We start from the raw sequence: 52354 nt of genomic DNA, 5'->3' as shown, positions 1-52354 counted from the left end.
TGGGGGAGAGCATGTCGCGCTTCATGGTCCAGTCCGGGCCGCCTTTGATGCCGGCGTGGCCTAGCCCGATGGAATCTCGGCCGTATTTGCCGGCTACTTGTTCCAAAAGTGGACCGATGCCGCGTTCCTCGTGAACGTTCTCGAACAGCTCCAGAGGTTTCTGGTTTCCGCCGGGGCGCAGGTCGGTGACCATGATCCCGGCGCGGACGTATTTCACGCCGTCGTTGATCTTGGGGATGAGGGCGCGGGCTGCTTTGGAGAGGATCACCGGGTCGGCGGTGGGCATCCGCAGCGCGACGCACACGGACGGGTAGGACGTGTCGCCGGGGCTGTAGTGGGACGTGCCGGCGAAGGCGGTCAGCACTTTTGCCTGAAGGTCGTGTTTGGCCAGGCGGGCGCTGGCCTGTTGCGCGTACACGCTCATGACCTGGCGCATGTCGGCCGCCGTAGTGATCGGTTTGGAGAAGGACCGGGAGAAGATCAGCTGGTCCCGTCCTATGCGTTCTTCCTCCATGGGGATGCAGGGGGTTCCCTGCAGCTCGAGGACGGTGCGCATCATCACCACCGAGAACTTGTCCCGGATCGCCACCGGATTAGCCCTGGACAGGTCAAGAATCGAGTAGATCCCCATGCCTGCCAGGCGTTTCGTGAGCCTGGTGGCTACGCCCCAGATCTCGCTGACGGACAGGCGGGACATGAGTGCTTCGCGCTCGGCCGCCGGCACGGATTCCCACCGACATACGCCCTCGAAGACAGGGTTGTGTTTGGCCCACTTATTGCTGAGCTTTGCCAAGGTTTTCGTGGGGGCGATGCCCACGCAGACGGGCACACCGACGTGCGTCCGGCAGGCGTCTTTCATGGCCCGCCCCAGGGCCAGCAGATCCTCTCCGGAGCCTTTGACGCCCAGGAAGCATTCATCAATGCTGTAGATTCTCACCTCCTCTCCTGCGTGTTGCCGATTGAGGTCCGTGGTGCTCGTCTAGGTTCTGGATATGGACGCGGTGGAAGCGAAGATCTGGTATCTCCATTTCGCGCAGGCAATGCCCCGGGACGATAGTGACCCCCTGCTTGCCCGCGCCATTGACGCGTTGTCTGGTATGGCCGGAAACACGGAGCGGGTGGGTCGGCCGTTCCTGCTCGATGGGCGCGGTGCCCCGCACCCATCGTTCAACGCATTTTTCGCGAGTCGGAGGATGCGCAATCGTGCTGCGTCCACGAATCGCAAGTATGCGTTCGCGTTGCGTGTCTGGTTGAACTTCCTGGAGCTGTGCGGCGTCTCCTGGGACGACGCCACGGACGACGACCTTTTCGACTACAAGTTTTGGCGCCGGACGGATGAAGCCAATCCCAGGCGCGTCGCAGGGTCGACGTGGCGTGATGATCTGTCGGCGATTTCCGCATTCAATGATTGGACCGAGCGGCTGCAGGGAGCCCCCACGCCTGGTGGCACACGAACTTGGGGCCCTCGTCTGGACTTTGCAGGTAGTCGCGGCCGGGCGGGGGCGTCACGGGTCAGGTCTGCCGATGTGAAGTGGTTCTCTCCGGGCGCGTACAGGCGCTGGCGCGACGTGGGTATTCTCGGGATCGCCCCCGACGGGAGGGAGCGGACGCGATGGAGGCCGCGGTCCCAGACACGCGACGCTGCCTTCGTCGACGGTCTCTACGGCACCGGGCTGCGCATCCAGGAGTGGTCGAGCGTTCTCGTCAACGAACTGAGACAGCCCGACGGGGACCATAACTACGTCACTCTCCAGCTCGCGGATGCATGCGCGAAAGGCGGGCGCGGTCATCCTTATTGGGCCAAGCGTGATGTCCTCAACAGCGTCAGCAACTACATCGAGACCGATCGCGCCGCCTCGATCCGCCAGGCACAGTCCCTGGGAACGTATGAGCAGCTGCCCGGTCTTCGCATCATCCGCGAGATCCGGGACGACTCGCTGTTGACTCTGGCACTGCCAGAACGCCCGTCAACGACGCTGAAGCTGAATGATCTGTCACCCGAGCAACGAGCGACCCTCTTCACCAGGACGAATGAGGGACTCGTTCCGCTGGCCCTGTGGCTGAATGAGGACGGCCTCCCTCGTCGGAAACGGAGTTGGTACACGGCCTTCGAGCGGGCGAACAAGCGGGTGGAGAAGGCCGGTATCGACCGGCTGAAGTGCCACCCCCATGTGCTTCGCCACAGCTTCGCGCTGCGCTGGTACGCCGTCGGCCGGCTTGTCTGGGAACGACGAGCACCCGGCCTTAGCCCCGGGCAGGCCCTCGACTTCCGGGAACAGTTCGGCGACACCTGGTCTCTGGTGCAGACAATGCTCGGCCACTCAAACGTGAATACGACAAAGGACACTTACTTGGAACCGTTCCGTGGCCTTGATGTGAAGCTGCTGCTCGAACATGGAGTGAATGAACTGCAGGCGGAGACTTTGTTGGACGTGCTCCGTTCCAATCCCCGGGTTCGCGTTGAAGACGACATGCAGTTCGGGGGAGAGCGATGAGAGGGGCTGCCCTTCCTCAGCCCGGTTACACGTCTCCGGTCAACCATTTTTCGTCGCCCGGGCACAACATCGTCCGCGTCTATCCCGAGGCTGAACCCGGGTTCAAGGACTTCCCGTTCCATTCCTTGAATGTGGCCCCTGAGCTACAGGCCGCCTTCGCGGAAGGCTTCGCCCGGGCAACCGGGCCTTCCGGGACTCGTCGAACGATCGCCTCGGCCCAGAATCTGTTCTCGGGAATCAGGATCTTCGTGAAGTCGGTTGCGTCCGGGCCCAGGTCGCCCGGCCGCCTCGCAGATCTTCGCCCATCGCACCTCGCGGAGCTGCGCATGCGGCACACGCGGGCAGGAAACAGTGCGCTCATCGCGCTTCGTGTCGCCCTGCGTGGGAACCCGGACCTGCCGGTGCCTTTCAGAAACGCGCTGTTCACCCCTCTGACCAAGCCGGCACCATCGACCACGGCCGCGTCATACACACCGACGGAATTCCGGGCAATACACCGGGCGGCACGGTCCGATGTCCGCACAATGGTGACACGGATCCGGGCGGGAGAAGAAGAGCTCAAGGCATGGCGTGCCGAACAAGAACAACGCTCCACAGACTCGACCCCGCAACGGCTGAAACAAAGCCGGGGAAGCGTGCTGAACCACATCGCCCTGGTAGGCGACATTCCCAGAAACTCCTCCGGTAGACCCCGCGGAAAAGGCCTCGCTAAGGACGCGTGGAGCTTGTTCTATTCGCTCTTCCCGACCTCATCCGACATGGCCGCGATGGTCATCCTGTTCCAGTGCCTGACCGGGGAGAACCTGACCACCATTTGCAACCTGACAGCCCGGTACAGCCGCGCCGATGCCTCCCTCGACGGAGAGACCCAGGTGCTGATCACCCGGGGCTCCAAAGCCCGACGTGGACCCAACAAGGCGGAAATGGACCTGACATTCACCGCAATTCCTGAATGGATACAGGCATCCGAGCGCAAGGGCGAGAACGATGACTATGCATCCGCTTTCGGTCTCTACATCATCGCCGAGAAGTTGTGCCGACGCGCCCGCGAGTTCGCATCCAGCAAAGCTTTGCTGGTCGGCCATTCACCCCACCGGCTTGAGACGTCTGTCAACGGCACAGGCTTTCGTCCCGTCCCCCACAACTGCACGAGGCGATGGGAAGGGTGGACTGTCAGCGACGGAAATCCGCAGCTCGTGGACAGCAGGCGGCTCAGGCGAACCTTCCTGGAACTTCATCAACGCCCCGTGGCACAGACCACGGACACCTTGGCAAACACCTACCTGCTCCGCGATGCGGGCTCGCTCGCCGCCAACCAGGAGGTCGTACAGCACGTCCTGGAAGGCGAAGTCGAACGGATCCAGACAGCGACCGCAGCGGCCGTGTTGACCGAGCACGACATTGCCCAGGCAGCCGCCGACCACGAAGGCGTCGCCAAGCGTTTCGGAATCACGGGCGAGAAACTCCAATCCATCCTGGAAGGGCGGCTCGATACCGTGGCGACCGCCTGCGTCGACAACGAGCACGGACCCGTCACCGAGCCCGGGCAGCCATGCACGGCGTCTTTTCTGCTCTGTCTGGGCTGCCCCAACGCACGCTCCGAGCCACGGCACATCCCCGTCCAGGCCCTCATGCGCCAGCAAATCGAACGGCGCCGCGAGGAACTCACCCCCGACGGCTGGAAGCAGTTCTACGGCACCGCTGCCGAACAACTCGATGACCTACTCAAACAACAGCGGGCCGACGTCGCAGCGGCCGCATCCCAAGCGACGGATGAGGACTCCACCCTCATCGAGGCGCTCCTCGACGGAAGGCTCGATCTCCGATGACCCAACAGGCAGCAGCATCCAGTGATCACCTCATCGGGGACAACCCGCTGGCACTGACAAACCGCCCGGTCCGGCCCGACGCCGATGCCTCCCGGCTGTCCCGGTTTGATGACGACCGATGGGACCTGACCCCGGGCATTTTCGAGGACCACAGCACCAAAACCAGCCTGAACTTCGAGGTCTTTCCGGTCAGGTGGCGGATGGAAGTCAAGGAATACTTCTGGCTTCTCATCAACGACGAGACAATCCGTCCCCTTCCGGCCGCGCAGCTGGACAAACGCCTGTCACTGCGGACAATCAGCTTCGCGAGCACCCCGCTGTCAAGGGTCCTGGCCTGGGCCGAAGAACACGGCATAACCTCCCTGAACGAGCTTTCCCCGGCCAGACTCGATCTCATGCTGGCCGACATCGCAGACTTGGACCTCAGCAAGGGCGCCAAGGGAATGATGATCAGCGAGACCCGCCGGTTGTGGGCTTATCGCGAGGTCGTCCCGGAGATACTTCGCATGCCCGAACCCCAGCCCTGGCTCGGGGAGCTCACACGGGATTTGTTCGCCGAAGCCCCCCAGCGTCCCGGGAACCGCACACCCCGGATCGGCGACGAAACCCTCGTACCGCTCATCAGCTGGGCCATGAGATTCATCGATGACCTCTCGGCAGACATCACCACGTCATTTCATGAATACTGCCTCCTGCTCCAGCAAGAGGACCGGTTCCGCCCACCAGGCGTAGGAAGAAGCACCCCGGGCGGGAGGCGCCAGGAAAGACTCAAACGCGTCCTTGACCAGTTCCGCCGCGACGGGACAAAGCTCCCCGGACGCACTCTCCCGGACGGCAGCCGCGGAATCCGGTGGCAGCACCTCGGACGCCTCACCCACACGCTGGGGGGTTTGCACGCCCGGTTCGACCAAGACTTGATCCGCCAATCCGGCCTGGAAATAGATGACGACACCTACCTCTCAACACCCTGCAAGGGAACCATCAACGGCCAACTCTGGCGATCAAAACCCATCGCCTTCGACCACGCCGCCAACCTCGCCCAACACCTCGTCACCGCGTGCTTCATCCTTATTGCCTACCTCTCCGGCATGCGCCCAGGCGAAGTCCTCAGCCTTAAGCGCGACTGCGTCGCCCACGACAAATCCACCGGACGCTGGACAGTAACCGGCCTCCGCTGGAAAGGCGCCACAGACAACGACGGCGCCAAAGCGGTCGAAGGCGAGCAACGGGATCTTCCCTGGGTGGTCCACCCCATAGTCGCCCGGGCGGTCGACGTCCTGACCCGGCTGCACCCCGGAACTCTCCTCTTCCCGGTAAGCATCCGGCCAAAGCCCCTGCGCGGCCCGGCCGCCCCGACCAACCTGAGACCGGGCACAGCCATGACGACATCCCAGGTCGGAACCGACATCGTCGAGTTCATCGACTGGGCCAACACATACTGCACCGAAAACGGCAGGCCCGACCACATCCCCTCCGACAAACAAGGCCGGGTCAGCCCGCGCCGCTTCCGCAGAACGCTCGCCTGGCACATCGTGCGTCAACCACGCGGACTTGTCGCCGCGGCCATCCAGTACGGGCACGTTTCCACCCATATCACCCAGGGCTACGCAGGAACCTACGCCTCAGGGTTCCTGGACGACCTCGCGCTCGAACAATGGCTGGAACGCATCGAAAACGTCGACGAACTCGAAACCTACCTCGACTCCGGCGGCCATGTCAGTGGACCATCGGCGACCGAACTTGAATCCAAGACCCGCCATGCCCAGGCGAAATTCAGTGGCCGGACCATGCCCACGGTCCGGCAGGCGCACAAGCTCCTCCAAGACCCCACTCTCCAGGTCTTCAAAAGCCGGGGCATGCACTGCGTCTTCAACAAAGCCACCGCGCTATGCACCAAGGAATCCGAGAACGGTCCTTCCCTAGGGGAATGCCGCAGCGCCTGCTCCAACATCGCCCGGACAGATCAGGACATTGCCGAATTACGGGTCGAGATCAACGCCCTGCCCGAGGACCCGCTCGCGCCCGCAATCAGAAACCACCGAATCGCGCTCGTCAAAGAAACCATGGCCAGAGCCATCAAACACCACGAGGAGGCTCGGTAATGACCACAACTGAAGCCGAATCCATCCGCAGCGCCCTCCAACAGGCCAAGGACGACCTCCTGGAAGGCCGCGTCCCTGGCCCGCTGACCAGCACCCGGCTCGTTGAACTCGCCGGAGTCAAACGGCACCGCCTCACCCACGACAACCCCGACATAAACGAGGAGTTCCAGCGCCGCGCACGCGCACTGAACCGCACCAAACCCGAGGTCGACCGGCTCCGCGCCAACCTCGACGCCGAACAGCAACGAAACAAGCGGCTCGTCACCGAACGGGACACGCTCGACCAGCGCCTCAAGGCCTACGCCACCGCCATGCTCGGTCTGCTTGAGGAACGCGACAAACTCCTTGAAGCCCTCAGCACCAGCAACAATGTCACAGCGCTCCCGAACCGCCAATTGGCGCTGCCCGCGGTCAAGGCAACGGATCCCTAATCCCTCGGACCGCCCGCCTTGTCTGTTAGCGCCTAAACATGCAAACAGTGGCTGCCATGACTTGAAGTCGCGCTGGTCATTTGGTGCTTCGTCAGGATCACTCGTCGAAGCGGGCAGCGGGACCACCGCGGACGGGAAAGGCTTTGTCATAGGCGCTGCAGAAAATCGTCCCGGTCAAGAGTCGTGGGAATTTTCACTTTCTGCTGGCGCTGCTTTCATCCTTTCGAAACTGCCTCTCGAAAGAGGATCTCCCTATTCCAGCCCAGGTACGGTACTGTTCGCATCACTTCATGCCGCCGAGCGGCGGTCCGACGGACTGGGGGAACAGTTGAAGAAGACCTCTATCGCACCTGCCACTTTGCTTATGGGCTTGCTGCTCAGTGGATGTACGTCGCCGCAGGCTGTGCAGCAGCCTCCTGCGGCGCTGCTGTCTACGGGGGCGGCATCCGTGCACCCGACCGCAGCAGGTGCCACATCTGCCGCCCCGGCCCCGTCGCCTTCAGCGAAACCCAAGAGCGGAGACGGACTACCCAATGGCCTTCCGCCCGGTAGTCCAACGGCTCCCGGCCCGGTTCCTTCGTTCTTGGTCGGTACTGGCTCCTCAACCAAGGCGAAAAAAGCGGGTCGCTGGCTGACGACGAAAAGCAACCCATATTTCGGCAAGATGAGCACCATCCAGGCTGAAGCCGCAGCGAAGAAGGACGCGGCTAAACAGCTCACCAACGCCGGCTTTGTCCACGTCCCCAACGATCAGCGCAACACTTACATCAACCACGACTATTACGTTGACTTCCGGGTCGCGGCTGACATGGTGTCGTACGAAGTCGGCCCGGTTTCGCTGCTCCCCGCAAGCCATCCGGCGAAGCCTTAGCCGCGGCTCAGGGCCTCGAACAATTTTGAACCCGTCCATGAGCGGGCCTGGATTCGATACCGCGCGGACTCCGGGCCACACTGGACATTCCTTCACGACCCGCAGGAACAGTCTGCGAAATGGGCCCGGAATCAAGCTCGCGTTTTGACAACTGTGGCGCGTATGCAGGCGAGTTGTATATGTCAGTGATGAGTCTCTTCCGACAACTGGTTGCTTCCACCGACTAGGGGACATTTGTCGCAGTCGGTCGATGTCAGGGCTGAAAACGAAGACATGCGGCCTGGCTCAACAACCGCAAACGATAATGATTTCCCGGGGCAATTGTATTTGCAAAATTTGGATATACCGGGAAACTCTCCGGGTTGCTCAAAGTCGGCCAATGACCATCCTCACCCTGAAGAGAAACATGAGGCCCCGAACAGGGTTGTGGCAAACGAAGGATTTGGCAACTTCCAATCTATGGACAAAAGGGTGCCATTCTGAAATGCTGCGATCCTCTAACTCATAAATATGGGGGCAGCGTGTCTGGTTTGGGGCTATTTCGCGTGCGCAATCTGGGAATGTTTGTCGTTTTGGCAACCCTCCTGCTCGGGCTGCCTGTCCCGCCGGCAACTGCCAGCCCTCCACCCACCCGGGCGTCAAACTCATCCGCACCGGCCGGGGTGCCCCCTCGAGCAGTGAGCCCCAACCTTCCGCCCACCCGGACCTTGAGCTCATCCGCGCTGGCCAGCGCCCCCGGCCGGGCACTAGACGTGAACCTTCCGCCAAACCGGACGTTGCCTGACGCCCTAAAGACCACCGATGACGCGGGTGATGGGGGCGTAGGCATGGCGGGATGGGGCGCCAACTTCTCCGGAGAATTGGGGAGGGGCGCCGCGGCTGTCACCGTCGACCGTCCGGCCCCTGCAGGCAGCGGCGACCTCGAAGGTGCCAGCATCTCCCTGGTCTCCTCCAACTCTGGCGGCGACACAAACTGCGCGGTGAAAACGGGGGAACTCTACTGCTGGGGGGACGGATGGAGCGGCCAGCTTGGAAACGGCACCCGTTTCCAAAGCTCTGTCACACCAGTGAAGGTCGACATGACCGGTGTGATGGCCGGCACCACGATCACAAAGGTGGTGACCGGCCCGGACAGTGTTTGCGCGATCGCCAGCGGCAAGGCCTTCTGCTGGGGCAACCAGTGGGTTACCGGAGGAGACGACTACAGCGCAGTCCCCGTGGCGATCGACACGACCGGCGTCCTCGCCGGCAAGACGGTGACCGACATTGCAATCTTGGACTATGGCGCCTGCGTCATAGCCGACGGAAAACCCTACTGTTGGGGACAAGAATTCTCAGGAGAGCTAGGAAACGGGCAAGACTACGTGTACGAACAATTTCCCGTCGCCGTTGATGTGTCGGGGGTCCTGGCCGGCAAGGACGTCACCAAACTTAGCGCAAGGCGCGGCACAGTGTGCGCCATCGCCGCTGGAGAAGCATACTGCTGGGGGGACAACAGCGCAGGACAACTCGGCAACGGCACTACCACGTCCTCGAACGTTCCCGTATCTGTAGGCGGGGCCCTGACCGGAATGACCGTCACCGGGGTAAGTGTCGGTGAGGGTGGGCCATGTGCCATCGCGAACGAACGAGCCTTCTGCTGGGGCTGGGGGCTCGACGGGACACTCGGGACGGGGGTGGGGTACTGGTACCCCAATCATCCATTTCCATTGCAAGAAACGCTTCCCGTGGCTGTTGATACGTCCGGTGTGCTTGCAGGAAAAGCAGTCACCCAAATATCAACTGGATTCGACTACAGCTGCGCCCTGGCGGAGGGCAAGCCGTACTGCTGGGGTACCAACAGGAACAGTAATCTCGGCGCCGCCGTCGCGCCGGACACCACGGCCTGGTCCCCTGTCGCGATCGACACCAGCGGCACAGTGCTCGACGGCAAGACCCTCACGGGCCTCATCATCAGCGGAGGCAGCACAATCGCCACCTACACGCCTCCACCGGTCGGGTCGCTGAGCCTGGAGGTGACGACAGGCCCCAAGATCACCCTCACGTCGACCGGAAACTACCACTCGGACACCGCCGGCCTCTACACCTATTTCTACGACACCTCCGCCCCCGGCGGACCAAAGAAAATTGCCTCCTGCACCTCGGCGGACACCTGTTCCTGGACCGGTGTGCCAAGCGAATACCAGAGCACCTACATCGCAGTCGTCGCAGACCCTTACACCGGTGACGGCATGGCACCGATGGTCAGGGCAACGTCATACACGGTGACCCCTCCGGCCTGGACGGTCAGCCTCGCGTCTTCGGGCAGCAGCCTCACCGCGACAACAAACTACAGCACGGAAAACAGTGACTTCAGTATCGGCATCTATGACCAGTCACAGGACGGGTCCCCGATCGTCGGATCATGCGCCACGGGAACGTCGTGCTCAATAACAACCGGCATCGTCGGGCACACCCACATAGCCGCCGCCGGAGGAGCCGGCAGCACTTTTCCTCCCACCCCCCTGCTGGCCTCGTCGAACATCGTCGGCACCGCGGGTCCCACCGCAGCATTTGAGTCAGCGGGCGGATCCAACCGCGCCGAGCTAGGTCAATGCTTCGCCTGCACACCCGATCCGGTGAACACCTCGAACGGGGAGTTCTTCGAAAACAACACGGACATCTCGATTCCAGGGCGGGGTCCGGGCCTGGAACTCAAACGCACTTACTCCGCCCAGCGCGCACCCTTCGACGGTCCGCTGGGCTATGGATGGTCGTTCAACTACGGCCTGTCCCTGAACATCAATGCGGGCGGGACGGTGGACGTGCACCAGGAAACCGGGTCGATGGTCACCTTCACCCCGGACACGAACGGGGACTTCCACGCGCCCTCCCAGGTCCTGGCAGCCCTAGTCCACAACACGGACGGGACCTGGACCTACACCCGCCGGGCAACGGAAATCTTCAAGTTCACCTCCGCCGGACAGCTAAGCCAGCTCAGCGACTTGAACGGCAACGCCACGACCCTGGCTCGAAACACCGCGGGGCAGGTCACCACCGCAACCGACGCTGCCGGCCGGACCCTTGCCTTCACGTACACCCCGGACGGCCACATCGACACGGTCACGGACCCTGCCGGCCGAGTCGTTTCCTACTCCTATGACAGCGCCGGCCGACTGACGAATGCCACCGGCACCGACTCGGCGACCACAGGATACGCCTACAACTCCCTCAACTTGATCACCACGATCACCGACCCAAGCGGAAACACCACCACGAACGCCTACGACACGGCGAGGAGGGTCACCAGCCAGACGGACCGGGCCGGCGGCATCACCACCTTCAGCTACGCCGCCGACGGAACAACGACCATCGTCTCGCCCGGCGGACGGACCACCGCCGAAACCTACACCAACGGCCAACTCCTCAAGGTAATCAACGGCGCCAGCACCACCCAGGCAGCAACCTGGACCTACACCTACGACCAGAACACCTTCGGAACAACCAGCGTGACCGACCCGTTAGGCCATGCGACCACCTCCACCTACGACACGGCCGGGAACAGACTCACCACGACCGACCCCGCGACCCACCAAAGCACCTGGACCTACAACACCCTGAACGAGGTCACCACCGCCACCGACCCGGCCGGGACCACCACCACCTACACCTACGACACCGCAGGCAACCCGCTGACGGTTTCCACGCCACTGACCGGCACTTCCCAGACCGCCACCACCACCTACGGGCACACCGACACGGCCCACCCCGGTGACACCACAACCATCACCGACCCGGCCGGCCACACGACCACCCTCACCCACACCACCGCCGGTGCGCTGGCGTCCAGCACCGACCCGCTCGGCAACACAACGTCCTGCACCTACGACGTCCTCGGACAACGCCTCACAACCGTGACTCCCCGCGGCAACACCACGACCTACACCTACGATGGTGCAGGTCGCCTGGCATCAGAGACGGATCCGCTGGGCCGCACAACCAGCTACTACTACGACGCCAACGGGAACCGGACGACCCAGATCGACGCCCTCGGGCAAACCACGACCACCGCCTACGACGCCCTGAACCGGGCCACCACCGTCACCAGCCCGGACTTTAGCGTCGCGACCACGGCGTATGATGCCGACGGCAACCGGACCAGCCAAACCGACCCGGCCGGCAACGCCAGCAACTACACCTACGACGCCCTGAACCGGCTGACCCAGAGCACCGACCCTCTGGGGCGTGCCACCTCCTATGCCTACGACGCCGCCGGATACCCCGTCACCGTGACCGACCCGGCAGGGCGCACCACCACGAACACCTATGACGCCGCCGGGAACCGCGCCGGCACCAGCTACTCAGGGGGCGCCACGCCGAACGCCACCTTCACCTACACCGCCGTTGGCCAGAGGGCCACGATGACCGACGGCACCGGAACCACCACCAACACCTACGACTCCCTCGGAAGGCTCACCGGCGTCACCAACGGCGCCGGACAGGCCACCGGATACACCTACGACCTCGCCGGGCACCTCACCGCACTGGCCTACCCGAACGGACAAACCGTCAACCGCGCCTATGACGGCGCGGGGCACCTGACCGGGATCACGGACTGGGCCGGGCACACCACCACTCTCACCCCGGACTCGGACGGCAACACGACCTCCATCGTCTACGGCAACGGCGTCACCGCCGCCGCAACCATCGACGCAGCAGGGCAGGTCGGTGCCATCACCGACACCGGCCCGGGAAGCACCGCCCTGGCATCCTTCACCTACACCCGCAACCCCGTCGGCGCCCTGGACTCGGCAACGATCACAGGGATCACCCAACCTGCCGAAAGCTACACTTACACCAGCCGTGACCAGCTCGCTGCGGTGAACACCGGCACTTACACCTACGACCCGGCCGGAAACACCACCACCCTCGCCACCGGGGCGACCCTCACCTACGACGCAGCCAACCAGCCCACCGGTTACACGACCTCCGGAACCACCACCGCGATCACCTACGACGCCCAGGGCAACCGGCTCACCGGCCCGGCACCCGCAGGCTCGGCTGCGTCCTACACCTGGGACCAGGCCAACCGGCTCACCGCCGCAAACGGCACCACCTACACCTACAACGCAGACGGCCTCCGCACCACCCGTACCCCCGCCACCGGAAGCGCACAGCACTACGCCTGGGACACCCGTGCAGGAGTACCGCTCATGCTCACCGACGGGACCACCAGCTACCTCTACGACGACACCGGCAACCCCATCGAACACATCGACGGAACCGGTAACACCTTCTATTACCAGCACGACCAATACGGCTCCACCAGGCTACTCACCGACCAGACCTCAGCCGTCGCCGCCAGCTACACCTACGACGCAAACGGCAACCTCACCACCAAAACCGGGACCGCCGACACCCCCTTGCGCTGGAACGGACAAGCCCAGGACACCGACACCGGCCTCTACTACCTCCGCGCCCGCTACTACGACCCCACAACCACCCAATTCCTCAGCGTCGATCCCCTCACTGCGGCGACCGGGGAACGTTACAATTTCGGTTCAGGGGATCCGGTAAACCGGAATGACCCCACCGGAATGATTTCCGTCGGATTTTGTTTGTCAGCCAGTGCCGGGCTCTTTGGAGGCGGATTCGGAGAAGTCTGCGTCGTAGCAGCCAGAAACGACGTTGATCACTCGCTCACCGTCGGTTTCACTGAAACAGGCGGAGCCGGGGTGCAAACCCCCTCCTTGGCACTCGGCGCCAATTTACAGGTGAGCTCAGCACGAACAGTGGATCAGCTGGGAGGCCCCTTCACATACGGCGGGCTATCAGTAGTACTAGGCGGCGGTTTTGGAGGCGGCGCATTCGGGGGAAAGAGCTGCGGAGCCCCCGGCGACCACGTCGTCGGTGGAGAACTGAACGTGAAGACCGGCCTCGAAGCCTTCCTCCCGACCCCACTCCCAGCAGAAATCCACGGCGGCAGGAGCAACACACTGACCCAATCATCCGCACCGATACCGTGGTCACCACTGATGCCAATTCCAGGAATCTTCTAAAATGCTCGCGCCACCCCGGAGTCCTGGAAACGGTGCCGCCTGGCCGCGTTGCCACTCCTATCCGGAGGGTTCGCGGGCTAACGTTTGCATCAAACCACGAACTGCTGATCTTTGACATCTTCCTCCACCTCTCCGCCAACCTCGTTTGATGCCCTTATTCGACATTGCTGCGGGAGATTCAGGCAGGATGAGCGGGACGAAGGATACTGGGACAGACCGACCGCAACCGGAAGAGGGGACGAATGACATATGAGTTCAGAGGCGGGTTTGAAATCCCCGGTCGGTTCAGGATCCAAGGACCGTACGTCATACTCACCATGAGCGCCTCACAGCTTGAGTTTCGACCCAGATCCCGTTGGTGGGCGCGCCACTTCGGACCTTGGAGGCTCGAACGCTCAGACGTCCGCGAAGTTTATCCGGGCCGTCCGCATCCCTTCTATTCCTGGGGACGGGTGAACTTCCTCGCCAAGGAGAACATGCCGTGGACATTTCTGGCCGAATGGCCGGAGGGTGTCCTTGGAGCCGCGGAAGAGCTCGGCTACCCGGTCCGGCATCAGAAGTAGAGACTCCTGTCATAAGCATGAATTACATCACCCTTCTTCCAGGGTTGCCGAAGCCGTTGAGACTCACGGGGATGTCCTTCATTGCGCTGTTCGCTGTCGATTATTTATCTATCAGTCCTTCCTTCAGGTCCGAAGACCCTGGTCGAGACCTATAGTCCATGGGCCTACGCCGCACTCTGCGTTGTGGCACTCGCCCTCGGCTTGGTCCTCGCCGTGGACTACCACGGATCGGTGGCGCCGGGGCGTCCTATAGTCTCCAGGGCTGGGTCCGGCGGGGAAGAGATTGATATGGCCGCCGCGCGCAACAACAGATTTCAGGGTACAGAATGTAGACCTCCTGCCAGGCCGAATACCGGGCCAGCAGCTCCATGACGCGGGCGCTGATGGATCCGTAGAGTTCGTAGTTGCTGGACCTCGCCTGAAGACCCCATTCACTTGCGCGGGGGGCGAGCTTGAACCACGGCTCACCCAGCACGATCCCGAGCTTCTTGGCCTCATCGGAGCGCGTCACGGCGCAGCCATCGTTGTTCGACAGGACGATGAGCGGTTTGCCCTCAAGGGAAGGGTCGAAGATCCGCTCAGCCGAGGCGTAGAAGCAGTTGACGTCGATGTGCGCGATTTCCTGCATGCGGCGCATCACCGCCGGCCTAGACATAGTGAAGGCACCTGATCGCAACGCCCCAGATCCGCAGATCCGAGAGTTCCTGGACGCGGATCAACGGGTACTTGGGGTTGTCCGCCTGCAGTATCACGCCGGCCCTGGTGATCCGCAGCCGCTTGATGGTCAGCTCGCCGTCGAGGATCGCCACCACCACGGACCCGTCCTTAGGCTCCAATGCCTTGTTCACAATGAGTTCGTCGCCGTCGCTGATGCCGCCAGGCTCCATGGAATCCCCGCACACCCGCACGATGAAGGTGCTGGTCTTGTCCTTGATCAGGTGCTCGTTCAGGTCGAGTTCAGAGGAAAAATAGTCCTGGCTCGGAGACGGGTAGCCCGCAGGGACGGCCACCGGGGCTACCGGAACGTGCCCCGGAGGTGCCTCTGCATCTATCATGCGAGGGTCCAAAGCAAGACTCATGACACACCCTTATTCGAAAATATGTTCGAATACAGCTTAGCTGTCCTTACCGACAGTTTCACCGACCCGAGATTTCCAGGCTGTGCACCGTCGACGGCCCCGGTGGTGCGGTGTGAGCGGCTGGTGACCTGGCGATGGTGTGCAGGCGGTCAGCTGGTTCCTGTCGTCCATCATGTGTGCGGGAAAAGCCCGAAGGGTAGAGCTTTTGCCGTGCACATGTGGGCGAGAGGCTACTACCCAAGTGATTCGTTCGGGTGAGTAGGATGCTTGAGTGGAAGTGACCTTGACCGTGGACGCCAGCGACGGCACGAGAACCAAAATCAGTGGCATCGCCGATACTTACGAACAGGCTCTTGCTGAGGCCCGCAAACAGGTTCCGGAGGGCAGCAGGGTAGTAGTGATCCGGACGGATCATTACTAGGGGGCCGGGCTGAAATGCTTGAGGCAGTAAGTCAGCGCTTCTTCAAAATCCCCTGATTCAAGAAGGTCCGGTTCGGTGTTGGGCCAGCGGGGGATGAGTGAGGAAACGTCAAAGACCCCGGGGGTATCGGTGGCAATGATGAGGCCAACTTGCACTCCGCTATTGCGGTAAACCTGCCATTCGCGTTCGTTGAGGGGTTTTGCATACCCGGGGAATTTGGGGTTCGTTGAGAATATGGACTCTTCTGGGTTTTCGTTCATAAAGTCATGGTGATCCTGGTTGGCCGAAATCCTCGCCTGGAACACGCGGGGGCAACGGCTGCCTAGGGTCCCTATGCTCCCGTTCCCGGGTGCACCGGCCGTGCTGCCGGGGAATGGCGCGCCACTCTCTTTCGATTGGTGGCGTCGAAAATGGCTCGGATCTGCGCAATTGCGGTGACCTTGACGGGGGAGTCGCCGGCGTCCAGCCGGGCCGCGCGCTCGGCTTGACGCTCCAGCATTCGCCGGCGCTCGGCCTCCTGCTCGCGCCGGAGAGCAGCAACGCGGGCAGCTGCCTGCTGGTCGCGGGATCGCAGCGGCTCGCCGGCTTCGGTGCGCCAGGCGCTGAGACGGTGCCTGAGCCAGCCGCGCATCCGCCAGGCGTCCTTGGTGTCGGGCGCGCCGTTGTGCGGCCACAGCGTGCCGTCAGGCCGCCAGTCGAGGGCATGCAGGATGTCCGCGACGGTCCAGCCTGCCAGGAAAAAGTCCCTGCACGAGCTGGCGATGTCTTTGGGCGTCATGCAACGCAGGGGAAAGCTCCGGTAGCGGATCTCGGACGCGGCAGCCACACGCTGTACATGGCGTTTTGGCGTCCGGTGGGTCGGCCATTGGAGTTCTGGACGCCATGGCACCTGGGCGGCAGGTGCGCCGTTTGCGGCGCCTGCAGGGATGAGCCGTGGCGGAGCCACGTCGTTTTGAGAGCTTCTTCCTTGCGCGCGTGCATGGGTTAACTCTTTCTCTTTAAGGTGAGAACCGCCTAGGGCGGGAGGGGTGCCAACTTTGTTCACAAGCGCCAGCGGCGACGGAGCGCACAGAACGTAGACGGCCGCTTCGTTGACGCGTTCCCCGTCAGGGCCGGCAGCCGCGTACTTTGCTTGGCGGCCGCCGGCAACGCGGCCGATGATTCCCCAGGCGACCAGGAGCCGCAGGACGCGTGCCACGGTCGTCCTGGACGTTCCTGTGGCCGTTATGAGGGCTTCCCAGCCTGGGCGGGTGGTCATGGTGTCGTAGTCCGTGCGTTCGATCAGGGCACGGAGGACGGCCACGATGGTGGCCTGGCCGTTGCGGTTTCGCACGGGGAACTTCTCGTGCCGAAGCAGGGCTGCCATGGTCTGGCGTCCGTGTGCGGCTCGTACGCTGCCTTTGGGGACGGCTGACAAAACTACATCCGAGGACGTCTCTCGGGCGCGGTTGACACGACGCAGCCGCGGATGGGTCCGCGATTCACTGTCGTTTAAAGCGCGCGCATGTACACTAGAGCCCATGCAGTACCTTTCTGAAAAGAGGGTGTGACTGTGGGAGCCCTACGCCGGGAAACTTGCCGGAGACGCGGTGTAGAGCTTGAATAACTTGATACGAAGGCCCGCCTTATGGCGGGCCTTCTTCGTTTAAGAGGCGATACGCCCGATAGGCAGTTCCCCCTGGCCGGTAACGGTCGCGATATCAATGGAGGCGAGCTTTTCAGCAACGGCATGAGCAATGAACTCACTAGCTGACTGCCCTTGGTGATCCGCAACAGCGAACAATTTTTCTGCGTCTGCAACGGGGAGCCGGGTAGTCAGAACGTGACGGTCCCCTTTGGAAGGTCGCCCTCCGCGTGCGCGTTTCTGAAATGCCATAACCCTCACGTTAGTTTCTGAAACGCCGAGGGTTCGGCATACGGCGCGGTGTGTCGTATCCGACCACATCTAAAATCCTTTGGCGACGGCGGCCGCTGCGGCCAGCCAGGCCCGCTGCGTGGCCGGCTGGAGGGCGTCGTAGCGGATGGGGCCGTTGACCAGGGCGGGGTCGTAGGGGATGCGGACGACGGCGCGCACGTGCGGTGCGAAGCCGTCAGCGATCCTGCGGGCCTCGTCCTTGGCGCGCTTGAGGGCGTCGCCGCTCATGCTGCGCTTGGCGTCGGTGGATTCGGAGACGATGACGACGGCGTTGCGGGCCAGCTCGGCGTCGTGGCCACCACGGGATTCGAGCGTCTGGAGGGTCAGGCGTGCGGCCTCGGCGCGGTCTTCAATGGCCGTCACAGGGACCACGAGCTGGTTGGTGTGGTGGATCATCTGCCGCCAGTTCGCGGACCGTGCCGTGTTGCCGGAGTCCATGACAATGAGCCGGTAGTAGCGGGTCAGCACCTGGTGGGCAATGTCCACTTCCTCGGCGGTCACTTCGTGGTCGCCCTCGTCGTTTTCGTCCGAGCGCAGGACGTCGAACTTATCCGACGTCTGGTGGTGGACGAATCGGGCGATTTCAGCGGCGTTCGTGCTGGGGGAGAGCAGTGTCTGGGAGGAGTCAATGAGGTCCAGAACGCTGTTGTTGTGCGCGCCCTGTTCGGTGCGCCAGCCCAGCGTTCCCTGGGACTCGTTGTTGTCCCATGCGACGGTGGCGGCCCCGCTGTAGCGGGCCAGGATCGCGCTCAGCATGACGACGGTGGGCGTCTTGTTGGCCCCGCCCTTGCGGTTGACGACGGCCACCGTGCGGGGGCCGGGCCAGTGCTGGCTCACGGTGCGAATGTCTTCACGCTCGGCCAGCTCTTCGGGGGAGGGTTCCATCCGGAATCCAAGCCGGGTGAGCGTGCCGCGCCAGCCGCGTGCGGCCGGTTCGAGGACTGGGGCGCTGACGAGGAACGAAGTTTCTTTCAGGCTCCGGCGGGTGGCCGGCTCCTGTGCAACTGCTTCGGCAGCAACAGCGAGTGCCTGGGGACGGTCCACGGCCGACGCGAAGGTGACCGGCTGGGCCAGTTCGACAGGCCCCGGGACGGGCGCGGGGGCCGGCACAGCTTCTACGGGAGCGGCCACAACGGCCGGCGAAGGCTCGACAGGAGCCGGAATGGCTTCCGGTACGGATGTGATCGGAGGGGCCGTCACAATGTCCTTCTGCCGGCGGGTCGTGGCTTTCACGGGTGCGGCTTCGCTCACGGCGCCCTCGGGGGAGACGACAATCTGGCCCTGGCCGTCTGGGTCGGTGGTGGTGACCTTCACGGGTCGGCCGAGCTGGGCGGCTGTGTCGGTGATGAGGCGCAGGGCCTCGCGCAGCACGGCTGCTTCGTCGTCTGCCTGGATGGGGTGTGAGGTGCCGTTGATCGTTACTTCACCGGTTCCGTTGGCCCGCAGAACGGCGTCGATCTTGGGGAAGTCTAGTGCTTGGGTTTCCATCATCGTTCCTTACTTGGTGCCGTTCGGCGGCGTGAATCGGTTGACTTGCCATGGTTTGTCGGCCGCGCTGCGCAGCAGCTGCACGTCGTAGGTGCCGGCGTCGGTGGGGAAGGAGACATGGCAGCCGAATCCGTTGTTCTCATCGACTGTCAGGTGGCCGGGGCCGGTGATCTTCTTGACGGGGATGTTGGCCGGGTCGACGTACTGGTAATCGGCCACGGCCTGGGGCGTCAGGAGCTGTCCCAGTTCCTGAATCCATACCTTGTCCGTGACGGTGGGGCGTGCGTAGAGGGCCATGGCCTTGGTGGCGGTGTCCAAGGCCGCTTTCTTGCTCGCGTCGTCCCAGGCGATACCCAGTGTTGCGGGAGCGGTGCCGCCGGGTGCCTGGGACTTGCCGCCGGCGCTGAGCGAGGCCGGGGCCGTTGCCGTGTTGGTCGGGGACTGTTCCGCGGGCGTGGTGTTGGATACAGGGGCGCAGGCTACGCACAGCAGCACGGCCGCCAGGGCTGTCAGGGTTCGTTTCATGGTTCCTCCGTTACTTGCTGCCGGGCAGGTACAGGAAAGCGCTGGGGACGCTGTTCTGCACCGTGCGTGTGTAGTAGGTGTGATCGTTTGGGGGAGGGTTGCCGTTGTAGCCCTCTTCCAGATAGGTCCCGTCGCCGTTGACGGCCTTGACGACGGCCACATGGCCGTAGGTGGCATCTGCGCCGCCGGCTCCGGGTGCGTACCAGACGACCGCGCCGACTCGGGGCGTCTTGCCAGTGGGCCAGCCCTTGGCATCCCAACCGTCTTTCCAAGTCAGTGCGGAGCCGAGCAGCACACCATCGGGCCGGAAGCTGCTGTTGAGTACCTTGTACGGAGCGCTGGTGCTGCCCAGCTGCTGGTTGACGCGCCACAGGGCGAAGTCAACGCATTCGCGGTTGAACATGCCCAGGGGAGAGGGCTGGTAGATCGGGGCGTTGGGCCAGGGCAAGTCGTCGCCCTTGCCGGATTCACCTGGAATGCCGCAGGAACTTTGGCCGCCGGCATCGGTGGCCGGAACGTCGGCCAGGGCTGCTACGACCTCCACGGCCGCTGCCCAGTAAGTCTGGTAGTGGTAGGGGTCCGCGTTCCGCTGGACCCTGTGCGCGGCCATGGTGGGATCGAGCTGTTCCCAGCTGTCCACCTTCTGCAATGCCTTGAAGAAGTTCGTGGCCGAAATGGTGGGGTTCATGCGGTCCGTGTAGCTGCCCCATGCCCCGTTGTCGCGCTGCTGGAACAGGCCTCGGGAGTCCGGCCCGGGGCCGTCTCCGTAGTCGAGGACTTTGAGGCTGGATTCGCCCATGGCCGTCATGACGCCGATGGTCTGGCCACGGGCGGAGAGTTTGAGGGCCTTGCCGGCGTTGATGACCAGGGCGGCGTTTTTCAGCTGGTCGCCCTGGTAGCCGGCTACTGGGACTTTCGGGAGCTTGCTTTCGTCAACGCTGACGCTGCCGCCGATGGGCGAGCAGACGTCGGCGGCGGATTTGGAGCCGCCGCCGAACAGGATGATGGACAGAACCAGGACAATCGGCGCGAGAATCGCCCCGATGACCAATGGTGGCCCGCTCTTATGAGACTGCATGTGCCCCCCTCACATTCATTGGTGTTGCTACCCCTGGTCCTCGCTGGCCCGGGGTGCCTTACCTTCCCGAAGCGTGTTCCGGTTCTCCCACACCCAGTCTTTGACTTGATCTCTGGCGATCAACCATGTCTTCTCAACTTGGTAAGCAGGAATCACCCCGGTTTGGAGCCAGCGGTAGACGGTGTTTCGGGACAGCCCGAAGATCTCTTCAAGGTCCTGGGGCGTAAGTCGCTCCGGGTACTTGGCGAAGAGTGCTTCTAGGTACTTAGGGTCCACGCTCAGTCCGTCCCAACGCATAGAGCCATCGTAGCGCAAAAATTGGTACTATGATGTACTGGTGGTGATTGAAAGGTACTAAAGGTGTTGTTGGGGGTCACTTTGGGCCTCTCGTGTCGGATGGTACAGATACGATCATTGCGGACATAACAGGGGGATGTTAAATGCCAGTCTCAAAGAACCGCTGGGTAACAGTCGGCGGCGACTCCGTTGACCAACCATCACCCGTATTAGATGAGCCGGCAGCGCTCCTCCCTACGGGACCAACGAAACCTCAACTCAGTGTTCCGCAGCCGGACCTCGTTGACCGGCTTCCGCGCTGGAACGTCCCTGACGGCTCCACGGAATACTGGTGGCTGGGTGTCCATGGTGGCGCGGGGGAATCCACTCTGGCCCGCCTGGACAAGCACAGCAGGGCGGCTGCACATCACTGGCCACAGGCGGCCGCCGGCTCAACTGTCGTCCTTGTAGCCCGGTCCAACATGCACGGCCTCCTGACCGCTCAACGCGCCGCGACTGAATGGGCCTCCGGCTCATTGCCAGGCATCCGCGTGGCCGGCCTTGTCGTCATGGCCGATGCTCCGGGCAGGCTTCCCAAAGAGATCCGCGAATTCGCCCGGGTCGTCGGCGGGGGAGTGCCACATCTGTGGCACGTTCCCTGGGTTGAGGGGTGGCGATTGGGCCACGACGTACCCCACGAACTACTTCCCAAAGATCTGCGCACGGTCCTTGAACAGGTGCGTATCGCTGCAACAACCATCGCCGGGCTTCCGGCCAACTAGAAAGAGGAAAACCATGTTGCTCTCCAAGGCCATGTACTGGTCCGGCGTCGTGATCGCTGAGGTTCCAAACCCTGGAACGGGTACGGCCCCTCCCGGGTCGGAGGGACTGCTCACGATCTTGAAGTGGATCGCCTGGATCGTCTTCGCCCTCGCTGTCGTCGGCATCCTGATCTGCGCCGGAACCATGATGGTGAACAACCGTCGTGGCGAAGGTGGCGAGCACGCGGGCCGACTGGCCTGGGTGCTCGGCGGCTGCATCCTCGCCAGCGTCGCATCCGGCGTTGTAGGCGCCCTGGTCTAAGGAGTTGCCATGACTGAAACGGCAGAAACGAACGAAGACCAGAATCCACTGACGAAGCCTAAGTTCATCATCTCGGCCGTTGTCGTGGCGATCATTGTTGCACTGGGCATCATCCTGGCTTTGCTGCCGAAAGGCAGTGGAAACGCTGATCCGGCACCAACCGCCGGCAGCACTGCGACGGCCAGCGCGCAGCCCAGCACGTCTGCGGCCGGTAGCGTCTGCGGCCTTCCTGATGGGAACCAAAGCAAGCCAGTATCCGCACCAGCTGACACAAAATGGGAGCTGGTTGGGAAGATCGCCGCTCCAACGTCGCCCAAGCAATACGGGCCGGGAACAACGGCAGTTAATGGCCTACGTTCCTGCTTCGCACACTCACCGACTGGTGCCCTATATGCCGGTGCAAATATCGTCATTCTGGCCAGCTCTGGTCACAACGACCTGGTTATCCAGAACCTGACCATTGAGGGGCCTGAGCGAGACAAAATGTTGAAGTCCTCGGCCCCAGCTGGAACCACTAACGACACACCGTTCCAGCTGGCCGGGTTCAAACTCACGGACTACAGCGGGGACCGGGCCGTAATCGAATATGGCTTCAAAGTCTCCAATGGGACGTTCGGTTCGTTGCCTGTCGTCCTGCAATGGTCTGGCGGAGACTGGAAAGCTGTTCCTCCCCCCTCCGGACAACCGGAGGGAAAGCAGCTGGCTGATCTAAGCGGCTACGTCCCCTGGGCGGGTGTCTGAGATGTTGCCCATGGACCAGAACGGCAAGCCTTGCGACTGGTGGAACTTCGGATGCCAGGCCGGTGATTTCGTAAACGACCGAGCCAACGACGCGATCAAGAACATGGCAGACGCTGTTGGGGATGCCGTTGGCAATGTTGTTAAAACACTAGGAACGTTCTGGGTCAACGTCGGCACTCCGAACCTCACGGCCACGCCTGGGGGAAGCGCCGCGAGTGACCCGGTTCTGTTCTTGCAGAACAGCCTGTGGTTCTGGACTGCGGCCCTCGCCGTGCTGTCGGTTCTTGTGGGTGCAGCAAAGATGATCATCGAGCGCAGAGGTGCCCCGATGCGTGATCTGGGCCGATCCTTGGCGACTCTCGTTGTCGTCTCGGGTGCGGGCGTTGCCTCTATCGGACTGCTGACTGTTGCGGCTGACCAGTTCTCTGTGTGGATCATCGACAAGTCCACGGACGGGACGTCGTTCAACGCGAAGATCAGCACTATGTTGGCTCTCTCTTCTACCAGCCCTATCGGGTCGATCATGATTATTTTGCTCGGGCTGATCGCAATCATCGCCTCAGTGATTCAGATCGTCCTCATGATTGTCAGGGGCGGCTTGCTTGTCATTCTCACCGGCATTTTTCCGACTGCGGCCGCGTTCACCAACACCGACGCCGGCAAAGGCTGGTTCCAAAAATGCACAGCCTGGCTGATCGCTTTCATCCTCTATAAGCCGGCGGCCGCAATCGTCTACGCGACGGCCTTCCGGCTTTCCGGTGCAAACCTCTTCGGGAACAGCGGCGACGGCAAAGACTTCGGATCTGCATTCCTGGCAACGGTCACGGGCCTGGCGCTGATGGTCGTTGCCCTGTTCGCCATGCCGGCCCTGATGCGTTTTGTAACACCGATGGTCGGAGCCGTTGCGGGTGGCGGTGGTGGACTGGCGGCAGGCGCCGTTGGCGGCTTGGCGTCAGGCGCAATCAACATGGGCAGCGCCGGCCGTGGCGGCGGTAGTCCTAGTGGCAGCGTTCCCAGCGGAGGAGGTAGCGAGTCGTCCGGTTCTTCTGGACCGTCCGGCACCGAGAGCCAGGGCGACGCCGGCTCTTCTGGAACGGCTGGCAAGTCTGGAAGCAGCGGCAGCGCGCCGGCAGCTTCCGGAGCTGAGGCTTCTTCGGCAGGCGGTGGAGCGGCCGCAGCTGGCGGCGGTGGTGCAGCCGCAGGTGGCGCGGCAGGCGGCGGTGCTGCAGCTGGTGGCGGTGCTGCAGCTGGTGGCGGTGCTGCTGCAGGCGGCGCGGCCGCAGCGGCAGGGCCGGCAGGTATCGCGGTTGCTGCGGGTGTTCAGGCAGGTCAGGCCGCCGCAGGGGCGGCCAAACAGATGAGTGAAGAATCAACAGGGGGTGCCTGACATGGCGGCTATTGAAAACACGTACCGGGAACCGACCTACGGGAACTGGCGGCGGCCGCGTAAGGCCGGCATTGGCACACTGGGCGGCCTGGCCACAGCCGGGCTGTTCCTGGGCCTGATCGTCGCCGTTGTCTGCTTCTTCATCGGCGGCTGGCTCGCCGGCCTAATTGCCCTGGTTGTGCTCGGGCTGGCCCTGGCTGTCGTCTCCGTGAACGACAAGCACAACAAGTCCTTGGGTGAACGTGCCTTTGGTCGTCTGGCGTTCCGCTCGGCACGCCGCAGCAAGAAGAACATCTACCGTTCCGGACCGCTCGGGCTGACTCCTTGGGGAGAGTTCCAGCTGCCCGGTATTGCTGCTGGGTCCAAGCTGTATGAGTTCAATGACTCCTACGGCCGGCCTTTCGCCTTGATCCACCTTCCGTCAACGGCGCACTACACCGTTGTCTTCGGAACGCAGCCTGACGGCGCGTCACTGGTCGATCCCGAACAGGTGGACGCCTGGGTGGCCAACTGGGGCGGCTGGCTGGCGTCCTTGTCGAATGAGCCGGCCGTGGTCGCCGCGTCCGTCACGGTTGAGACGGCCCCTGATTCCGGGGCACGCCTGCGCCGTGAGGTGGAGTCGAATATTCACGATGATGCCCCGGCCCTGGCCAAGGCCATGCTGCGCGAGGCCCTGGAAACGTACCCGCAGGGTTCGGCCACTATCCGGGCCTGGGTTGCGCTGACGTTCAGCGCCGCTGCCCGGTCCGGCGGCAAGCGCCGCACGGCCGAGGAAATCGCCCGTGATCTGGCATCCCGTCTTCCCGGCCTCACGGAACGTCTTGAATCCACGGGTGCCGGCGCTTGTGCGCCGTTGAACGCGCAGGAGCTGTGCGAGGTCGTACGGGTTGCCTACGATCCGGCGGCCGCCCGCCTCATTGATGAAGCCCATTACCAGGGCACGCCTGTTGATCTGACATGGGGCGAGGTTGGCCCTTCGGCCCATCAGGCGGATTGGGGCGGCTACCGGCACGACTCCGGGCACTCGGTTTCCTGGACCATGACGGGTGCACCGCGCGGCCACATTCTGTCCTCCGTGCTGGCGCGCCTGGTGGCCCCGCACGGGGAGATCGACCGTAAGCGCGTGACGCTGCTGTACCGGCCCATTGAGTCCGGCCGGGCGGCCTCCATTGTCGAGTCTGACCAGACCAATGCACTGACCAGGGCATCGTCGACGAACCGGCCTACGGCCCGCGCTCTGGTGGACGCCCGCGCTGCGCAGGCCACGGCAGCGGAAGAAGCGAAGGGGGCCGGCCTGGTCAACTTCGGCATGGTGGTCACGGCCACGGTGCTTTCTGCTCACGGCGTGGACGATGCCGTGGCCACGGTGGAGGGCAACCTTGGCCCTTCGGCCCGGCTGCTTCTGCGCCGCGCCTATGGCTCCCAGGATTCGGCATTCGCGGCTTCGTTGCCGCTTGGCCTGGTCCTGCCCAAGCACTTGAAGGTTCCCGAAGAGATCCGCGAGGCCATGTGATGTTCGGCAGCAAGACCAAACACAAGAGGACCGACGCCGGCACGCGCACGCTTCCGGCCGCCGTCGTCCGCCGGCCAGGCCTGCGGGGCTGGCGCGGGCGTGGCCAAGGCGAAGCGGCCTACGTGACGGCAGCGGATGAGTGGCGCGGCACGTCCGTGCAGGTTTGCGGGCTGTGGCCCTTTGTCGGCGGCTCCGGTACACCGATTCTCGGTGTACCCATCGGCGTCCACACGGACACGGGCGCACCGTTCGGCGGTGACCCCATCAGCTGGTTCATGCACGGGATGATCAACAACCCGTCCATGTTCGTCCTGGGCCTCCCGCACTACGGCAAGTCCACGCTGGTGCGCCACATCGTCCTGGGACTGGCCGGCCGGGGTATTAACCCGCTGATCCTGGGCGATCTGAAGCCGGACTATGTTGACCTGATCGAAGCCATGGGCGGGCAGGTCATTAGCCTGGGACCGGGACGTGGGCACTTGAACGTCCTCGATCCCGGGGAGGCCACGGGCGCGGCCGTCCGGCTGCTCACGGCCGCCGAAGAACACCGGGCGAAGGCCAACCGGGCCACGGATGAGGGCGAGAAGAAGCGCCGGCTTGCTGCGGCCGTGAAAGCGGAGAAGCTGGCCGAAGAACTCATGGCGGACGCCCACAACCGCCGGCTGAACATGCTCACGGCGCTGATCACGATTGTGCGGAACCAGAAGCCCAGCGCCCATGAGGAATCCATGATCGACCGGGCGCTGCACATCCTGGATGAGCGGCTGGACCGCGTGGCGTTAATCGGGGATCTGATCGAGGTCATTAAGGATGCTCCTGCCGAGCTGCGCGACATTGCCCTGGACCGTGGCGACATGGAACGCTATCTGGACGCAACGGACCAGCTGCGGCAGTCGCTCTACTCCCTCGACGGCTCGGGCCGCTTCGGTGACATGTTCTCCCAGCCGACTGACCAGCCCATGGACCTGTCCAAGCCGGTGGTCTTTGACCTCTCGGGGATCTCCGATACCCAGCGCGATATTCAGGCGGCCTCGCTGCTGGCCTGCTGGTCCACCGGGTTTGCCACGGTGCAGGTTGCGCACGCCTTGGCTGATGCCGGTCTGGAACCGCGCCGGAACTACTTTGTGGTGATGGACGAGTTATGGCGGGCGCTGCGTTCGGGTGAGGGCATGGTGGACCGTGTGGACTCTCTGACGCGCCTGAACCGTACCGAGGGAGTGGGCCAGGCCATGATCACTCACACCATGAGTGACTTGGAGGCCCTGCCAACCGAGTCGGAGCGGATGAAGGCCCGCGGATTTGTCGAGCGCTCCGGCATGGTGGTCTGCGGGGCACTGCCCGGCGGTGAGATGGAGAAGCTGAACAAGGCTGTCACGCTTTCCCGCGCCGAACAGGCCCGGCTTATCTCCTGGGCTGATCCGGGGTCGTGGACCGACGTGGGCGGCTCCCGCAAGCGCGTCCGCCCGGGCCTGGGCAAGTTCCTTTTCAAGGTCGGCGGCCGCCCCGGTATTCCGGTGGCATTGAAACTGACCAGCGTTGAGGAATCCCTGCACGATACAAACAAGCGTTGGCACGATGAGGGGGAACACTGATGGGTGCACCAAGCAGCAACAAACGCTCCCAGCTGGGCGGCGAAACGATCATTCTCTGGGTGATCATCACCGCCGTGGTGCTGGGCGTTGGCTCCGTGACCGGGGCCGTGCATCTGGGGTCGCTTCTTGCCGGGGACGGTCAGAAGCTGCCGGCTAACCCGTTCGAGCTGGTCATCGGTTTGTTCACTCACAAGGTCACGTGGCCGGCGGCCGCAACCTGGGTGCTGATCGGCTTCGGCGTCGTGATCGTGGTCCTGGCCATCCTGGTGGTGCGGGCGGTGCTGCGCCGCCGTTCCAAGCGCTCCCGTGTTGACGTCGCCGCGCAACACATGGCCAAGGGCCGGGACCTGCGGGCGCTGAGCCTGCGCGGGGCGACAGCCACGGCCGAACGTCTCGGCGTAAAGGGCTCACCTGGTGTTCCAGTGGGCAAGACGGTGTTGGGCGGTCAGCTGGTCTTTGGCTCCTGGGAAGACATGCACATCGACATCTGGGGGCCACGAACCGGCAAGACGACTTCTCGGGCAATTCCGGCGATTCTGGCGGCTCCGGGCGCTGCTCTGGTGACGTCGAACAAGCGGGACATTGTGGACGGCACGCGCGACGTCCGCGCCGCTGAGGGGCCGGTCTGGGTCTTTGATCCGCAGTCCGTGGCCCTCGAGGAACCCACCTGGTGGTGGAACCCGCTGAGCTACGTCACGGACGAAGTGCGGGCCGCGCGCCTGGCTGATCACTTCGCCGCCGGCTCCCGTGGTCCCGATGCCAAAACGGATGCGTATTTCGACCCCGCCGGCCAGGATCTTTTGGCCGGCCTCCTGCTCGCCGCTGCCTTGGACGGGCGGCCGATCACGCAGGTTCACACCTGGCTCACTCGGCCGGCGGACGATGAGGCCGTGGGCATCCTCAAGACGCACGGCTTCATCCAGACCTCCAACGCCGTGGGCGGTGTCGTCAACGCCCCGGAAAAGCAGCGCGGCGGTGTCTACGGCACCGCACTGCAAATGGCGTCCTGCCTCACCAACCGCCAGGTCGCCCGGTGGGTGACTCCGCAGGGCGAGACGGACGAACGGCCGCAGTTCGACCCGGCCGCGTTCGTCCGGTCCAAGGGCACTCTGTACAGCCTCTCCAAGGAAGGCAAAGGCACCGCCGGCCCGTTGGTGACGGCCCTGACCGTGGCCACGGTGGAAGCGGCCGAAGAACTGGCCGTACATTCGCCAGGCGGCCGTCTGGCCACGCCCATGATCGGCGTCCTGGACGAAGCGGCCAACGTGTGCCGCTGGCGCGAGCTGCCGAACCTGTACAGCCACTATGGCTCCCGGGGCATCGTCCTGATGACCATCCTTCAATCCTGGTCCCAAGGCGTGGAAGTCTGGGGCCGGGACGGGATGCGCAAGCTTTGGTCGGCCGCGAACATCAAGGTTTACGGCGGCGGCGTGGCCGAAGCGGAGTTCTTAAACGAACTCGCGCAGCTGGTGGGGGAGTACCGCTACTCCAACATGACCAAGAGCCGTTCCAAACAGGGAACCTCCTACAGCCACGACGACGACCGCAAGGAACGCACCCTTGACGTCTCGGACCTGGCTGCGTTCCCGCGCGGCCGCGCCATAATGTTCGCCTCCGGCGCTCCGGCCGCGCTGTTGGAAACGGTGCCGTGGATGAGTGGCCCTCACGCCGAAGCGGTCAGGGCCTCCATAGCCGCACATGACCCGGCGAACCGGCCTGCAGCCGCCGCTGGCAACCGCTGGATCACCGCCGGGGCCTCCGATGAGTGAAGATCTGGGGGAGTGGGACGACGACCTGGACGGTACAACTGCGGACGTAGCTGAGCCGGCGAAGGACGAGGAAGCGCCGGAGCTGTTCTACTCCAATGTTGCCGAGTTCGTCAGCGACAAACTGGCCACCCAGTACCGCCGGCAAATCAACGTTCAGGGCGGAGTGATCTGGTGCCCCCAGTGGTGGAAGCACTCCGAAGCAATCAGCCGCCTCGAAGCGCTCTGGCGTGCCTGGGAATTCCTGCGCCTGGACGGGACCACCGGCATGAGCGTGTGGTGGCGCGATCACGCAGACCACCACATGTCCGTCCTGCTGTCGGCAGACGGGCCGTTCAAGGGCTGCAACCCGGACGACGGCCACCGCTCCAAGCTGGCACCACTGCCGTGCGAGGAACCGCCGGCAGGGCTGTTCTGATGCGGATCCTGGTCACCTGGATCTATCAGTGGATCCGCCCCGACAAGAGGTCACTTAGTGAGCTGGCCGACTTCCTGCGTAAGAGGAAGAAGGCGGCCAGTTGGTGGGACCATTCTCACTTGACGCGGCGGCTTGCAACTCAAGACGACGCCCATGAGTACAAGGAGCTTCCAGCCGACAAACGGTTCGTCCTATTGCAGGCGGCCCGGTTCTGCACCCGCTACTACTCGGTCGCAACGCTTCCTGTGCTGGCCATTGGGGCCGCTTTGACGGTCCCGATGATGACGAAGCAGGCCGACGCGGTCGGGATCCCAATAGATCTCCAGGCTTCCTTGGTAGCCGGCGTTGCCGTGGGCCTGATCCTCTTCGGCCTGGCCGACATCTACGGTGCCAGCAAGTCCGCCGCCCACGCCCAAACGTGGGTGTCCGCCTTCGAGGACATAGAAAAGGAGCTGGCAACTGCGCCACTCACTTCCAGGTCTTGGAGCAAAAAGTTTCGAAACCCGCGCAACAGCCGCTGAGTGAGCCGGCTCTTCTGAGGGACCGACGACAGGCCACGTTGGAAGCTAGCGTGGCGACTACTGGGCGCCCCGGTAGTCTGGTTCCAGCCCCGTCAAGAAAGAGCTAAAGTGCCTGCCACCCAAACATCCCTCGCGCCCTCCGTTGTCGTAGTCGATTCCGTCCCGGACGGCAAGGTCTCCGACTTCCTTACAGGGAAAATCGTCAACGACACGCCTGAGGAGTACGTTCGGCAAAACCTTGAGAAGGCAGTCGTGCGGCAGTACCGCTATGACGCACGAAACTGCGCGCCTGAGTTCTCCATCAAAGTGGGGTCAAGCCGCAAACGTGTTGACATTGCTATCTTCCGGGACGGCTTGGAACACAAACAGGAGAACGTGTTCCTGATCGTTGAAACGAAGAAGCCGGGAACCAGTCCCTCGAACAGAAAGGAAGGCATCGAGCAGCTGCAGTCCTACATGGCTTCATGCCTCAACGCAGAGTACGGGTTGTGGACCAACGGCGACGACAGGTACTGCTTTGCAAAGCGCAGCAATGCAACTGGCTTTACGTACGAAGAAATCATCGAGATCCCGGCTTTCGGTCAGAGTGAAGCCGACGCCCAACGGCCCCATCGACGCGACTTACGTCCGGCCACCGCGGACAACCTCATGTTTGCATTCCGCCGGTGCCACAACTTCATTGCGGCCAACGAAGGCAAACAGAAGCCCGAGGCCTTTTGGGAACTGCTCAAGCTGATCTTCACAAAGATCGAAGATGAGCGGTCCCCTGAAATCAGCTTCTACGTAACAGCGAGCGAACGCAGCAACGCCACAATGGCCGGATCGGCCAAGAGCCGCATCCAGGAACTCTTTTCGCGCCGCGTGGTCAGTAAGTACCCGAGCATTTTCTCGGCCAATGACGCCATCATCGACCTCAAACCGACAGTCATTGCTTACGTGGTTAGCCAACTCCAAGCCTTTTCACTCCTGGCCTCGCCCGTTGATGTCAAGGGTGTGGCCTATGAAGAGATCGTGGGCTCGAATCTTCGGGGAGACCGTGGCGAATTCTTCACGCCCCGAAATGCCTGCCGTATGGCGGTCACCATGCTCAATCCTCAGCCCCAGGAGGTGGTGCTTGACCCGGCGTGCGGTACCGGCGGGTTCCTCATCACAGCCATGAACCACTCTCTTGCGTTCATCGAAGCCGATGAACGCAAGAACTGGATGGATCCCGCCGCGGGAACTGAGGAAGAGCGGCAGGAACTCTACCGCCGTAGGACCGAATATCTGTCCAGCTGCGTCAACGGAATTGACCTCAACCCTGGGCTTGTTCGGGCAGCAAAAATGAACATGGTTATGAACAACGATGGGTCGGGTGGCCTTTGGCAGGCGAACAGCCTTGAAAGTCCTCATACCTGGGAGCAGTCGCTGCGAGAGAAAATCCGCTACGGGTCCGTTGATGTCATAGTCTCAAACCCGCCGTTCGGGGCCAACATCGTCATCGATGACGAGGATCTTCTGGCCCAGTACGAGCTGGCCGCCATGTGGGATAAGGACGAAAACGGGCAGCTGAGTATCCGTCGAAACGCGAACGGCATCCCCGTTCTGCAGAAATCTCAGCCGCCAGAAATTCTATTCATCGAACGATGCATTCAGCTTCTGCGCGAAGGCACCGGCCGAATGGCAATGGTCATTCCCAACGGCATCCTCAACAACCCAGGATTAGCGTACGTCCGCACTTGGCTGCTGCAGAACGTACAGATTCTGGCTGTAGTCGATATGCATCGCGACCTCTTCCAGCCAAGAAACGACACTCAGACGTCCATCGTTGTCATGCGCCGGCTTTCAGCTGAGGAGAAAGCGATCGCGCAGTCGGATGGTCTCGACTATCCGATTTTCATGGCTGTCGGAGAGAAAATCGGCCATGACAAGCGCGGCAACACCATCTACCGTCGCACGGCGGAAGGCGCTGATGCCATAGCAGTGCGCACCGAGACCATAAGCGAGATCGATCCCGAGACCGGGGAGGAAATCCTCAAGGAGATAGAGGTCCGGGAGCGACAAGTGGACGACGAACTCCCGGACGTTGCGACGGCGTATCTCCGCTGGTTGGGTGAACAATCATGATTATTGCCCCAGTCCGCTCTCGCTTTGCCCGCGAGGGTTTGAGACTCGACGCTAAATTTCACTGCTCGCCGGGAGTGCAAGCTGCGGAGCGGCTTGTCATGCTGAAGGCGTTGGGCATCGATACCCAGACCGTTGGCGGGGAAAACGGATTGGGTTCCATTGCCCCCACGAGCCGCACGAAGAGGGTCTATGCCGGGCCAGGGGAGTCCAGCATCCCTTACCTCAGGCCTTACGATGTCTTCGACTACCTTCCTGAAGCTGCGGACCTGCTGTCCGCTACCGAAGGTTCTGCTGCGGCGCTGATGCCACAGGCGGGGACGATCCTGCAGACTTGTTCAGGCCGCAACCTGGGCCCGTTGGCAATTGCGGACGAGTACATAGCTCAGTTTGCTCTCAGCGACGACATGCTGCGGCTAAGCATCCAAGACGCCACCATTCGCAACTATGTCTTCGCTTTCCTAAGCTCGCCCACAGGTCAGGCCCTGTTGACGCGTAACAAGACTGGCGGAGTCATTGACCACTTGTCGGCAGATGACATGGGTGCGGTTGAAGTTCCCTTCTTTGAACCGGCCTTCGTGTCGTCAGTCTCTGCGCGTGTGCAGCAGTCGCTGCAACTGCGCGAAGCTGCCCGGCTGCAAATCGCCCGGCTGGTTAAAGAGATTGAAGACAACGCCCCATACGAAACCCGAGACGCCGCAATGAAAGAGGGTTGGTCCGTATCTGCCAGCCAGCTCAATGGACGGTTGGACGCGGCTCGCCATGACCCCGAGGTATCAAGAACCCGTGCAGCACTGCTGGCCGCTGGCGGCACGAGATGCGGGGATATCGCAGAGGCAAACATCCCTGGACGATACACCCGGTACTACGTTGACGAAGCTTACGGACGTCCCATCGTTTCTGGCCGCCAGCTCCTCCAAACCAATCCAGTTAACATGCGCTATCTTGCAGCTCGATCCGTGGATTTCACGAAATATGAACTCCTCCAAGGCATGATCGCATTCGGGGCCGAAGGCCGGGCGGACGAAAGAATGGCGATCCCCGTCCTCATCACTGAATCCAGAGCGGGGTGGCTCGCAAACAACCACGTGATGAGGATTAAGTGCCTTCCCGGCACCAACCCGGGATCACTCTTCCTAGCGTTCTCTACTCGTCAGGCACAGCTCCAGGTCCGCGCTCTTTCTTGTGGCTCAGTTGTAGACGCCGTCTACAGCGGTGACGTTGAGAACATCATCCTGCCCCAGGTCCCCGAAGAATCGGGACGGGCAGCGTTTGATGCATGGGTAAACCTCGATCGCGCAAACACCTTGCAAGCCGAAGCCATCCAGCTGATTCAAACTGAAATTGAGCAACGCGCAGTCTAAACACTGATGCGAGACGCCTAGCGTCCCATGCCCTTTTGCAGGAGCTTCGTCTGGCCGTTGGTGCCGCGTGTCTTGCGGGCCTTCGGACTGCGCCCTGGAGCGTTGGCCACCGCGGCGCTGGGCGGGGTGCCCTGGTCCTGGTCGGCGCTGAGCCGAGCCTGAACAGCTTCCTTGTCCGCGATCCCGTCCAGGCTCGCCGCCAGTCCCTCGCGACGCTTGGCCGAGTCGTAGGTGAGACCAGCCTCGTCACGCAGCGCCTCGGGGCGTTCATTCTCCTCATTGGTGGATTGCTGGCGGGCACGGTCTTCCCGGTCAGCCTCAGCGAGCAGCTGCGCCGCCTCGGCGTTCTCTTCACTGCCGGTGCCGCGTTCCTTGTCGGCCTGGTCCCGGTCACGCTCCGCTTTGGCCAGTGCGGTCGCCACGGACGTTTCATCAGCGCCCAGGTTGTCCACGTCCAGCCCGTAGCGTTGCTGCACCTGGTCACGGATCGTCTCGGCCGCGTTGCGTGCCGCGGGGTCGTGGTCCTTCCATGCCGTAGCTGCCTCGTGGACGCGCTCAATGTCGCGTCCGCTGGCGGTGTCCCACCAGCGGTTGTCCATGGCCGGGGCGAGCTGTGCACGCGCTCCTGCGCGCTCCGCGTCGAACCTGGCCTGCAACTCCCGGGCCTGCTGTTCCTCGGCCGCCTGCGCGCGGCGCAGGGCCTGCTCATGTGCCCTGGCCACCTGCTCACCGAGTCGGCCGGCGACGGTCAGCCCGACGCGTGACATGCCCTCGATAGCTTCCTCGATGCCGTCAGATTCACTCATGGTTCCCCCTCCTGGTGTTATCTCTCAATGTCCGGGCGAGTGATCCCGCCACGGGTGGTTACGTGGGTGCGTGCCTGTTCGTACTTGGGTGGAACAACGGAGCCGGCGGCACGTGCCTGGGTCTGCCCTGCGGCGCTCGTGCGTACAGCTTCGGCCGCCTCGCCGTCCACCGCCTGCACCGGCCCGGGGATGCTCGGCAGGGCGGCGGCAACCTGGCTGAGCTGCTTGCGTACCAGGTCGTTGATCTGCTGTGCGCGGCGCAGGTCGTTGGATGCCTTGTGCATGTCGTGGACGGCCTTGGCGACGTTCAATAGCTGGCGCAGCATGATGGCCTGGGCAGTGGTTCCCGTGCCGCCCATGGTGGCCGCCATGAGGAGCATCGACGCACCCCTGGCGGACGGTCCGACACTCTTGATGGGGCGCACCGGGTAGCGGCGCAGTTGGGCTGTCTTGGACAGTTCGTCCGCAGCGGCCGCGAGTGGTCCCGGTGTTGCCTCGGTGGCCGTGGACCATGCCGCGAAAGCTCCGGAGGTTTCGCGTGCCACCTGTGCCCAGGTGTTGTGATCATCCAACGGAACGTTGCGTAGGTTCTCGCGCAGTTGCGCAATCTCACTGCTGTACCGTTCCCACATCTGCGGGTCCGGTTCGTGTCCTTCACGCCCGATGTTGATGGGCCGGCGGCCGCGCGCTGCGGCTCCCCATTCGGCTACAGCCTCGGTCGCCAGCTGCGGGCTGTCGTTCCAAGCGCCGCGCAGTCTGGGCAGGGTCAAGTCCTTGGCCAAGTGGCCGCCACCGTACCAGACGGGCCGCACGCCCTTGGCCGGACGCTCGGCCACGGAGTAGCCCACCACAACATCGTCACGTCCTGCTGCAAAACGCGGTTTGATCATGGCACCGGTACGGCGGAACCGGCGCACAAACTCCGCCTCATCCTGTGCGGCAGTGGCACAGGCCCGGACCTTGCGGGCCAGTGAACGGCGCTCCGGTTCCTGTGCGCCTCGTCGCTCTGCGGCTTCGCGTTCGCCCGGGCGCAACCCGCGCATGGCGTAGACCGGCGAAAGCTCTTCCAGACCGTGCTTCTTCTCCAACGTGCGCGCACATTCCTGCGCCCTCTTGAAGTCGAGGTGGCTGCTCCATTTGGTGCCGTCTTCGCGCACCATGGAAGCGGCAATATGGATGTGGTCGTTACCGGCCTTGCTGTGGCCGTGGCGGATTGCCACCCACGAGACCGGGGCCTTGCCACTGGCCTCCGTGAATCCCATTTCGTCCATGAAGTCATTGGCGATCTCTGCCCACTTCTGGTCTGTCAGGTCGCCTTCCTCGGCGCGCAGGCTCAGGGAGCAATGCCATACGTGACCGCCCTTGACGTCCACTCCCAGAACGTTCTTCGCCTGGTCGAGCTGGTGCGCGATCGACAAGGCAGCGTCGCGGTTCAGCTGATCGTCGTCGTGCCACGCCATGATCGGCGCGGAACCTGTCACCAGGTGCGGATCGGTGTGTTCGTTGGCACGGCCCGGCCCTGCCAAGTACACCAGCAGTCCGGCCATGCGGTCACCCTTGGTGATGTTCGGAATCATCAGCCGGCCAACCCGTCGATGATGCCGTTCATCCGGTCCGCAATTGCACGCACGCGGCCCAGGGCCACGCGGGCTTCCTCGGGAAACTCGTCGGTGGCGTTGGCATGCCTCGCAAGCTGGTTCACGTTGTTGGACAGTGCAGCGAGGTAGCGGCGTGCCGCCATGAACTCAGTTGCCAGGGCGCGACGCTCGGCCAGTGAATCGGAGGACTGCGCATACAGGGCAGCACTGACCAGGATCTCTGAGGGGCTGCGGCCGGTCTGCTCTTCCAGTACGTAAAGGCGGGTCCGCTCCTGCTCCGACATGGACACGCGCACGTATTGGGTTTCACCGTCGATGTTCGCACGGCGACGACGGTTCAAGCGACGGCTGGAACTCTGTTCCTCGGCCATTGCAGTACCGCCTTTCCATGCCCAGCGCAGCGCCCCGGATTCTCCGGGATCACACATCCAGTGTGACGCATCCTCGACACGAAGTCGAGGATCAGGCCCACTTATGGCACATAAGTGTATAGCTTGCTCCGCCTGATGGATTCATGAAGAGAAACTCACCTTCGCAAACGGAGCGTGAACGGCTTCGCCGTCTGTCTCTATTCAGCAGTCCTGGCGGGTTGAAAACGCGCTCGGTTAGACTGGGTGCCATGGCTACCCACATTGATGCAGAAAAGATCGAAAACGAGTTGCAGCAACGCCTCAGCAACCGCATGGACTCTGTGCGGGAGCTGGTCAAGTCGAGGCAGAAAGTGGCCGACGCACGCGACACCCTGCGCGCGGCCGAAGACGAAGACGCTCGCCGCTACCAGGCGGCACTCACCGCGGGCTGGACCGCCGACGAGCTGCGCTCGGCCGGCCTCAGCGAACCGGAGAAGAAGCTGCGCGTACGCAAGCGCGCAACACGTCGAACCACTCCGACGCCGGAGGCGTCGGAACCCCACTAAGAGCCGACGCACCACGGGTAGCCTCTCGCCCACATATGCACAGCAAAAGCTCTACCCTCCGGGCTTTTCCTGCACACATGATGGACAACAGGAACCAGCTGACCGCCTGCACACAACCGCCAGGTCACCACGGCCACGAACGTCACCGAAGACAACCGGCGGACGTGCCCATCCTCGGAACACGCGGCGCGGGGAAAACCGGCAGAGTTTCCCATGGTCCAAGCCTAGGACGGCCGTCTCCCCCGCCGTCGTAACCGGGTCTTTTCATCCGGGACGACACACATCTGCCGACCGGGGCCGGGCCAACGCAGGCACAGGAACCGTGAAGTCGTTCGCAGCTTTTAAGGCGCTCAGGGGTCTTCCGACTTGGTAACTGGCGGAGACTACCACAGCCGGCGACGGCGACACTCACGACCACAAACCACCAGAATCTTGCCGGACACCCGTTGGCCTGTACCGTGCAAAGAGGCTGTCAGGATAATTAGGAAAAGGTACTTGACCCCAAGTAGAGCTGCCGAATCCTTTCGCCAACCTTTTGTTGCGCGGGCTCGAGGGCAGCAACGCCATCGGCGCGAACGGCTGCGGCCTCTGCGAGTGACCGTACGAACGCGGAACGTCCGAAAGCTTCCTTCACTCGCTTGACGCTCGCCCGGATGTCATCGTCAAGTACGAGGGCTTCCAAGCGACTGAGGTCTTGGGTGGCGACCAGAGCGTCTGAATCCTCTTGGGATCCGATGCGTGCATCCCTAATGGCTCCATTCTCGTCAGCCTGCTTTTCAAGAGAACGCAGCACCAAATACTCACTCCGGGCATACGTGAGCAGGGCCGTATGTAGCTCTTTCGTGACTTCGAGCTCGAAGGCTTCGCGACGGTCCTCGCGCTTCTGACCCCGCTCAGACCGGCGCCCAATCTCTTCGCGGGCTCTGATCGATTCTTCTTTGCGCTCGTCAGTTCTGCCGTTGAGCCACCAGCCTAAAACGAACGAGAGGACGGATGCTGCGAGCGGCACGATCGCCTTTGCCAATTCAATACAAAACTGTTGCCAGTCCGTCATCTTGCTATGCCCTCGTCCATCACACCTTTCTATCAAACTCGGTCAGAGATTCTATTCCGCTGACAGGCGGGGGCTGTGTCCGGGGGCTGTTAAGGTTTGCTTGACACTTTGACCTGCCCCAGGGAAGCCGACTACCGCCGCTACTGTATAGAAGGCCGGGAAAAATGGGCCAGTGAACAGATTACAAAATGGGGAGACACGCGACACATGACTTCGAGCAAACCGGGACCAGGCCCAAGCCTGGGAGCAGATTTGGACAACAAACATTCGAGGATAAACGTCTGGGCCTTGTTGATTGTTCTCACGATCCTAGCGGTGGCCGTACTAGTCGTCGACGGGATCCTTTTATCGAAGGTAGGGAGCGTAGCTGGAAATGCTTTATCCGCCACCCTCGCTGGCGTCGGTGGGTTCCTGCTGATGTTCGGGGCAACGGAAAGACTGGGCCTCGTGAAATCCAACTGGCGAGAGAAGTGCATCGTCGCCGGGGGTCTTCTCGTTGGACTGGGCGGCGGCGGAGTAGCGTGGTCTGCGTGGGTCGCCTTAGCTGAGCAACTGGGCCCAAAGGGCTAACGCGCCCGGGCCCCCACAGCCGGCCGCGCCGGTGTGACTGTTAACCGAGAATGGCGATTTTTCACAGCTCTGTGTGGCGGTTTTCGACCGTTCATCCCTGGCTGCGACCGAGTGTCAGGAGGCGTCTGGGATTCCGGCTTTCTGGCGCGCCCGGGCCCCCACAGCCGGCCGCGCCGGTGTGACTGTTAACCGAGAATGGCGATTTTTCACAGCTCTGTGTGGCGGTTTTCGACCGTTCATCCCTGGCTGCGACCGAGTGTCAGGAGGCGTCTGGGATTCCGGCTTTCTGGCGCGCCCGTTCGACGGCGCGATAAACCGTGGAACGGCCAACAGAGAACAGTTCGGCGAGTTCATACATAGTGTGCTCACCGGCGGTGTGCAGCTTGACCAGGTGCGCTTCCTGCCTGGGTGAGAGTTTGGGCTGCTTCCCGCGCAGCCGGCCCTTGGCCCTGGCGACCTTCATGCCTTCGCGGGTACGGGCCCGGATGAGGTCGCCCTCGAACTCGGCGACCATCGCCAGGACATTGAACAGCAGCTTGCCCATCGGGTCCGCAGGATCATGCACCGAACCACCGATGCTGAGTTTCACCTCACGGCCAGCGAGGTCGTCAGCAATCTGATGCGCGTCCCGGACGGACCGGGCCAGCCGGTCCAGTTTCGTCACGACAAAGGTGTCCCCGGCGCGGCAGGCGGCCAGAGCCTCACGCAGCCCTGGACGGTTCCTGTCTCGACCGGTGAGGCCATGATCGACATAAATCCGTTTGGACTCAACACCCAAGGCTGCCAGCGCATCCCGCTGTGCGGTGAGGTCTTGTTCGTCGGTGGAGACTCTCGCATAACCGACCAGTAGCTCAGCCATGTGTAGCAGTGTGCCACATATGGCCCCCTCACCGGTCAGTTCACCGGACTGGTCATACGGGACGGTCCGCGGCCCGGAACCTCAGGAAGGCCGGTCAGCGTCAGTGCTGTCCGGTGGAGGACCGGCTAACGGGCGCGGTCCGGGAGCTGGTCGGGTCCCTTCGTCTCAGCGACCTGCCCACTATTCTGACCTCATGGCTATTGGAAAAGTTGCACGCACACCGGACGACACCATGGAAGCCCTCCGGGTGCAGATCCGCCTTTTGGTCGCCTCGTGCAAAGCCTTCGACGATGGCGAGACAATAGAGGCCCTGAGAATAGCCACCTCTCTTCGTCTCCTTATTCACCAGACCTCGAATTCTCATTCCCTCCTTGGCCAGGTGGGGCTGCGCGAGAAGCTGTACGTCTTGGACTCTGCCGGTGAGGTCGTGCCGGGTTTGGAGGCGCCTACCTTCGGCCTAACTGGCGTTCACATGGAAGTTGTCGGAGACCATGAGTCATTCAAGAACTCCTACATACCAGCGTTTGGGAACAATCTTCACCGGATCCAGCCCGATGTTCGGACGCAAGTGCATGAGCTCATCAATGGACGAAAGGCGCCGCGCGCCCCCGGAATGCACCAAAAGATCGAATCCTGGTGGGACCAAACAGTCGTGAGCGTCCCCTCGATCGGTCATCACTTCAGCAGGAAGCGTCTGGTGTGCACGACGGCGAATCAAGACGGAGGAGCCCACGTTGACCCTGGGCTCGACGAGGACTATCACGCCCTGACGAAGGCCAATTCTCTTGGTGTCCATGCCGGAGGGAACAAGGACCAAGTGAGCCTGACTTGGGGTAGCCAAGATGGCCGGCTCGCGGACCGTCCCGACGTTGAGCTAACATCTCCTGGCTCCCCTGTTCCGGCATGCCTTCGACAGATCGCTTGGGAGCTTCTCAGAAGCTTAGAAGGCCAACAGCCTGCGCTCTGGAGTGAGCCAAATGCCCTCATACTATGACGCCGTAGCGTCTATAGCGGGGCCGGCACCAAGGCGCCGTAAACGGCGATGTCCCCGGCCGCGGGCCGGGGACATCGCCGTTTAATCGCTACAGGAGCACGATTTCGCTTTTGTTCGTGCCGTTCTTGTCCATGATCTGGATGACTCGGCCGACGTTGCCGGCTCTCTGAAATACCCGAGTGCGCCGAACGTTCCTCATGGGGTGGCGCTCGGTTTGCGTGGCCATCCGTTCAAGATGTTGTAAAGGGCACTGGCCAGACCGGCGACTAGCCCACCGTAAAACCCGCTGGAACCAATGAAATCGCTAAATGCCCACCCCACGAGGAGGCCGCCCAGCGGGGGCGGGACAAGCAGGATCACACGTCGGACCCACAGCCGCCTTCTGATTCGTTCCGGGGCGTTGAGCGAGAAGACAGCCAAAAGCACAAATAGCACGGGGATGAGCAACGCCGGCACCATCCACGCCCGCCATGGCCACCATCTCCACAGCACAGCACCGGCCATCACGAACACCACCACCGCACCCACACAACCTCCGACAAGGATGACCCAGCGCAACCGAGACACTCGAAGCTGCTCAAGGCCCCGGGTAACGAGAGCGGACTCTTCCTCATCGCCTGCCATTGCGGCTGACTCCCTGAACGCCGGTCCGCGAACGTCTGCTTCGCGGACCAAGAATCATAATCGGCATGGCATTCATTCATGACCCCCAAATCACCGCGCCGTCCCAGAACGGGGAAGTTGCCGCCGCGGCCACAATCGGACCATGTTGGCTTTGTCCTCTGGCAAACGGGACCACGCGGAACAGCGAACATTCTGATAGCCCACGGTAACTAAGCAGTTAGCTTCCTAGCTAGAGTGCTCGCTACCCGTAGGGACAACTCAACACAATGAAGCGGAAGACTGAATGGATGACCGGTAAAGGATCCTTTACCGTGCGTTGAATCAGCCCTGGATTATTCGTCGCGGCGGGAATGCCTTCCCAGCCTTCGATCACGAAGCATCTAGGAACAGCGGCTACGCTGGGCGGGTGAAAATTCGAGCCGTCCTATTCGATCTGGACAACACCCTTTTCGATCATCCGGCATCCGCCCGGGCCGGAGTGGACGCTTTCCTTCACCATCTTGGAACGGAGCGTTCCGCCCAACTGACACGTTGGTGGTTTGAAATAGAGGAAGATAATTACAACCGATTCCTTGCCAAGGAACTCTCTTTTCAGGAACAGCGCCGGGAGCGGCTCCGCCACTTTCTCCCGCTAGCCGGGCTTTCCGTCCCCCAAACAAACACCCGACTAGACGAACTATTCACCACCTACCTGCAGAACTACGAGGAAGCCTGGACGGCGTTTCCAGACGCGGCACCCGCCCTGCAGAGCCTCCGGGCCGCCGGCATGCCGGTGGGCGTCATCACCAACGGGAACCACGACCAGCAAACGTCGAAAATCAAGAGAATAGGACTAGAACCACTCCTGGACCGAATTTTCAGCTCCGAACTCACAAACCACGCCAAACCGGCACGGGAGGCCTTCATGCAGCCCTGCCGTCTCATGACGGTACCGCCTGGAGAGACCCTTTACGTCGGGGACAACTACCGGGTCGACATCGACGGAGCCCGGAACGCGGGACTGCAAGCCATCCATCTCAACCGCGAAGGCACCAGGCGCCAAGGGACAATCCAAAGTCTCGCGGAATTGCCGCCGCTTCTTATCCAAACCGCCTAGCTGGTCGATTCGTCCTTGGCCGAAGCAGGTACATCAGGATCAGCTCTGACGGGCGACTGCAACGCAACATGCCTATGACCACAGAGGCGGGACTGGATCTGGAAAGGTAGAACTATGACCTTACGCATCCGGCTCATCACCACCGGGGACTGTGAAGCCCTGGCTGAACTGCAAGTACGCAACCGCGATTTCTTGTCCGTGTGGGACCCCACTCGGACTGAGGACTATTTCACGGTGGAAGGTCAGCGCGCCGAAGTCGCGGCAGCACTGGCACGTCACGGGCTCGGTGACGTGATGCCCTGGGTCATCTTGGATGACGACCGCGCGGTAGCTGGGCGCTTGACGCTCAGCGGCATCACCCGCGGTCCCTTCCAATCCTGCAACATGGGGTACTGGCTTTCGGAGGACCGAACAGGCAGGGGCCTGGCAACTGAGGCCGTCCGAGCAGCAGTCGCCTCCGCCTTCACTGACCTGGAACTTCATCGAGTACAAGCCGAAACATTGGTTGCAAATGTCGCTTCTCAGAACGTCTTGGCCAAGACAGGCTTTCAGCAGTACGGACTCGCCCCGAAGTATTTGAAGATCGCGGGCATATGGCAGGACCACCTTATGTTCCAGCACTTGAACGACGGCGTCCGGTGAAGGATCCCTCACCGGGCGGATGGGGACCCTGGACTGGGAGATCGATAGTGCCCCTCTGTTCACGGAGACTGACCACCCTGCGCTGGACCTGACTAAGCGATTGGATCAGATCACCACCTAACGACATATGCACCGTTCGTGGCTGGAACGCGACTTTTCTGCACTCGGGCAGTACTTTTGCCGAATACACTCAGCGGACCGGGGAGACGCAGGCCGATGGAACCTTATCGAATTATTGTCGGAATCGAGTACCGGACTATCCGGGCCACGATGCCGCTGGTCGAGCTCACCGCGACCGAGGAGGAACTGAATTTTAGGTTTCGGTTTGGTCTTGGGCTTATTTTCGGGCCATGGCACTTCCGCAGGGACCAAGTCTCCGAGGTGTTCACCACTCGTGCGTTGTTTTCTAGGCGCATCCATATCCGTGGAGAAGGTTTTGAGATCTACGTCTTTGCGGCTCCTCCAGAACCTCTGCTTCTAACTCTCGAGGAGCTCGGCTACCCCGTGGACTGGATCTTGCGGCGATAACAGTTCCGGATATGTAGGTGGATTCCACTGTTCGTAAGGGATCGGCTATCGGGCGTCCGCGCCGAGAATGCGCGCCACAATTCGGCTGGGCGATTCCGATGCATTGATGCGCTCTTCTTCTACGAAAGATAACGGCTGCCAGCCGTGGTACCAGGCCCGCATCTCGTCCTCGCTGAAGTCTGTCGCTTGTGGCCGCATAGCGTGCCTGCGGACCGTTTCATCGAACGTAAGGTCGAAGGCAAAGAACCTCGCGTCGTTGCTCTGGGCGGCGGTGCGTTCGAGCATCGCCGAATACCGCTCCGCGTTGAATATACCTTCGAGGATGACGTGATGCCCGGCGCGGAGGCAGTGAGCTGCCGCGACTTCGAGAAGGTCCGCGTGGGCGAGGCTCTCCTGTTCACGCTCCCGGTACACGATCCGCCGGAAATGATCTTGACTGAGGATCGCAGTCGGCCAGCCCAGCGCTTGTTGTAGAGCCGCCGCGACGGTGCTCTTACCGGATCCGGAGTTTCCACGCAGGACGACGAGCATGTTCCGAACGTAACAGAGGGATGCCCGAAGCGGGATCCTCCAGCGGGACGATGTGTACAACGGCCGTGCGGTCATCTGGCTTGTCTCTTTTTCAGACCAACAGAAGTGGCATGCCCCGGCAGGGATGCTGCCGGAAGACCCATGTGGACCTCCGCTATGGCTTGTGTGTTGCTATCTGGAAGTTGGGGCATCGGCTACCACGGGGTAACCACACTCACCTAGCGCATGCACCACGTCGTCAGGGTGCGATGTCCAAAACTTCCAGGCGAGGCCACCCCTTTCAATGATTTTGACGTTCGACAGGAGTCCACGTCGCTCGGGATAGACAGTGGCTATGCGCTGCCGTTCGACAAGCCACGGGCCTCCGAATAGATGCCTCAACCCGTAGCGGAGATGGAATCCAATCTGCTCTTCCGTGATGGTCATCAGGACATATGGACGAGCCATCTCCTGAAACCAAGGGAAGCGCAAACCTCCCACGAAATCTGCGTCCACCTTCGTCCCTTTCACCACGAGCGACAACGGTACCTGGCTCGGTTTGCCCTACCGTCAGCCTAGCCAATATCTCCAGTGCCAGGACATGAGCCGCATTACTGTTCTTGATTCGCTGTCAGGCCCGTGTTTGCCGGGGTAACGCCGGCACTTCCGGACAGTAAAACGGCGATACTTCTTGGGTCTTGTCTGGCACGATGAGTCCATGGCACACGACGAGCAGGGACCCATCGAAGCGTCCCTCACCTTCCGGAGGCACCGGGGACGCCAATTGACGGTGGCCGTTTGGGTCGTCGCCGCTATCGGAATTGGTGCCCAGCTTCTCCTCAACGGGAAGGACGCTTTTGGCGACGTCTCGATCCCCTGGCTCGCCTTCATGTCCTGGATGGTTTTCGCCAATGCATGGCTGCCTCGTCTGACGATCGCCGAATCCGGGTTGGAAATGTGCAACGGGCTGATGACCCTCTACATCCCTTTCTCGGCGATCGATGACCTCCAAAACCGGTACAAAGTCATCATCAAGGCAGGGGGCAAAAAATATGTCAGCCAAGTGAGTGCTCCTCCCGGCAGCAATGCCGTGGGAAGCCGTACGTACATCCCCGTTCCCGACTCCACGAGAACAAGCGACGAGGAGGGAGACTCACTCGAGATTCCGTCAGGCCAGGATCCCGTAACCACCGCCTGGCTCAACAGGCGTTCGAGCGGGCAGCACGGAGCGCGCGTCACAACCAAATGGAATCGCCCAGCCGCAGTCATCGCCGTAGTACTTATGCTCTGGTTCTTTGCAGTCGCTCTTCAGGTGCGACCATATGGTGCCAGTTGAAATGCACCCTACCAATGGCGATCGCCACAGCCTTGCTTCCGTCGGGAAACCAGCCAGCGGTTTGTTGGGCAGCGGTGTGGGCGAGGCGGTAGGAGTCCGTGCCGGTTTCGATGATGGTCCAGCCCTTGGACGTGGCCCGGAAACCGCCATTCTGAACTCGCCGCACAGAAGCTTCCTGCGGTCGTCGATGCTCGAAATCCCATGCACGCTGAGGGATCCCCTACCGGACGCCGGTCTAAGCGTGACTTTTCCGGAGCATTGGTCCTCACCCCCCTTGTAATGGGAGATTGTGCGAGTCCTGAGTCCTGGTAGTGCGGCCACCATGTGTTTGCTGGGTTGCCTCTCTGTCTCGTCGGCTGACTTGCATCCCATTGGTTGGGAGAACGTGTGTCGGAGGACGCTGCCATAATCGTCATCATGAAAACACTGCTGGTGGTCATGAACGTCCTAGCTTTTGCTATTTCGTTCGGCGCAATCCTATGGGCATGGGTTGTACTACGTCGCGACGTGCAAGCGAACGATGACTTGTTGGGACGATTGAAAGCCATTGACGAGAAGTACGAGCGCGAACCGGCGGATGCTTTTGTTCAGTTGATCGGTGGCCCGACCGACCGCCAGCAGGAGAAGATCGAGGAGTGGCGGCGGACCGGAAAGCAAATGTTCACTTACAACGAGATGAACCATATGCCCGAGCTGGTTAAGAGCCTCATCTACATGCACGCTGCTAGCGGGCTGGGTGCTCAAGTTTGGCTGGTTGGACTTGGCCTACTCATCGGAACTGTGGCAAACGTCTGGTCGCTGTTTATTTCGTGACGGGCACTCTCGAAGCCTTGGCTGGCTATGGGAGAGTCAAGCTTTCCCCGGCGTATCTCCGGGTTCGATGCCGGCCCAGGATGAGTACTCCATGGCGTTACCGCCCGAAGTCTTGACCGGACGCGTGCCGGCCCTTGGACGGCGCTGCACGGGTCGTTGCCGCCGTCCGGACGGCGGTAAGGGTGTCGCCGTCAACCAACGGCCCGTTCGGCTTCGTACGGCCCTGCTTGGATTCCAGCACGGGGCCGGAATGCCGGTCCGCAACGCGGTAGACAACATATTCACTCACACAGCCATAGTCGGCGGCGACTGCGGCGGCGTTGGCTGCACACTTCGACTCTTTGTCTTCCGGCGTGGTGAACAGTGAGGCCGGGAATGATTGAGGAACCCAGCGACCGCCCAGCTTGGCATCAGGGCCCTCTGCCGCGCCGTTCTCAGCGTCAAGGTAGCCGCGTTCCCAGCGGCCCATGGTGCGCGCTTCACTGACGGCCTGGGTCGTTTCGACGTCGGCCACCTTCACGTCGTAACCAGCGGCTGCGAGCTTATCCAGTAGCATTCTGGCTTGCTTTTCGTTGCCCAGGGTGCCGTCGATGATCACATTGTCACCGCGCTTGATGGCCTCGTTGGTGGCCTTCTTTGAAAGTATGGAGGACTCATTGTGGACCAGGGCCGCCAGTTCGCGGGGATAGAACTTCTCCCCCGCCGCTTCCAGCTCGCGCACTTCGTCGGGTACCAGGTAACTGTCATAGCTGCCGTCCTGGCGGGCCTGCTCCAACAGAAGGTCTTTGAAGTCGTCCGGGTTGATCGAGAGCCAGTGTTCAGGCTGCGTCCGCGTCTCCTTGATGAGCGCACTCTGCGCTGTGGACTTTCCGGCACCGGGAGGGCCGGCAAGGACAATTGCTTTCTTGTCCTTGCGCACCTCGGGGTGCGACTCGGTAAAGACCGCAAGGATCTCCACGTGGAGCTGCCGGCGGACGTCGAGCGGCGTTCCCCGGCGCACGTTGAACCATTCGGGGTTCTGGCTGGTGGCGTGCTGACTATGGGCCGTGAGGGGTCCGCCGTCTTCGCCTAAGCGCTCCAGATGGGCGCGGTGTACTGCGGCCTGGTCTTCGGTAGTCACGCTTTACAGCGTAGTCATTCGGATGCGGGGACTTCGTCCGAGGCGTCCAGAATCAGGTCGTAGGCCTCGCCGTCGATGAGTCCTTCATCCCGTGCCTGCCCGACTTCTTCAAAGGAGCCGGGGGTATCCGGGTAAGGCGTGGAGTCCCACTCGGCCTGCGCTGCGGCCAATCCCTCGTTCTTCACGTAGGGCCATGCGGACAGTTCGCGGATCATGGTGTCGCGGTCGATGTCGCCGGCCGCGTAGCGCTCTGCAATTTCGTAGGGGCTGGCTCCACTGAATCCCTCCGGGATCGGCTTCACTCCCCTGACATCCGCCTGCGCCAGCAGCTGGCTGACGGACGGCTGCTGGATACCCAAAGCGCGGGCGATCTCTCGCTGCCCGGCTCCGGCCTCCACGGCGGACCGAACGGCCCTGATGTAATCCAGGCCGCCCAGTTCCCGGCGTGCCCGGGCGCGGCGAGCATTCACAAGTGCAGCTTCGGGGCTGGTGGTGATCGTCATGTCCAAACCTCCTATATAGGTAAGCCTATCAGTGGCTGATAGGCGTGTCACGGGCCATCGTTCCGGGCTAGTTGTCGCGGTAGCCCTGGCGGGAAATGGCGCTCTGCGCCTTCTCCAATTCGGCTCCGAGTTCTGCGGCCAGCTGCGCCGCCCTGGTGAGGTGGTCCGTGGCGGTGGCCACGCTCTGCACCGGGTCGCGCCCGTCGTCCTCGTACACGGTGTACTCGTCCAGGGAGCGGCCAAGAGACCGGGCCAGCTGGGTGCACGCCTGGGGCAGCATGTGCCCCACTCCCTTGAGGTTGCCCAAGACGCTGTAGACGATGGGGGCAGCGTGAACCTGAGTGATCGTCAAGTGGTTGATCGTTCGGATTGCCTCGTAAGCGTCATCCGCCGCGCGGATCACTTCGGGTGTTTCCTCGTCCATGGTCGTGTCCTCTTCTGCTCGCGGGGTTTAGTTGCCCAGGGGTTTTCCCTGGGGGATCTCGCGGGCGGCCAGCGGGGGCCATTCCTGGCCGCCGTTGTAAGTCTTCTCAAGGGCACTGACTTTCTCGTCAATGGCCATGTTGATGAACTCGCTCAGAGAGCGGTAGCGGGTGTGCATCTGCGTGTTCATGTAGGCGGCGCGCATCCGGTCCGCATCCTCTTCGAGCTGGTAGAAGCTCGTCTTCTTCGGTGCCGCCTTCGCGGCCGGCTTGTCCTTGGCCAGCGCGGCCGCTGGCGTGGCCGCCGGCTGCACAGCGGCCGGGGCCGGCTGGCTGGCCAGTTCACTGACAACATCACTGGGCGCTGCCTTGCGCAGCCGGGACGGGGCCGCGGTGCCCAGGGCGGCCAGGGCTTCCTTGTCCGGGGCGCTCCCCCGGCGGCGGTTCTCTGGCATGGTCTTAGTGTTCCTTCGTAATCGTGCGTGCAATTTCTTCCAGGCCGTCTAACAGCTCCCGGCCGCTGGTGCCGTAGTTACTCAGCGGCACGGCTGCGGAATTGGCTTTGGCGAACGCCTCACGCTCCGGGAGGTATGGCGGCAGCAGCTGGGGGCCGTAGTCGGCTTCCAACTTCTCGATCCATTCGGCCTGGTCGAGTTTCCGCTTGCTGACACGGTTGACGACGATGCCGGCCAAAGAAAGCCCGGGATTGAACAACTGGCGGACGCTGCCCAGCGTCTTGACGATTTCCGAAAGACCCTCGACTGAGGCGGCGCGCGGCTCCGTGACCAGCAGGGCCGTATCTGCGGCCACCAGGGCGTTGATGGTCAGCTGGCCAAGTGACGGCGGGCAGTCCAGCAGAACGACGTCGTAAGCCTCCGTCGCGCCGTCAAGGGCGATCCGTAGCCGGTGTTCCCTGCCCATCATCTGGTCCTGCTCCCGCCCGGCCAGGGCGCGTTCAGAGGCCACCAGGTGCACAACAGGCCAGTCTTGGCCCTTGTCGGCGTCCGCCTGCCAGTCCGGGCTGGCGTGAACGGCGGCGTCAGCCATGACTCCGGGGATGACCTCGCTGCCCTCTCCCCCGGCCAGAACGTCGTTCAGCGTGAATTCCGCGTCACTGACGCCCATGTTGCTTGTTGCGTTGAACTGCGGGTCGATGTCCACCAAGAGAACCCTTTTTCGCAGGCGGTGTGCCAGCACTTCCGCTAGGCCGGCGGTCACGGTCGTCTTGCCGACGCCGCCCTTCTGGTTACATACGGCAATGATTTGCGCGCTCATATAAATACCTCCAATACCTCTATTAGTTGCGTCAAGGCTGGAACTGTCCACCAAATTCCGCGCCATTCCGCCACTGTTACGGGAAAGTTCATTGAATGCCTCTTTCACTTCTAATAGTACTATTAGAAGTGAAAGAGGTCAATCTTAGAAGGCTGCCGGCTGGTGGCCCGATAGCTCGTGATAGGGCACCGTGTCCGTCCAGCTGCCGCCGACGATCGAAGGGATGGTGACTGATTTCCGGTTGACGCGGCGGACTTCGTACCAGCTGCCCCGGAACTTCACCTGGTCCCCCTTGCTGATGTTCTCGGGTCCATAGTTGTTGGCGTGGCCGGCGCTGACCTGCTCGGCCCGCACACCTTCCCAGTGGTTGATCTGGTCGGCCAGTTCCTGGATGCGCGCCCGCAGGAGCTCGGCCGCGCCGCCCTGGGCGGGGTCGTGGCTCTCGGTGTGGCGCCGCTCCCCCACGGTGAAGACGGTTCGTGTGTGACCGTTCAGCCGGCGCTCCGCCCGGCGCTTGTCTGCCTGTAGCGTCTCAATGCGGTTGGCGACCGTGACGGGGTTGTAGCGGCGCACGGTGGCGAGGGCGGCCGTCTCGGCGCGTTCGGCGGCCTGCTTGGCTTCGGTGCCGGCGTCGATTGCGCGGCGCGCGGCTCGGTCTGCTTTGGCGATTGCATTGCGGTGCCGGGTTTCGGAGTGGTGGCCAATCTTGATCGGCTCTCCCCCTTCGGGTAGCCGCGCAGCGGCCTTGCGCTCTGCCTCTTGTGCCCGTTCGGCGGCGGTGGCCCTGCGCTCGGCCTTGGCGACCAACGCTTCGGCCCTCTCCCCCGCGCGCTCGGCCTTGCCCTCTTCCACCTCAGCGGCCGGCCGGGCGGTGTCGTCAATGTCCACATCCACAATGAAACCGGCGGCACGCAGCTGCTCGGCTGTGCCGTTGATGAGGTGTGCGCGTGCGGCCCGGTCCCGGGAATTGGGTACGTACCAGGCGCCCAGGTTGCGGGACCAGCGCCAGCCGCCGGCCTTGAGGATGATGTTGGAGCCGTCGCCCTTGGCGGTGCCCTCGATAAGCGTGCCCGTCTTGCGGGAGTGGGTGATGATCGTCATTTTCGGTCCCCTCTTCCTAAAGTACCTCTAATACTTCTAATAGTACTATTAGAAGTATTAGAGGTCAAGATTCTTGTAGCTGGGATATGCAGCTACGTTGCCGGCACCGTAGCGGATGAGGGCCGGGAGTTTGCCGGCCTCGGTGGACACCAGGCGTTCGGGCGCAACGTCTCTTACGCCGTCCTCACCACTCCATTCCCAGGAGCTGTAACGGGCGGCCAGGGCGTCAATGTCCGCCTGGGTCGGGCCGGCGGCCAGCAGGCAGGTGGCGGGGGAGTGGTGGCCGTCAAAGTCGGCCGAGCTTGGCTGGTAGCCGATTTCCCAGCCGATGACTGTTTGCGTGATGCCGGCACCGTTCGCGGCGCGTACCGTGAAGCGGGTTCCGGGAAAGCAGGCTTTCAGGTCGGCTCGGATCAGGCGATTGGTTTCCGCCTGGCTGAGCTGCTGTGTTGTCTCGTTCATGGGATTTGCCTCTTTTGCTTCTAAAAGAACTGTTAGGGCTGGGAAATGTGGAGGGCGGCCGCCAGCTGGTCGAGCTTGTCGGGGCGAAAGCCGCTCCAGTGGTTTTCCTCGTCGGCGTTCACCACGATCACCGGGGCTTGTGAGTAGCCCAGATCCTCGGTGATGTATTCCAGGGCCTCGGGGGAAGTGGTGACGTCTACGGACTCATAACTGATGCCCTTCTTGTCCAGCGCCAGGAAGGTCATGCGGCACTGCGAACAGGCAGGCTTCGTGTACACCGTGACGACCGCATTTTCCGTGTTCATTGTCAGTCTCCCTTTCGACTCCTCTAACACTTCTAATAGTACTATTAGAAGTGTTAGAGGTCAATGGTTTTCCTTGATTTCCCGGGGATTTTCTCTTCCGTGTGAGTCTTGGCGGTGTCGTTTCTGGCGTGCGCGGCGCTCGGTGGATGTGGTGTCAGAACGGCTAGCACCTCAGCGCAAATCCCCCCAGCGCCTTAAGACCCGGCCGGCCCCGTGGGTTCCTGTGCCCTGGTCAAGGTGGCCCCGCCCTGCCGTCGTGTATCGTCCAAAGCTGAAAGACCCGGCTCAGGTGTCGGGGGGCCGGCAGCGTTGAGGCTTGGGCCATGGGGGACTTGCCCGGACTGCTTTGCCATCCGGCACTGGTACGGTGGTTCAGTCCCGTCGGTACCCCCCATTCCGGCGGGACATTCTTTTTCCCTGGCGCGGCCGGACACGGTGCTTTCTGGGTGGTGCCGCAGAATAGGGGAATGTGTGGACGCTATGCCATCGGAAAATCAGGTGAGGATCTGGCCAAGACGCTGGGGGTTCATTTCCCGGCCAGCGCGTTGGCCTGGGAGCCTGCGTACAGCCTGGCGATCACTAATTCAGCACCGGTAGTGCGGGAGCGGCTGGTGGACGGTGCGGAGCTGCAGCGAGAGGGCGCGTTGCTGCGGTGGGGCGTTCCTGATCCGGCCCCGGAACGGTTGGGCAGGCCGATGCAGAATGCCCGGTTGAGTTCGATCCACTTCTTTGAGGTCTGGAAGAACCTCTACCGTTCGGGGATGCGCCTAGTCGTGCCCATGAGCGGTTATTTCGAGTGGATCGAGACCAAGCCGAAGTACAAAGTGCCGATCTTCATCCATGACCCGGCTGCGCCGCTCCTTCTGGCCGCCGGCCTGTGGTCGCCGGATGAGACTTACACGGTCATCACGGTCCAGGGGAAGGATGCAGCGGGGGAGGTCCATAACCGGATGCCGCTCTTCCTGGACCCGGAGCTGATGGGTTCCTGGCTGAACCCGGAGGAGCTTGGACCGAAGGACGGGGCAGCGTTGCTCAGGGATGTCCGGGCCTGTTCGGACGGCATTGCCTCCAAGCTTCACACCCACCCGGTCAGCCGGGAGTTGAACAACGTGCGCACGGCACCGCGTGAAGATCCGCGGTTGCTCGAACCGGTGGATTTGGCGACGGCGTAGCCGTCAAGCGGCCTTGACGATCGGCAGTTCGTCCCAGTGTGTGGTGTAC

The 52354-nt window shown here is 62.5% G+C and carries 49 protein-coding genes and 1 pseudogene; 26 read left to right on the top strand and 24 right to left on the bottom strand.

Going from position 1 to position 52354, the window contains the following annotated elements; all coding sequences use genetic code 11:
* A partial coding sequence (locus tag ACSVHC_RS23695) for a DinB/UmuC family translesion DNA polymerase (RefSeq protein ID WP_439181463.1) occupies positions 1-937 on the bottom strand: 937 nt, incomplete at its 3' end.
* 55 nt (positions 938-992) lie between these two features.
* Between ACSVHC_RS23695 and ACSVHC_RS23690 the strand changes: the two genes are divergently transcribed.
* The 7 genes from ACSVHC_RS23690 to ACSVHC_RS23660 all read left to right on the top strand — a co-directional run bounded on the left by ACSVHC_RS23690 (position 993) and on the right by ACSVHC_RS23660 (position 14329).
* On the top strand, positions 993-2495 hold the full coding sequence (locus tag ACSVHC_RS23690; protein ID WP_437771377.1) for a site-specific integrase: 1503 nt from the start codon (positions 993-995) through the stop codon (positions 2493-2495).
* Entirely contained in the window at positions 2492-4324 is a 1833-nt protein-coding gene (locus tag ACSVHC_RS23685; RefSeq protein WP_437771376.1) for a hypothetical protein, read from the top strand. The genes ACSVHC_RS23690 and ACSVHC_RS23685 overlap by 4 nt, the downstream gene beginning before the upstream one ends.
* The gene (locus ACSVHC_RS23680; protein ID WP_439180542.1) at positions 4321-6426 is read left to right on the top strand and encodes a site-specific integrase; all 2106 of its coding nucleotides are present in this window, start codon (positions 4321-4323) and stop codon (positions 6424-6426) included. The genes ACSVHC_RS23685 and ACSVHC_RS23680 overlap by 4 nt, the downstream gene beginning before the upstream one ends.
* Positions 6426-6857, top strand: a complete 432-nt coding sequence (locus ACSVHC_RS23675; RefSeq protein WP_437771374.1) for a hypothetical protein — start codon at positions 6426-6428, stop codon at positions 6855-6857. The genes ACSVHC_RS23680 and ACSVHC_RS23675 overlap by 1 nt, the downstream gene beginning before the upstream one ends.
* A 664-nt stretch (positions 6858-7521) precedes the next feature.
* The gene (locus ACSVHC_RS23670; RefSeq protein WP_437771373.1) at positions 7522-7728 is read left to right on the top strand and encodes a hypothetical protein; all 207 of its coding nucleotides are present in this window, start codon (positions 7522-7524) and stop codon (positions 7726-7728) included.
* 677 nt (positions 7729-8405) lie between these two features.
* The gene (locus ACSVHC_RS23665) at positions 8406-13766 is read left to right on the top strand and encodes a DUF6531 domain-containing protein (protein ID WP_437771372.1); all 5361 of its coding nucleotides are present in this window, start codon (positions 8406-8408) and stop codon (positions 13764-13766) included.
* Positions 13767-14083: 317 nt separating this feature from the next.
* Positions 14084-14329, top strand: coding sequence for a hypothetical protein (locus ACSVHC_RS23660; protein WP_437771371.1), 246 nt, complete (start codon positions 14084-14086; stop codon positions 14327-14329).
* A gap of 328 nt (positions 14330-14657) precedes the next feature.
* Here ACSVHC_RS23660 and ACSVHC_RS23655 read toward each other — a convergent pair.
* Positions 14658-14984, bottom strand: a pseudogene (locus ACSVHC_RS23655) (Y-family DNA polymerase); the annotation flags it as partial.
* Positions 14977-15408, bottom strand: a complete 432-nt coding sequence (locus tag ACSVHC_RS23650) for a LexA family protein (RefSeq protein ID WP_439181462.1) — start codon at positions 15406-15408, stop codon at positions 14977-14979. The gene ACSVHC_RS23650 and the pseudogene ACSVHC_RS23655, both read right to left, overlap by 8 nt.
* 271 nt (positions 15409-15679) lie before the next feature.
* Here ACSVHC_RS23650 and ACSVHC_RS23645 point away from each other — a divergent pair, with 271 nt between their 5' ends.
* Positions 15680-15829, top strand: a complete 150-nt coding sequence (locus ACSVHC_RS23645; RefSeq protein ID WP_439181461.1) for a hypothetical protein — start codon at positions 15680-15682, stop codon at positions 15827-15829.
* On the opposite strand, the gene ACSVHC_RS23640 is transcribed toward ACSVHC_RS23645, so the two are convergent.
* The 6 genes from ACSVHC_RS23640 to ACSVHC_RS23615 form a co-directional block, all read right to left on the bottom strand.
* Positions 15826-16089 carry a hypothetical protein gene (locus ACSVHC_RS23640; RefSeq protein ID WP_439181460.1) on the bottom strand — a complete coding sequence of 88 codons (264 nt, stop codon included), beginning with the start codon at positions 16087-16089 and terminating at the stop codon, positions 15826-15828. The genes ACSVHC_RS23645 and ACSVHC_RS23640 overlap by 4 nt on opposite strands.
* 71 nt (positions 16090-16160) lie before the next feature.
* Entirely contained in the window at positions 16161-17195 is a 1035-nt protein-coding gene (locus ACSVHC_RS23635) for a hypothetical protein (protein WP_439181459.1), read from the bottom strand.
* Positions 17196-17774: 579 nt separating this feature from the next.
* Positions 17775-19235 (bottom strand): MinD/ParA family ATP-binding protein, encoded by a 1461-nt coding sequence (locus ACSVHC_RS23630; protein ID WP_439181458.1) that lies wholly within the window; start codon positions 19233-19235, stop codon positions 17775-17777.
* Positions 19236-19241: 6 nt separating this feature from the next.
* Positions 19242-19757: a hypothetical protein gene (locus tag ACSVHC_RS23625; RefSeq protein ID WP_439181457.1), complete on the bottom strand. Its 516-nt coding sequence runs from the start codon at positions 19755-19757 to the stop codon at positions 19242-19244.
* A gap of 10 nt (positions 19758-19767) precedes the next feature.
* Complete coding sequence (locus ACSVHC_RS23620) at positions 19768-20835, bottom strand: CHAP domain-containing protein (RefSeq protein WP_439181456.1); 1068 nt, start codon at positions 20833-20835, stop codon at positions 19768-19770.
* A gap of 27 nt (positions 20836-20862) precedes the next feature.
* On the bottom strand, positions 20863-21132 hold the full coding sequence (locus ACSVHC_RS23615) for a helix-turn-helix domain-containing protein (RefSeq protein ID WP_439181455.1): 270 nt from the start codon (positions 21130-21132) through the stop codon (positions 20863-20865).
* A gap of 143 nt (positions 21133-21275) precedes the next feature.
* Between ACSVHC_RS23615 and ACSVHC_RS23610 the strand changes: the two genes are divergently transcribed.
* The 11 genes from ACSVHC_RS23610 (at position 21276) to ACSVHC_RS23560 (ending at position 33599) form a co-directional block, all read left to right on the top strand.
* Positions 21276-21893, top strand: a complete 618-nt coding sequence (locus ACSVHC_RS23610; protein ID WP_439181454.1) for a DUF6668 family protein — start codon at positions 21276-21278, stop codon at positions 21891-21893.
* Positions 21894-21906: 13 nt separating this feature from the next.
* Positions 21907-22194, top strand: a complete 288-nt coding sequence (locus ACSVHC_RS23605) for a hypothetical protein (RefSeq protein WP_439181453.1) — start codon at positions 21907-21909, stop codon at positions 22192-22194.
* 9 nt (positions 22195-22203) lie between these two features.
* Positions 22204-22935: a hypothetical protein gene (locus ACSVHC_RS23600; protein WP_439181452.1), complete on the top strand. Its 732-nt coding sequence runs from the start codon at positions 22204-22206 to the stop codon at positions 22933-22935.
* A 1-nt stretch (position 22936) separates the two neighbouring features.
* A complete protein-coding gene (locus ACSVHC_RS23595) occupies positions 22937-24322 on the top strand; it encodes a hypothetical protein (RefSeq protein ID WP_439181464.1) in 1386 nt (461 codons plus the stop codon).
* Between the two features lies 1 nt (position 24323).
* A complete protein-coding gene (locus ACSVHC_RS23590; protein ID WP_439181451.1) occupies positions 24324-25835 on the top strand; it encodes an SCO6880 family protein in 1512 nt (503 codons plus the stop codon).
* Positions 25835-27427 (top strand): helicase HerA domain-containing protein, encoded by a 1593-nt coding sequence (locus tag ACSVHC_RS23585; RefSeq protein WP_439181450.1) that lies wholly within the window; start codon positions 25835-25837, stop codon positions 27425-27427. Before ACSVHC_RS23590 ends, ACSVHC_RS23585 begins: the two co-directional genes overlap by 1 nt.
* Positions 27427-29196, top strand: a complete 1770-nt coding sequence (locus ACSVHC_RS23580; protein ID WP_439181449.1) for a type IV secretory system conjugative DNA transfer family protein — start codon at positions 27427-27429, stop codon at positions 29194-29196. The genes ACSVHC_RS23585 and ACSVHC_RS23580 overlap by 1 nt, the downstream gene beginning before the upstream one ends.
* The gene (locus ACSVHC_RS23575; RefSeq protein ID WP_439181448.1) at positions 29189-29611 is read left to right on the top strand and encodes a DUF4913 domain-containing protein; all 423 of its coding nucleotides are present in this window, start codon (positions 29189-29191) and stop codon (positions 29609-29611) included. Before ACSVHC_RS23580 ends, ACSVHC_RS23575 begins: the two co-directional genes overlap by 8 nt.
* Positions 29611-30132: a hypothetical protein gene (locus ACSVHC_RS23570; protein ID WP_439181446.1), complete on the top strand. Its 522-nt coding sequence runs from the start codon at positions 29611-29613 to the stop codon at positions 30130-30132. Before ACSVHC_RS23575 ends, ACSVHC_RS23570 begins: the two co-directional genes overlap by 1 nt.
* Before the next feature lie 108 nt (positions 30133-30240).
* Complete coding sequence (locus tag ACSVHC_RS23565; protein ID WP_439181444.1) at positions 30241-32238, top strand: N-6 DNA methylase; 1998 nt, start codon at positions 30241-30243, stop codon at positions 32236-32238.
* Positions 32235-33599 (top strand): restriction endonuclease subunit S domain-containing protein, encoded by a 1365-nt coding sequence (locus ACSVHC_RS23560; RefSeq protein ID WP_439181443.1) that lies wholly within the window; start codon positions 32235-32237, stop codon positions 33597-33599. The genes ACSVHC_RS23565 and ACSVHC_RS23560 overlap by 4 nt, the downstream gene beginning before the upstream one ends.
* A 17-nt stretch (positions 33600-33616) precedes the next feature.
* On the opposite strand, the gene ACSVHC_RS23555 is transcribed toward ACSVHC_RS23560, so the two are convergent.
* The 3 genes from ACSVHC_RS23555 to mobC are packed head-to-tail and all read right to left on the bottom strand — an operon-like array spanning position 33617 to position 36374.
* Positions 33617-34405, bottom strand: a complete 789-nt coding sequence (locus ACSVHC_RS23555) for a hypothetical protein (RefSeq protein WP_439181442.1) — start codon at positions 34403-34405, stop codon at positions 33617-33619.
* A gap of 17 nt (positions 34406-34422) precedes the next feature.
* Positions 34423-35982, bottom strand: a complete 1560-nt coding sequence (locus tag ACSVHC_RS23550; RefSeq protein ID WP_439181441.1) for a relaxase/mobilization nuclease domain-containing protein — start codon at positions 35980-35982, stop codon at positions 34423-34425.
* Positions 35982-36374, bottom strand: coding sequence for a plasmid mobilization relaxosome protein MobC (gene mobC / locus ACSVHC_RS23545; protein WP_439181440.1), 393 nt, complete (start codon positions 36372-36374; stop codon positions 35982-35984). The genes ACSVHC_RS23550 and mobC overlap by 1 nt, the downstream gene beginning before the upstream one ends.
* A 248-nt stretch (positions 36375-36622) precedes the next feature.
* Here mobC and ACSVHC_RS23540 point away from each other — a divergent pair, with 248 nt between their 5' ends.
* Positions 36623-36919 carry a hypothetical protein gene (locus ACSVHC_RS23540; RefSeq protein WP_439181439.1) on the top strand — a complete coding sequence of 99 codons (297 nt, stop codon included), beginning with the start codon at positions 36623-36625 and terminating at the stop codon, positions 36917-36919.
* Positions 36920-37400: 481 nt separating this feature from the next.
* Here ACSVHC_RS23540 and ACSVHC_RS23535 read toward each other — a convergent pair whose 3' ends face one another.
* Together ACSVHC_RS23535 and ACSVHC_RS23530 are read right to left on the bottom strand one after the other, a co-directional pair.
* Positions 37401-37973, bottom strand: a complete 573-nt coding sequence (locus ACSVHC_RS23535) for a hypothetical protein (RefSeq protein ID WP_439181438.1) — start codon at positions 37971-37973, stop codon at positions 37401-37403.
* A gap of 829 nt (positions 37974-38802) precedes the next feature.
* The gene (locus ACSVHC_RS23530) at positions 38803-39402 is read right to left on the bottom strand and encodes a recombinase family protein (protein ID WP_439181437.1); all 600 of its coding nucleotides are present in this window, start codon (positions 39400-39402) and stop codon (positions 38803-38805) included.
* A gap of 193 nt (positions 39403-39595) precedes the next feature.
* Here ACSVHC_RS23530 and ACSVHC_RS23525 point away from each other — a divergent pair, with 193 nt between their 5' ends.
* Entirely contained in the window at positions 39596-40396 is an 801-nt protein-coding gene (locus ACSVHC_RS23525) for a hypothetical protein (protein ID WP_439181435.1), read from the top strand.
* Between the two features lie 88 nt (positions 40397-40484).
* Here ACSVHC_RS23525 and ACSVHC_RS23520 read toward each other — a convergent pair whose 3' ends face one another.
* The gene (locus tag ACSVHC_RS23520) at positions 40485-40622 is read right to left on the bottom strand and encodes a hypothetical protein (protein ID WP_439181434.1); all 138 of its coding nucleotides are present in this window, start codon (positions 40620-40622) and stop codon (positions 40485-40487) included.
* An 804-nt stretch (positions 40623-41426) separates the two neighbouring features.
* On the opposite strand from ACSVHC_RS23520, the gene ACSVHC_RS23515 reads away from it, so the two are divergent.
* Positions 41427-42116 carry an HAD family hydrolase gene (locus ACSVHC_RS23515; RefSeq protein WP_439181433.1) on the top strand — a complete coding sequence of 230 codons (690 nt, stop codon included), beginning with the start codon at positions 41427-41429 and terminating at the stop codon, positions 42114-42116.
* Between the two features lie 114 nt (positions 42117-42230).
* Positions 42231-42758, top strand: coding sequence for a GNAT family N-acetyltransferase (locus ACSVHC_RS23510; protein ID WP_439181431.1), 528 nt, complete (start codon positions 42231-42233; stop codon positions 42756-42758).
* A 573-nt stretch (positions 42759-43331) separates the two neighbouring features.
* Here ACSVHC_RS23510 and ACSVHC_RS23505 read toward each other — a convergent pair.
* Entirely contained in the window at positions 43332-43817 is a 486-nt protein-coding gene (locus tag ACSVHC_RS23505) for an AAA family ATPase (protein WP_439181430.1), read from the bottom strand.
* Positions 43818-44514: 697 nt separating this feature from the next.
* On the opposite strand from ACSVHC_RS23505, the gene ACSVHC_RS23500 reads away from it, so the two are divergent.
* Positions 44515-45132 carry a hypothetical protein gene (locus tag ACSVHC_RS23500; protein ID WP_439181429.1) on the top strand — a complete coding sequence of 206 codons (618 nt, stop codon included), beginning with the start codon at positions 44515-44517 and terminating at the stop codon, positions 45130-45132.
* Between the two features lie 417 nt (positions 45133-45549).
* On the top strand, positions 45550-45945 hold the full coding sequence (locus tag ACSVHC_RS23495) for a hypothetical protein (RefSeq protein WP_439181428.1): 396 nt from the start codon (positions 45550-45552) through the stop codon (positions 45943-45945).
* 97 nt (positions 45946-46042) lie between these two features.
* Here ACSVHC_RS23495 and ACSVHC_RS23490 read toward each other — a convergent pair whose 3' ends face one another.
* From ACSVHC_RS23490 to nrdH, 8 genes are all read right to left on the bottom strand, one after another.
* On the bottom strand, positions 46043-47065 hold the full coding sequence (locus ACSVHC_RS23490) for a zeta toxin family protein (RefSeq protein WP_439181427.1): 1023 nt from the start codon (positions 47063-47065) through the stop codon (positions 46043-46045).
* A gap of 14 nt (positions 47066-47079) precedes the next feature.
* A complete protein-coding gene (locus ACSVHC_RS23485; RefSeq protein ID WP_439181426.1) occupies positions 47080-47568 on the bottom strand; it encodes a helix-turn-helix domain-containing protein in 489 nt (162 codons plus the stop codon).
* A 67-nt stretch (positions 47569-47635) separates the two neighbouring features.
* A complete protein-coding gene (locus tag ACSVHC_RS23480) occupies positions 47636-47992 on the bottom strand; it encodes a hypothetical protein (RefSeq protein WP_439181425.1) in 357 nt (118 codons plus the stop codon).
* A 27-nt stretch (positions 47993-48019) separates the two neighbouring features.
* On the bottom strand, positions 48020-48445 hold the full coding sequence (locus tag ACSVHC_RS23475; RefSeq protein ID WP_439181424.1) for a ParB family protein: 426 nt from the start codon (positions 48443-48445) through the stop codon (positions 48020-48022).
* A gap of 4 nt (positions 48446-48449) precedes the next feature.
* Positions 48450-49265 (bottom strand): ParA family protein, encoded by an 816-nt coding sequence (locus ACSVHC_RS23470; protein ID WP_439181423.1) that lies wholly within the window; start codon positions 49263-49265, stop codon positions 48450-48452.
* Between the two features lie 144 nt (positions 49266-49409).
* A complete protein-coding gene (locus ACSVHC_RS23465) occupies positions 49410-50366 on the bottom strand; it encodes a DUF3560 domain-containing protein (RefSeq protein ID WP_439181422.1) in 957 nt (318 codons plus the stop codon).
* A 57-nt stretch (positions 50367-50423) separates the two neighbouring features.
* Positions 50424-50828, bottom strand: a complete 405-nt coding sequence (locus ACSVHC_RS23460; protein ID WP_439181421.1) for a hypothetical protein — start codon at positions 50826-50828, stop codon at positions 50424-50426.
* Positions 50829-50860: 32 nt separating this feature from the next.
* On the bottom strand, positions 50861-51133 hold the full coding sequence (nrdH, locus tag ACSVHC_RS23455; protein ID WP_439181420.1) for a glutaredoxin-like protein NrdH: 273 nt from the start codon (positions 51131-51133) through the stop codon (positions 50861-50863).
* Between the two features lie 467 nt (positions 51134-51600).
* Here nrdH and ACSVHC_RS23450 point away from each other — a divergent pair, with 467 nt between their 5' ends.
* Positions 51601-52305, top strand: a complete 705-nt coding sequence (locus ACSVHC_RS23450) for an SOS response-associated peptidase family protein (protein WP_439181418.1) — start codon at positions 51601-51603, stop codon at positions 52303-52305.
* The last annotated feature ends 49 nt before the right edge of the window (positions 52306-52354 follow it).

This window comes from Arthrobacter sp. KNU-44, assembly GCF_051843155.1.
GTDB lineage: Bacteria > Actinomycetota > Actinomycetes > Actinomycetales > Micrococcaceae > Arthrobacter.
The sequence above is the reverse complement of the archived record's forward strand: the minus strand, read 5'-3'. Positions and strand labels throughout refer to the sequence as shown.

What these genes read in the sequence shown, in the direction of transcription:
- ACSVHC_RS23690 (WP_437771377.1), top strand. Translation starts at nt 993, where the DNA reads ATGGACGCGGTGGAAGCGAAGATCTGGTATCTCCATTTCGCGCAGGCA.
- ACSVHC_RS23685 (WP_437771376.1), top strand. Translation starts at nt 2,492, where the DNA reads ATGAGAGGGGCTGCCCTTCCTCAGCCCGGTTACACGTCTCCGGTCAAC.
- ACSVHC_RS23680 (WP_439180542.1), top strand. Translation starts at nt 4,321, where the DNA reads ATGACCCAACAGGCAGCAGCATCCAGTGATCACCTCATCGGGGACAAC.
- ACSVHC_RS23675 (WP_437771374.1), top strand. Translation starts at nt 6,426, where the DNA reads ATGACCACAACTGAAGCCGAATCCATCCGCAGCGCCCTCCAACAGGCC.
- ACSVHC_RS23670 (WP_437771373.1), top strand. Translation starts at nt 7,522, where the DNA reads ATGAGCACCATCCAGGCTGAAGCCGCAGCGAAGAAGGACGCGGCTAAA.
- ACSVHC_RS23660 (WP_437771371.1), top strand. Translation starts at nt 14,084, where the DNA reads ATGAGCGCCTCACAGCTTGAGTTTCGACCCAGATCCCGTTGGTGGGCG.
- ACSVHC_RS23650 (WP_439181462.1), bottom strand. Translation starts at nt 15,408, where the DNA reads ATGAGTCTTGCTTTGGACCCTCGCATGATAGATGCAGAGGCACCTCCG.
- ACSVHC_RS23640 (WP_439181460.1), bottom strand. Translation starts at nt 16,089, where the DNA reads ATGAACGAAAACCCAGAAGAGTCCATATTCTCAACGAACCCCAAATTC.
- ACSVHC_RS23635 (WP_439181459.1), bottom strand. Translation starts at nt 17,195, where the DNA reads ATGGCAGCCCTGCTTCGGCACGAGAAGTTCCCCGTGCGAAACCGCAAC.
- ACSVHC_RS23630 (WP_439181458.1), bottom strand. Translation starts at nt 19,235, where the DNA reads ATGATGGAAACCCAAGCACTAGACTTCCCCAAGATCGACGCCGTTCTG.
- ACSVHC_RS23625 (WP_439181457.1), bottom strand. Translation starts at nt 19,757, where the DNA reads ATGAAACGAACCCTGACAGCCCTGGCGGCCGTGCTGCTGTGCGTAGCC.
- ACSVHC_RS23620 (WP_439181456.1), bottom strand. Translation starts at nt 20,835, where the DNA reads ATGCAGTCTCATAAGAGCGGGCCACCATTGGTCATCGGGGCGATTCTC.
- ACSVHC_RS23615 (WP_439181455.1), bottom strand. Translation starts at nt 21,132, where the DNA reads ATGCGTTGGGACGGACTGAGCGTGGACCCTAAGTACCTAGAAGCACTC.
- ACSVHC_RS23610 (WP_439181454.1), top strand. Translation starts at nt 21,276, where the DNA reads ATGCCAGTCTCAAAGAACCGCTGGGTAACAGTCGGCGGCGACTCCGTT.
- ACSVHC_RS23605 (WP_439181453.1), top strand. Translation starts at nt 21,907, where the DNA reads ATGTTGCTCTCCAAGGCCATGTACTGGTCCGGCGTCGTGATCGCTGAG.
- ACSVHC_RS23600 (WP_439181452.1), top strand. Translation starts at nt 22,204, where the DNA reads ATGACTGAAACGGCAGAAACGAACGAAGACCAGAATCCACTGACGAAG.
- ACSVHC_RS23595 (WP_439181464.1), top strand. Translation starts at nt 22,937, where the DNA reads ATGTTGCCCATGGACCAGAACGGCAAGCCTTGCGACTGGTGGAACTTC.
- ACSVHC_RS23590 (WP_439181451.1), top strand. Translation starts at nt 24,324, where the DNA reads ATGGCGGCTATTGAAAACACGTACCGGGAACCGACCTACGGGAACTGG.
- ACSVHC_RS23585 (WP_439181450.1), top strand. Translation starts at nt 25,835, where the DNA reads ATGTTCGGCAGCAAGACCAAACACAAGAGGACCGACGCCGGCACGCGC.
- ACSVHC_RS23580 (WP_439181449.1), top strand. Translation starts at nt 27,427, where the DNA reads ATGGGTGCACCAAGCAGCAACAAACGCTCCCAGCTGGGCGGCGAAACG.
- ACSVHC_RS23575 (WP_439181448.1), top strand. Translation starts at nt 29,189, where the DNA reads ATGAGTGAAGATCTGGGGGAGTGGGACGACGACCTGGACGGTACAACT.
- ACSVHC_RS23570 (WP_439181446.1), top strand. Translation starts at nt 29,611, where the DNA reads ATGCGGATCCTGGTCACCTGGATCTATCAGTGGATCCGCCCCGACAAG.
- ACSVHC_RS23560 (WP_439181443.1), top strand. Translation starts at nt 32,235, where the DNA reads ATGATTATTGCCCCAGTCCGCTCTCGCTTTGCCCGCGAGGGTTTGAGA.
- ACSVHC_RS23555 (WP_439181442.1), bottom strand. Translation starts at nt 34,405, where the DNA reads ATGAGTGAATCTGACGGCATCGAGGAAGCTATCGAGGGCATGTCACGC.
- ACSVHC_RS23550 (WP_439181441.1), bottom strand. Translation starts at nt 35,982, where the DNA reads ATGATTCCGAACATCACCAAGGGTGACCGCATGGCCGGACTGCTGGTG.
- mobC (WP_439181440.1), bottom strand. Translation starts at nt 36,374, where the DNA reads ATGGCCGAGGAACAGAGTTCCAGCCGTCGCTTGAACCGTCGTCGCCGT.
- ACSVHC_RS23540 (WP_439181439.1), top strand. Translation starts at nt 36,623, where the DNA reads ATGGCTACCCACATTGATGCAGAAAAGATCGAAAACGAGTTGCAGCAA.
- ACSVHC_RS23535 (WP_439181438.1), bottom strand. Translation starts at nt 37,973, where the DNA reads ATGACGGACTGGCAACAGTTTTGTATTGAATTGGCAAAGGCGATCGTG.
- ACSVHC_RS23530 (WP_439181437.1), bottom strand. Translation starts at nt 39,402, where the DNA reads ATGGCTGAGCTACTGGTCGGTTATGCGAGAGTCTCCACCGACGAACAA.
- ACSVHC_RS23525 (WP_439181435.1), top strand. Translation starts at nt 39,596, where the DNA reads ATGGCTATTGGAAAAGTTGCACGCACACCGGACGACACCATGGAAGCC.
- ACSVHC_RS23520 (WP_439181434.1), bottom strand. Translation starts at nt 40,622, where the DNA reads ATGGCCACGCAAACCGAGCGCCACCCCATGAGGAACGTTCGGCGCACT.
- ACSVHC_RS23510 (WP_439181431.1), top strand. Translation starts at nt 42,231, where the DNA reads ATGACCTTACGCATCCGGCTCATCACCACCGGGGACTGTGAAGCCCTG.
- ACSVHC_RS23505 (WP_439181430.1), bottom strand. Translation starts at nt 43,817, where the DNA reads ATGCTCGTCGTCCTGCGTGGAAACTCCGGATCCGGTAAGAGCACCGTC.
- ACSVHC_RS23500 (WP_439181429.1), top strand. Translation starts at nt 44,515, where the DNA reads ATGGCACACGACGAGCAGGGACCCATCGAAGCGTCCCTCACCTTCCGG.
- ACSVHC_RS23495 (WP_439181428.1), top strand. Translation starts at nt 45,550, where the DNA reads ATGAAAACACTGCTGGTGGTCATGAACGTCCTAGCTTTTGCTATTTCG.
- ACSVHC_RS23485 (WP_439181426.1), bottom strand. Translation starts at nt 47,568, where the DNA reads ATGACGATCACCACCAGCCCCGAAGCTGCACTTGTGAATGCTCGCCGC.
- ACSVHC_RS23480 (WP_439181425.1), bottom strand. Translation starts at nt 47,992, where the DNA reads ATGGACGAGGAAACACCCGAAGTGATCCGCGCGGCGGATGACGCTTAC.
- ACSVHC_RS23475 (WP_439181424.1), bottom strand. Translation starts at nt 48,445, where the DNA reads ATGCCAGAGAACCGCCGCCGGGGGAGCGCCCCGGACAAGGAAGCCCTG.
- ACSVHC_RS23470 (WP_439181423.1), bottom strand. Translation starts at nt 49,265, where the DNA reads ATGAGCGCGCAAATCATTGCCGTATGTAACCAGAAGGGCGGCGTCGGC.
- ACSVHC_RS23465 (WP_439181422.1), bottom strand. Translation starts at nt 50,366, where the DNA reads ATGACGATCATCACCCACTCCCGCAAGACGGGCACGCTTATCGAGGGC.
- ACSVHC_RS23460 (WP_439181421.1), bottom strand. Translation starts at nt 50,828, where the DNA reads ATGAACGAGACAACACAGCAGCTCAGCCAGGCGGAAACCAATCGCCTG.
- nrdH (WP_439181420.1), bottom strand. Translation starts at nt 51,133, where the DNA reads ATGAACACGGAAAATGCGGTCGTCACGGTGTACACGAAGCCTGCCTGT.
- ACSVHC_RS23450 (WP_439181418.1), top strand. Translation starts at nt 51,601, where the DNA reads ATGTGTGGACGCTATGCCATCGGAAAATCAGGTGAGGATCTGGCCAAG.